Source organism: Xanthomonas euroxanthea (assembly GCF_900476395.1).
Taxonomy (GTDB): domain Bacteria; phylum Pseudomonadota; class Gammaproteobacteria; order Xanthomonadales; family Xanthomonadaceae; genus Xanthomonas; species Xanthomonas euroxanthea.
The window spans coordinates 57,672-113,422 of record NZ_UIHB01000006.1 but is presented as its reverse complement, the minus strand read 5'-3'; the positions used below and the strand labels follow the sequence as shown (position 1 = coordinate 113,422).

Annotated in this window: 54 protein-coding genes, 1 tRNA gene and 3 pseudogenes (2 of these 58 cut by a window edge); 30 read left to right on the top strand and 28 right to left on the bottom strand. The window is 67.3% G+C overall.

The features are described from left to right. Nucleotides 1–366, top strand: partial view of an NAD(P)/FAD-dependent oxidoreductase gene (locus CPBF1521_RS17810; RefSeq protein WP_115677816.1) — the 3' portion only. It extends 528 nt beyond the left edge of the window; only the last 366 of its 894 coding nucleotides appear in the window; its start codon lies beyond the left edge, outside the window; the stop codon is at nt 364–366. Between the two features lie 100 nt (nt 367–466). Here the strand turns inward: CPBF1521_RS17810 and CPBF1521_RS17805 are convergent, their stop codons facing one another. Together CPBF1521_RS17805 and CPBF1521_RS17800 are read right to left on the bottom strand one after the other, a co-directional pair. After that, the gene (locus CPBF1521_RS17805; protein ID WP_115677815.1) at nt 467–955 is read right to left on the bottom strand and encodes a GNAT family N-acetyltransferase; all 489 of its coding nucleotides are present in this window, start codon (nt 953–955) and stop codon (nt 467–469) included. 4 nt (nt 956–959) lie between these two features. Beyond that, complete coding sequence (locus tag CPBF1521_RS17800) at nt 960–1,223, bottom strand: type II toxin-antitoxin system TacA family antitoxin (protein ID WP_104583154.1); 264 nt, start codon at nt 1,221–1,223, stop codon at nt 960–962. A gap of 302 nt (nt 1,224–1,525) precedes the next feature. Between CPBF1521_RS17800 and CPBF1521_RS17795 the strand changes: the two genes are divergently transcribed. From CPBF1521_RS17795 to CPBF1521_RS21580, 9 genes and pseudogenes are all read left to right on the top strand, one after another. Then, a complete protein-coding gene (locus CPBF1521_RS17795; protein WP_147295472.1) occupies nt 1,526–1,738 on the top strand; it encodes a hypothetical protein in 213 nt (70 codons plus the stop codon). An 82-nt stretch (nt 1,739–1,820) separates the two neighbouring features. After that, a complete protein-coding gene (locus tag CPBF1521_RS17790; protein WP_115677814.1) occupies nt 1,821–2,039 on the top strand; it encodes a hypothetical protein in 219 nt (72 codons plus the stop codon). After that, nucleotides 2,036–2,314: a hypothetical protein gene (locus CPBF1521_RS17785; RefSeq protein ID WP_166767532.1), complete on the top strand. Its 279-nt coding sequence runs from the start codon at nt 2,036–2,038 to the stop codon at nt 2,312–2,314. Before CPBF1521_RS17790 ends, CPBF1521_RS17785 begins: the two co-directional genes overlap by 4 nt. 350 nt (nt 2,315–2,664) lie before the next feature. Further along, the gene (locus CPBF1521_RS17780) at nt 2,665–3,096 is read left to right on the top strand and encodes a MarR family winged helix-turn-helix transcriptional regulator (RefSeq protein WP_115677813.1); all 432 of its coding nucleotides are present in this window, start codon (nt 2,665–2,667) and stop codon (nt 3,094–3,096) included. Between the two features lie 30 nt (nt 3,097–3,126). Continuing rightward, nucleotides 3,127–3,882: pseudogene (locus tag CPBF1521_RS17775) on the top strand (NADPH-dependent F420 reductase); the annotation flags it as partial. Further along, nucleotides 3,804–4,649, top strand: a complete 846-nt coding sequence (locus CPBF1521_RS17770) for an NADPH-dependent F420 reductase (RefSeq protein ID WP_235858488.1) — start codon at nt 3,804–3,806, stop codon at nt 4,647–4,649. The pseudogene CPBF1521_RS17775 and the gene CPBF1521_RS17770, both read left to right, overlap by 79 nt. 16 nt (nt 4,650–4,665) lie before the next feature. Next, nucleotides 4,666–5,652, top strand: coding sequence for an NADPH:quinone oxidoreductase family protein (locus CPBF1521_RS17765; protein WP_104583149.1), 987 nt, complete (start codon nt 4,666–4,668; stop codon nt 5,650–5,652). A gap of 172 nt (nt 5,653–5,824) precedes the next feature. After that, complete coding sequence (locus CPBF1521_RS21735) at nt 5,825–5,959, top strand: hypothetical protein (protein ID WP_258077601.1); 135 nt, start codon at nt 5,825–5,827, stop codon at nt 5,957–5,959. Then, a pseudogene (locus CPBF1521_RS21580) lies at nt 5,956–6,524 on the top strand (BCCT family transporter). Before CPBF1521_RS21735 ends, CPBF1521_RS21580 begins: the two are co-directional and overlap by 4 nt. On the opposite strand, the gene CPBF1521_RS21795 reads toward CPBF1521_RS21580, so the two are convergent. From CPBF1521_RS21795 to dtd, 5 genes and pseudogenes are all read right to left on the bottom strand, one after another. Then, nucleotides 6,416–6,688: an Arm DNA-binding domain-containing protein gene (locus CPBF1521_RS21795; RefSeq protein WP_328589318.1), complete on the bottom strand. Its 273-nt coding sequence runs from the start codon at nt 6,686–6,688 to the stop codon at nt 6,416–6,418. The pseudogene CPBF1521_RS21580 and the gene CPBF1521_RS21795 sit on opposite strands and share 109 nt — an antisense overlap. Before the next feature lie 131 nt (nt 6,689–6,819). Then, a tRNA-Ile gene (locus CPBF1521_RS17750) sits at nt 6,820–6,895 on the bottom strand. Nucleotides 6,896–7,180: 285 nt separating this feature from the next. Next, nucleotides 7,181–7,494: pseudogene (locus CPBF1521_RS17745) on the bottom strand (hypothetical protein). A gap of 185 nt (nt 7,495–7,679) precedes the next feature. Beyond that, nucleotides 7,680–9,554: an RNA polymerase sigma factor RpoD gene (rpoD, locus tag CPBF1521_RS17740; RefSeq protein ID WP_016902493.1), complete on the bottom strand. Its 1,875-nt coding sequence runs from the start codon at nt 9,552–9,554 to the stop codon at nt 7,680–7,682. A 107-nt stretch (nt 9,555–9,661) separates the two neighbouring features. Beyond that, on the bottom strand, nt 9,662–10,102 hold the full coding sequence (dtd, locus tag CPBF1521_RS17735) for a D-aminoacyl-tRNA deacylase (RefSeq protein ID WP_115677810.1): 441 nt from the start codon (nt 10,100–10,102) through the stop codon (nt 9,662–9,664). Between dtd and CPBF1521_RS17730 the strand changes: the two genes are divergently transcribed. Next, nucleotides 10,101–11,117, top strand: a complete 1,017-nt coding sequence (locus CPBF1521_RS17730; RefSeq protein ID WP_181901282.1) for a lauroyl acyltransferase — start codon at nt 10,101–10,103, stop codon at nt 11,115–11,117. The two genes, dtd and CPBF1521_RS17730, sit on opposite strands and share 2 nt — an antisense overlap. A 76-nt stretch (nt 11,118–11,193) precedes the next feature. Here CPBF1521_RS17730 and CPBF1521_RS17725 read toward each other — a convergent pair whose 3' ends face one another. Further along, nucleotides 11,194–11,715: a GNAT family N-acetyltransferase gene (locus tag CPBF1521_RS17725; RefSeq protein WP_115677809.1), complete on the bottom strand. Its 522-nt coding sequence runs from the start codon at nt 11,713–11,715 to the stop codon at nt 11,194–11,196. Between the two features lie 243 nt (nt 11,716–11,958). Here CPBF1521_RS17725 and ribA point away from each other — a divergent pair, with 243 nt between their 5' ends. The 3 genes from ribA to CPBF1521_RS17710 all read left to right on the top strand — a co-directional run bounded on the left by ribA (nt 11,959) and on the right by CPBF1521_RS17710 (nt 15,210). Then, a complete protein-coding gene (ribA, locus tag CPBF1521_RS17720; protein WP_115677808.1) occupies nt 11,959–13,092 on the top strand; it encodes a GTP cyclohydrolase II RibA in 1,134 nt (377 codons plus the stop codon). A 139-nt stretch (nt 13,093–13,231) separates the two neighbouring features. Beyond that, nucleotides 13,232–13,708: a PH domain-containing protein gene (locus CPBF1521_RS17715; RefSeq protein ID WP_104584141.1), complete on the top strand. Its 477-nt coding sequence runs from the start codon at nt 13,232–13,234 to the stop codon at nt 13,706–13,708. Then, nucleotides 13,705–15,210, top strand: a complete 1,506-nt coding sequence (locus tag CPBF1521_RS17710; protein WP_115677807.1) for a PH domain-containing protein — start codon at nt 13,705–13,707, stop codon at nt 15,208–15,210. The genes CPBF1521_RS17715 and CPBF1521_RS17710 overlap by 4 nt, the downstream gene beginning before the upstream one ends. Nucleotides 15,211–15,300: 90 nt before the next feature. On the opposite strand, the gene CPBF1521_RS17705 is transcribed toward CPBF1521_RS17710, so the two are convergent. Further along, complete coding sequence (locus CPBF1521_RS17705; protein ID WP_115677806.1) at nt 15,301–16,359, bottom strand: CDP-glycerol glycerophosphotransferase family protein; 1,059 nt, start codon at nt 16,357–16,359, stop codon at nt 15,301–15,303. Between CPBF1521_RS17705 and CPBF1521_RS17700 the strand changes: the two genes are divergently transcribed. Then, nucleotides 16,360–17,184, top strand: coding sequence for a glycosyltransferase family 2 protein (locus CPBF1521_RS17700; protein WP_104650058.1), 825 nt, complete (start codon nt 16,360–16,362; stop codon nt 17,182–17,184). A 119-nt stretch (nt 17,185–17,303) separates the two neighbouring features. Here the strand turns inward: CPBF1521_RS17700 and CPBF1521_RS17695 are convergent, their stop codons facing one another. From CPBF1521_RS17695 to def, 5 genes are all read right to left on the bottom strand, one after another. Beyond that, a complete protein-coding gene (locus tag CPBF1521_RS17695) occupies nt 17,304–18,581 on the bottom strand; it encodes an O-antigen ligase family protein (RefSeq protein WP_115677805.1) in 1,278 nt (425 codons plus the stop codon). A gap of 152 nt (nt 18,582–18,733) precedes the next feature. After that, nucleotides 18,734–20,455 (bottom strand): ArnT family glycosyltransferase, encoded by a 1,722-nt coding sequence (locus tag CPBF1521_RS17690; RefSeq protein WP_115677804.1) that lies wholly within the window; start codon nt 20,453–20,455, stop codon nt 18,734–18,736. Between the two features lie 47 nt (nt 20,456–20,502). Then, complete coding sequence (rsmB, locus tag CPBF1521_RS17685) at nt 20,503–21,813, bottom strand: 16S rRNA (cytosine(967)-C(5))-methyltransferase RsmB (RefSeq protein ID WP_104584072.1); 1,311 nt, start codon at nt 21,811–21,813, stop codon at nt 20,503–20,505. Next, nucleotides 21,813–22,736: a methionyl-tRNA formyltransferase gene (gene fmt / locus CPBF1521_RS17680; protein ID WP_104650054.1), complete on the bottom strand. Its 924-nt coding sequence runs from the start codon at nt 22,734–22,736 to the stop codon at nt 21,813–21,815. The genes rsmB and fmt overlap by 1 nt, the downstream gene beginning before the upstream one ends. A 108-nt stretch (nt 22,737–22,844) precedes the next feature. Beyond that, nucleotides 22,845–23,357 carry a peptide deformylase gene (gene def / locus CPBF1521_RS17675; RefSeq protein ID WP_104584070.1) on the bottom strand — a complete coding sequence of 171 codons (513 nt, stop codon included), beginning with the start codon at nt 23,355–23,357 and terminating at the stop codon, nt 22,845–22,847. A 131-nt stretch (nt 23,358–23,488) separates the two neighbouring features. On the opposite strand from def, the gene CPBF1521_RS17670 reads away from it, so the two are divergent. From CPBF1521_RS17670 to CPBF1521_RS17630, 9 genes are all read left to right on the top strand, one after another. Continuing rightward, entirely contained in the window at nt 23,489–24,625 is a 1,137-nt protein-coding gene (locus CPBF1521_RS17670) for a LysM peptidoglycan-binding domain-containing protein (protein ID WP_104584069.1), read from the top strand. 71 nt (nt 24,626–24,696) lie between these two features. Beyond that, nucleotides 24,697–25,833 (top strand): DNA-processing protein DprA, encoded by a 1,137-nt coding sequence (gene dprA, locus CPBF1521_RS17665; RefSeq protein ID WP_115677803.1) that lies wholly within the window; start codon nt 24,697–24,699, stop codon nt 25,831–25,833. A gap of 43 nt (nt 25,834–25,876) precedes the next feature. Then, the gene (locus CPBF1521_RS17660) at nt 25,877–26,350 is read left to right on the top strand and encodes a DUF494 family protein (RefSeq protein ID WP_003484452.1); all 474 of its coding nucleotides are present in this window, start codon (nt 25,877–25,879) and stop codon (nt 26,348–26,350) included. 37 nt (nt 26,351–26,387) lie between these two features. Further along, on the top strand, nt 26,388–27,122 hold the full coding sequence (locus CPBF1521_RS17655) for a pilin (RefSeq protein ID WP_104584067.1): 735 nt from the start codon (nt 26,388–26,390) through the stop codon (nt 27,120–27,122). 27 nt (nt 27,123–27,149) lie between these two features. Beyond that, nucleotides 27,150–28,391 (top strand): RDD family protein, encoded by a 1,242-nt coding sequence (locus CPBF1521_RS17650; protein WP_115677802.1) that lies wholly within the window; start codon nt 27,150–27,152, stop codon nt 28,389–28,391. 182 nt (nt 28,392–28,573) lie between these two features. Then, nucleotides 28,574–31,069, top strand: a complete 2,496-nt coding sequence (locus CPBF1521_RS17645) for a DNA topoisomerase I (RefSeq protein ID WP_104584082.1) — start codon at nt 28,574–28,576, stop codon at nt 31,067–31,069. 9 nt (nt 31,070–31,078) lie between these two features. Beyond that, complete coding sequence (gene tsaC, locus CPBF1521_RS17640; RefSeq protein ID WP_115677801.1) at nt 31,079–31,642, top strand: L-threonylcarbamoyladenylate synthase type 1 TsaC; 564 nt, start codon at nt 31,079–31,081, stop codon at nt 31,640–31,642. A gap of 88 nt (nt 31,643–31,730) precedes the next feature. Beyond that, nucleotides 31,731–32,495: a DUF4124 domain-containing protein gene (locus CPBF1521_RS17635; protein WP_115677800.1), complete on the top strand. Its 765-nt coding sequence runs from the start codon at nt 31,731–31,733 to the stop codon at nt 32,493–32,495. Beyond that, nucleotides 32,492–33,160, top strand: coding sequence for a DUF4124 domain-containing protein (locus tag CPBF1521_RS17630; RefSeq protein WP_115677799.1), 669 nt, complete (start codon nt 32,492–32,494; stop codon nt 33,158–33,160). The genes CPBF1521_RS17635 and CPBF1521_RS17630 overlap by 4 nt, the downstream gene beginning before the upstream one ends. A gap of 278 nt (nt 33,161–33,438) precedes the next feature. Here CPBF1521_RS17630 and CPBF1521_RS17625 read toward each other — a convergent pair whose 3' ends face one another. After that, a complete protein-coding gene (locus CPBF1521_RS17625; RefSeq protein WP_104650048.1) occupies nt 33,439–34,215 on the bottom strand; it encodes an SDR family oxidoreductase in 777 nt (258 codons plus the stop codon). A gap of 106 nt (nt 34,216–34,321) precedes the next feature. Between CPBF1521_RS17625 and CPBF1521_RS17620 the strand changes: the two genes are divergently transcribed. Beyond that, nucleotides 34,322–34,537 carry a hypothetical protein gene (locus tag CPBF1521_RS17620; protein WP_047127474.1) on the top strand — a complete coding sequence of 72 codons (216 nt, stop codon included), beginning with the start codon at nt 34,322–34,324 and terminating at the stop codon, nt 34,535–34,537. 259 nt (nt 34,538–34,796) lie between these two features. On the opposite strand, the gene sppA is transcribed toward CPBF1521_RS17620, so the two are convergent. From sppA to CPBF1521_RS17600, 4 genes are all read right to left on the bottom strand, one after another. After that, a complete protein-coding gene (gene sppA, locus CPBF1521_RS17615) occupies nt 34,797–36,698 on the bottom strand; it encodes a signal peptide peptidase SppA (protein WP_104650047.1) in 1,902 nt (633 codons plus the stop codon). Nucleotides 36,699–36,782: 84 nt separating this feature from the next. Further along, nucleotides 36,783–38,159 carry an MATE family efflux transporter gene (locus CPBF1521_RS17610; RefSeq protein ID WP_104650046.1) on the bottom strand — a complete coding sequence of 459 codons (1,377 nt, stop codon included), beginning with the start codon at nt 38,157–38,159 and terminating at the stop codon, nt 36,783–36,785. A gap of 388 nt (nt 38,160–38,547) precedes the next feature. Further along, nucleotides 38,548–39,138, bottom strand: coding sequence for a DUF3106 domain-containing protein (locus CPBF1521_RS17605; protein WP_180496793.1), 591 nt, complete (start codon nt 39,136–39,138; stop codon nt 38,548–38,550). After that, nucleotides 39,125–40,168, bottom strand: a complete 1,044-nt coding sequence (locus tag CPBF1521_RS17600) for a hypothetical protein (protein WP_115677798.1) — start codon at nt 40,166–40,168, stop codon at nt 39,125–39,127. Before CPBF1521_RS17600 ends, CPBF1521_RS17605 begins: the two co-directional genes overlap by 14 nt. Before the next feature lie 469 nt (nt 40,169–40,637). Here CPBF1521_RS17600 and CPBF1521_RS17595 point away from each other — a divergent pair, with 469 nt between their 5' ends. Next, nucleotides 40,638–42,860: a primosomal protein N' gene (locus CPBF1521_RS17595; RefSeq protein ID WP_115677797.1), complete on the top strand. Its 2,223-nt coding sequence runs from the start codon at nt 40,638–40,640 to the stop codon at nt 42,858–42,860. 360 nt (nt 42,861–43,220) lie between these two features. Here the strand turns inward: CPBF1521_RS17595 and CPBF1521_RS17590 are convergent, their stop codons facing one another. Genes CPBF1521_RS17590 through CPBF1521_RS17580 form a run of 3 tightly spaced genes read right to left on the bottom strand, consistent with a single transcriptional unit; the run spans nt 43,221 to nt 45,234 of the window. Next, nucleotides 43,221–43,883, bottom strand: a complete 663-nt coding sequence (locus CPBF1521_RS17590) for a glutathione S-transferase family protein (protein ID WP_104584091.1) — start codon at nt 43,881–43,883, stop codon at nt 43,221–43,223. Next, a complete protein-coding gene (locus CPBF1521_RS17585; protein ID WP_181116610.1) occupies nt 43,880–44,710 on the bottom strand; it encodes an NYN domain-containing protein in 831 nt (276 codons plus the stop codon). Before CPBF1521_RS17585 ends, CPBF1521_RS17590 begins: the two co-directional genes overlap by 4 nt. Beyond that, nucleotides 44,707–45,234, bottom strand: a complete 528-nt coding sequence (locus tag CPBF1521_RS17580; protein WP_115677796.1) for a hypothetical protein — start codon at nt 45,232–45,234, stop codon at nt 44,707–44,709. Before CPBF1521_RS17580 ends, CPBF1521_RS17585 begins: the two co-directional genes overlap by 4 nt. A gap of 118 nt (nt 45,235–45,352) precedes the next feature. On the opposite strand from CPBF1521_RS17580, the gene CPBF1521_RS17575 reads away from it, so the two are divergent. Both CPBF1521_RS17575 and CPBF1521_RS17570 read left to right on the top strand, forming a co-directional pair. After that, complete coding sequence (locus CPBF1521_RS17575; protein ID WP_115677795.1) at nt 45,353–46,645, top strand: NAD(P)/FAD-dependent oxidoreductase; 1,293 nt, start codon at nt 45,353–45,355, stop codon at nt 46,643–46,645. Between the two features lie 52 nt (nt 46,646–46,697). Beyond that, on the top strand, nt 46,698–47,312 hold the full coding sequence (locus tag CPBF1521_RS17570; RefSeq protein ID WP_104598890.1) for a trimeric intracellular cation channel family protein: 615 nt from the start codon (nt 46,698–46,700) through the stop codon (nt 47,310–47,312). 150 nt (nt 47,313–47,462) lie between these two features. Here CPBF1521_RS17570 and rpoH read toward each other — a convergent pair whose 3' ends face one another. The 6 genes from rpoH to rhlB all read right to left on the bottom strand — a co-directional run bounded on the left by rpoH (nt 47,463) and on the right by rhlB (nt 53,547). Further along, a complete protein-coding gene (rpoH, locus tag CPBF1521_RS17565; protein WP_024938885.1) occupies nt 47,463–48,338 on the bottom strand; it encodes an RNA polymerase sigma factor RpoH in 876 nt (291 codons plus the stop codon). 199 nt (nt 48,339–48,537) lie between these two features. Then, nucleotides 48,538–49,263: a uracil-DNA glycosylase gene (ung, locus tag CPBF1521_RS17560; RefSeq protein WP_115677953.1), complete on the bottom strand. Its 726-nt coding sequence runs from the start codon at nt 49,261–49,263 to the stop codon at nt 48,538–48,540. A gap of 5 nt (nt 49,264–49,268) precedes the next feature. Continuing rightward, nucleotides 49,269–50,111 carry a response regulator gene (locus CPBF1521_RS17555; RefSeq protein ID WP_164739090.1) on the bottom strand — a complete coding sequence of 281 codons (843 nt, stop codon included), beginning with the start codon at nt 50,109–50,111 and terminating at the stop codon, nt 49,269–49,271. A gap of 8 nt (nt 50,112–50,119) precedes the next feature. Further along, nucleotides 50,120–51,070 carry a permease-like cell division protein FtsX gene (gene ftsX, locus CPBF1521_RS17550; RefSeq protein WP_104584095.1) on the bottom strand — a complete coding sequence of 317 codons (951 nt, stop codon included), beginning with the start codon at nt 51,068–51,070 and terminating at the stop codon, nt 50,120–50,122. Then, entirely contained in the window at nt 51,067–51,753 is a 687-nt protein-coding gene (ftsE, locus tag CPBF1521_RS17545; RefSeq protein WP_104584147.1) for a cell division ATP-binding protein FtsE, read from the bottom strand. Before ftsE ends, ftsX begins: the two co-directional genes overlap by 4 nt. Before the next feature lie 75 nt (nt 51,754–51,828). After that, nucleotides 51,829–53,547, bottom strand: a complete 1,719-nt coding sequence (rhlB, locus tag CPBF1521_RS17540) for an ATP-dependent RNA helicase RhlB (RefSeq protein WP_115677794.1) — start codon at nt 53,545–53,547, stop codon at nt 51,829–51,831. 198 nt (nt 53,548–53,745) lie between these two features. Here rhlB and trxA point away from each other — a divergent pair, with 198 nt between their 5' ends. After that, entirely contained in the window at nt 53,746–54,087 is a 342-nt protein-coding gene (gene trxA, locus CPBF1521_RS17535) for a thioredoxin TrxA (protein ID WP_005923050.1), read from the top strand. Nucleotides 54,088–54,304: 217 nt separating this feature from the next. Further along, nucleotides 54,305–55,751, top strand: partial view of a transcription termination factor Rho gene (gene rho, locus CPBF1521_RS17525; protein ID WP_166765914.1) — the 5' portion only. 449 nt of this gene lie beyond the right edge of the window; only the first 1,447 of its 1,896 coding nucleotides appear in the window; the start codon lies at nt 54,305–54,307; its stop codon lies beyond the right edge, outside the window.

Below are 55,751 nucleotides of genomic sequence, written 5' to 3'. Positions count from 1 at the left end.
CCCGAGCTACGGGCCGATCTGGCAAGCCGCAACGTGCCTGTGGCCGATGGCCGGATGACCGGGATTGCCCGTCACGGGGACCACGGTGCCACCATCAGCATCGATGACGGCTCCGACGTTGCGGTCGATATCCTGTTTGCGCATCCGCGCACCACGCCATCTGCAAGCCTGCACGAATCGCTGGGCCTGGCCACGGTCGATACGCCAACCGGCATCGCGCTCAAGGTCGACGAGCGCCGCGAAACCAGCATGCCCGGCATCTACGCCGCAGGCGACCTCGCCAATCCCGGAATGGCCTCGGTCACCACTGCATCATGGCAGGGCGCCACGGCGGGTATCGCCGCCCAGCAATCGATGCTGGTTTGAGACAGACCGACGAATGTGGAGCACATCACCTTCGATCTGCCACATCGCGGCTTCCACGCATTGCAGCGGCCGAGGGTCTCAACAACGACGTTGGGCCCGACTACGAAGTCCCCAACGGCAGATACAGTGTCAGCGCACTCTCTGCAGCCTCACGGAATCCGTAGCTCTTGTAGAACCCGGCTGCCTTCGTATGCAAGGCATCCACCAGCAGCACTCGCACGCCCAACTGCTCTCGCAGACTCAAGCAACGAGCGATCGCATGTGCCAGCAGGTAATCCCCATGCCCCTTACCCTGCTCTGCTGATGAAACCGCCAAGCGTCCCATCCGGATCGCGGGCACCGGGTAGTTGGGCAGGCGCTTGCGATCCTGCTCCTGTAACGCTGTCAGCAAGAGCTGGGCCGCTGACAAGGTGTAGTAGCCCAGAATGTTGCCAGCAACCTCATCATCCACCAGGACATGGGTCGTGCTGATGCCATCGCGGTGATGCTGCACCGCCTGCCGCCGCAGATACGCATCCAGTGTCGACTCCCCGCAGCTGAAACCGTTGCGGTCGTGCCGCTCTGGCTGGAGTTGCTCAACGATTAGCACGCACTTAGCCCTGCGCGACGCGGGCGAGCGCCTTCCTCAACTTGGCATTGGGCTGGAAGGGTGCGTCCAAGGCTTTCAGGAATCGCTTGGATTCCTCCGCCGACAACGTCACTGTCAACTCGGCGGCCATGACGCTCTCCGCCTCGCGCATGACCGCATCACGCACAAAGGCCGAAAGTGGCACGCCACGCAGATCGGCGGCACGGGAAATCCTCGCCTTGTCGGCAGGGTTCAATCGCAGGTCGAGACGGGCAGCGGCGTTGGTCATTGCAAGCTCCTATTTGTACGGAATATTACCGTACAGTCCGCCCGTGTCAAATGACCAGCCCCGCCCCAGGCGGGCGTCGTGGTGGACCTTCAACGACCTTGGTGGCTTGGACAAGACAGCAGACAGGCGGTGCGCGTGACAACCGCTAGCGAGCAGACGGGCGCTTTGGCCAGTGCCTGGCATCAGAGGTTGGACGACATGGTTGCCTGCCTTGACCTGCAACGCGTGTGCTCGCTCGCCGGCTACGGCGCCCAGCCCGAAAGAGCGTCAGGCACGCCTACGTAGTGCCGGAGTTTCTCGAAATGAGCTCTGCCAACTCCAATGCTTTCTCGTTGACACGCGCCATGAGCTGGAGCGAGGATGCGTGCGTCGCCGCATCATCGGCGACCGGGCTTGGCGGCCTGACTGTCAGCGGCGAAAGCCGCATTGAGCATGCTCTGCGGCTTTTTCGTGCCCGGCGTTGTCTGTTTTTATGGACGGTCGGACGGGGAGGCTGCAAAGCCTGCCGGCGCTGACCCGGTCCGCCAACCCCGTTCGGTCGTCCACCCTGCTTGGCGGCGTGGTGGATGGTTCGCTCATCGAACTGGAGTCAGCACCATGTTCTACAACACCCAACAAACACCCGCGTCTGCGGCGCGTCAGATCGCCCAGCATGTCGGCCTGATCGCCAATACCTTCGAATGCAGCCATACCGCGTGGCTGAGCTGGTTGGCACGCCCCGCAAATACAGGCAAGGCCGTCCACGCCCTCACGTTTGCAGACTGCGAAGCAGCGCTCGCTGCAGTCGACGCCTTGCATGCGCAGGTGCGGCGATGAGCACGCGCAAACAGTTCCGCGTCTGCACGGGCGTCACCCTCAGCTTCGAGATGATGCAGGGCTATGTGCTGGCCATGCTGCATTCCCACGCGCAACCCGATCTGCCGCCGGTCCTGATCGCCTGCGAAGCCGCTGGCCTTGATGACATATTGCCCGGCAGCGATGCGCACAGCGTGGTGCTGGGCCGGCTGCATGTCTGCATGCATGAGGACCCGGCAGTGGATGTGCTCACCTGGCTGCGCAGGCAGGCGCGCCGCAACGGAGCGGCACGATGAATACCGCGCACGCGATTGCTTATCCAGAAGACGCCGACTCCGCGATCAGCGAAGAAGAACACGACGTTCCCCGATAGTTTCCGAGCCACAAAAAAGGCACTTGGGCGCGCGTCCAAGTGCCTGCTTTCTAGTGGTGGTCCACCAGGATTCGAACCTGGAACCAAAGGATTATGAGGCAGCACAAGTGAGCTTATTTGACAGTCACTTGGCTACGCTAATTTCCGGGCTGTACCTCTTGAGGTTGTTGATGAGGTTGGCTGGCACGTCAATTTTGAGCGTCGAGCTCAATAGCCAAGTTGCCATTAAATCGTGTACCGTTATATGGTGCACAAAATAAATGCAGGCCAACTATGGCACGGAAACAGCAGAGCGTAGGTGAGCAGCTCTCGTTCGCGCTCTATGGCGCGGCTGGCCGAGTGACGCGGCTGCATAAGCCCCTATTGGAACCACTGGGCCTGACCTTCCCCCAGTACCTGGTCATCCTGAACCTGCTAGACGGTGCCCCACAGACCGTAGGCGAATTGGGGTCCCACCTTGGAATGGATCCAGGCACGCTCACCCCGCTGCTGAAGCGCCTGCAGGTCGCTGGCATGGTGACCCGCACACGTGACCTGGACGACGAACGTCGGGTGCTGGTCGACCTTACTGACGCCAGCCGAGCGATAGAACGTGAGATCCGTGCGGTTAACGGCCAGATCAAAGCAGCCTGTCAGTTGACGGAGGCGCAGATCCAGTCGCTGTGCAAAACCCTCGAAGGGCTGGCCCACCCAGCGCCGGAATGATCGGCATCTAAGGATGCCGCCAATGAGGATAAGAAGAACCATATGAAAATAGGAATTCTGGGCGCGGGCAGTATCGGTACGACGCTCGCGCGGAAGCTGGCTGCGGCTGGACACTTCGTGAAAGTTGCCAATTCGCGTGGCCCTGAGACGGTTGATCTGCATGCATTGGCAACTGGAGCGCAGGCGGCCATCGCCGAGGCAGCTGCGAACGGTGTCGAAGTTCTGATCCTGTCGATGCCACACGCCGGCTTTGCCGAGGCGAAACGCCTCGTTACACCGCTCCCCGCGCAGACGTCGGTGATCGATACATCGAACTACTTCCCCCAACGGGATCGGGTCAATCCTGCGATTGAGTCTGGCGCCGTCGAGAGCCAGTGGGTCCAGGACTTCTTCGGCCGGCCCATTGTCAAAGCATGGAACGCCGTCGCTGCGGCGCCTTTTGCCGAGTGCGGCCGACCACAGGGACATCCCGGACGCATCGCCATCCCTGTCGCCGCCGACCGTGCCCGTGACCGGCAAGTGGCAATGGCACTGGTAAACGATACCGGCTTCGATGGCTTCGACGCAGGCGTGCTTGAGCACTCCTGGCGACAGCAGCCCGGCTCGCCAGCGTATTGCACCCATCTCACCTACCCAGAAATCGGTGCTGCACTCGCTGCGGCCGAGCGCGACCGGCTTCCCAAACGTCGCGACTTGTCGGTCGCGATATTTGCAGAGCGGTTCGGTCACGGGGTCAATCCAGACGCCTGCACGATCACCAGGATCAGTCGCGCACTACAGATGTAACACCAACAAGAGGTTCTATTGCCATGAAGATAGGAATACTTGGAACCGGGTTCATGGGTCGAGTCCTAGCCCGGAAACTCGCCGCAGCGGGGCATGACGTCAAGGTCGCAAACTCCCGCGGCCCTGGCAGCATCGCTGAAGAAATTCTTGAGACGGGCGCACATGCCGCAACAGCAGAAGGAGCGCTCCAGGATGTGGACGTGGTCATCCTGGCCATGCCCCATCCCGGCTTCGAGAAGATCAGGCACTTGGTAGCGGGCCTGCCCGAGCAGACAACGGTCATTGATATTTCTAACTACTTCCCCGGACGCGACCCCGTCAATCCTGAACTTGATGGTGACAAGGCAGAAAGCGAATGGGTACGTGACTACTTCGGCAGGCCCATCGCCAAGGCGTGGAACTCCATTGGAATGCTGTCTTTCGAAATCAACGGGCGCGGCAAGGGTGAGCAGGGGCGCATTGCCCTTCCCGTCTCGGCAGACCGGCCACAGGATCAGGAAATTGCCTTGCGCTTGGTGGAAGACACCGGATTTGATGGCTTCTACGCTGGATGTCTCGCCGATTCTTGGCGCCAGCAACCCGGCTCGCCGGTGTACATCACCGACCTGACTTTCGACGAGATGGGGCCTGCACTAGCGTCTGCAGAGCGGGACCGCCTGCCCAAGCGCCGTGACCTGTCGGCGCAGGTGTTTGCCGAGCGCGTGGGCGAGCGCGCATCCCCCGATGCAGAAACGGTGGTCAAAATCGCGCGTGCACTGTTCATTTAATAATTTGGAGATGCATATGAAGGCGTGGCAGGCGAGCTCCTTCGGAAAACCCAGCGATGTGCTGGAGCTGGTTGACGTTGACATACCCAGCCCTGGGCCCGGAGAGGCCCTGCTCAAGGTACTGGCGACGAACATCGGTCTGCCAGACCGCATGATGCTGGAAGGGCGTTACTTCTTGACTCCGCAGCCACCGGTGACGCCAGGCCAGGAAGTGGTGGGGATCGTGGAGGTGGCCGGGCCTGGATATCCCTTCCCCGTCGGCACGCGTGTGATCGGCGGCGCCAATTTCATGAGTGGTTCGGGTGGATTGGCCGAGTACTGCATCTCGCCGAGTGATGGAGCGGTACCTGCAGCCGATGACATGCCGGACGAGCAGGCCGCGGCGTTTCTCGGCACGTTTCACGTAGCCTATGTAGGACTAGTCAATCGCGCTCGCGCGGGCGTCGGCGAGACTCTGTTGGTGCTGGGCGGAAGTGGTGGCACAGGTTCGACAGCAATCCAGCTTGGCAAAGCGCTGGGCCTCAGGGTGATTGCGACCGTCAGAAGCGCTGATAAAGCCGCATTCTGCACCCGACAAGGAGCTGACCACGTGATCGTGACCGGTACGGAGTCACTGAGCGAACAAGTACGCAAGATCACCAACGGCAAAGGCGCCGACATCGTGTACGACACGGTTGGCAATCCACTGGCGGAACCGGCGCTCGAGGCAATAGCCATCGGCGGGCGATACGTCCTGGTTGGTTTTGCAGGCGGGGCAGATTTCCCTAGGATCGAGCCGCTCAAGATCCTAACGCTAGGCATCTCCGTCACCGGTGCACTGCACAGCGTGCGTACCCCCGAAGAACAAGAAGATGCCGTCACTGTCCTCGGTAAGTTTTTCTCGGAGGGAAAAATCTCGATGCCCATCGACCAAGTCGTGGCCTTCGCTGATGTGCCTCAGGCCCTGGAGCACCTCGGGGGTGGGGTGAGTGGCAAGCTGATCGCACGAGTCGGCGTGAACTGACTCCGACACAGCACGCTGAGGGGGGAGTAACGGGAGCGGCCCGCCCCCGCCCGACATTGACGACGCTGAAGTGGCGCACAGTGAAAAGCTATCCAATCTGCGAAGCGTCAGTGTGTACCCGCAGGGCTTACCGCATCAGCCGTAACAACAACTCCCGGCATGGCGCCGAATCGTGATCGCCCTGCTTGCACTAGCTGCCTTTGCGCCAGCAGTCGCTACCCGCTGGTTCACTGCGGCCAAGACCTGGGCCGCCAACGATGCCGGCTGGTTCACCATCCTGGCTGTCGCCGGATTCCTGTATTCGTGATCGGGGTTGCGGTGAGCGGTTATGGTCGCATCAAGCTGGGGCCGGACCACCGTCCACCGGATTGCAACTATGGCTTTTGGTTTGCAATGCTGTTCGCTGCAGGCATGGGCATCGGGCTGATGTTCTTCGGCGTCGCCGAATCCATCACGCATTACGCACTCCGCCGGTCGGCGTGCCGGAATCGGCGGCGGCGGCGCGCCAGGCGATGCGCATCACTTTCTTCCAGTGGGGCATCCATGCCTGGGCGATCTATGCTGTCGTCGCACTTTCCCTGGCCTACTTCGCGTATCGGCACAACCTGCCGCTGCGCGTGCGATCTGCGCTCTACCCGCTGATTGGAGATCGCATCCACGGCCCGCTCGGATACGCAGTGGATACGTCCGCCGCGCTAGGGACTATCTTCGGCCTGGCCACCTCGCTCGGCCTGGGGGTCATGCAGATCAACGCCGGCTTGAACTATCTTTTCGGCCTGGAGGTCAGCACGCGCTCCGCGCGCGCCGGCATCAACGACATGGCTGGGTATTCGCCGATGGTCACAATGCGTGGCTTGCCGGCATACCGATAGCGGTGGCGCCAAGCCTTCGAGGCCGTGGGACGAACCTCTATGCAGAGGCCGTTCGAGTCCGCCACCCGAAAGGCGGCCACTTTAGGTTTGAGCGCGCGAAGCTTGGCATCCGTGAGCAGGGGAGTCAGATATTTGTGAGTCGGAGCAACCCGTTGCCGCTCCACGACTCACAGCCCGACTCACTATGTCGCCGGATGCAACTGGATACCACTGGAAGTCAAAAGACCCAAAACAGCTATTTTCGAGTAGTTTCCCGCGAGCCTTGGACTAACTCGGACGTCACTGGACTGCTTTTTGGTGGGCCCACCAGGATTCGAACCTGGAACCAAAGGATTATGAGTCCTCTGCTCTAACCGTTGAGCTATAGGCCCAGCAGGGTGGGTGGCGAGATGCGGGGCATGTCGGACCGTCCAGCTGAGGCGAAAGTTTACCTGTCCGCGCGCGTTGCTGTCTGCTGACATCCGGCGTCGATGAGGACAAGCGCGTGCACCCACCTGCGCTTGCCCGCACAAAAAAGCCCGGCGCAAGCCGGGCTCTTGAATCTGGACGCGGTCAGGGTGCGCTGCGCACCATTGGCGGTGCAAGATCCGGTAGCTACCGGCACCCAGCAATCAGCACCTCAGCACTTCCGAATCCCCACTCCCCAATCTCAGCCTCTAAGCCACCTCAAGCTGCGCATCGACCAGCTGCCGGCCCGCACGGAATCCCTGCGCGATGGCTTCCTGGTAGGTCTCCCAGCCCGCTTCCCGGCCACTGATGCGTGGCTGGCGTTTGCCGCCCAATGCATACACGTCGACCCACAGCGTCCACCTGGCGCCAGGGGACGCCTGCTCGGCGCGTACGCGAATCTCGTGCTCGCGGTATGTGGTGGTTTCAAACCGGCTTTGCCTGCTCATACGACGGCCTCGTTCCATTCGTCCATCAACTTAGAAGCCACGGCTAGAACGTCACGTGAGCCTGGAACAAACATCGGCTTCATGTTGCGCCGCTGTCTGGCTTCGTCGCCGAGGCGTGAACGTCAGCTGCGCCATCCCCGACGCATCTTGGTTCGGCAAACGTTCACCCAACAAGCATAGCCTGCGATACGTCCCACAACGCAACAGCCCCGCAAGTGCGGGGCTGTTGTGTGATCACTGCACCGGTACGACGACCGGATCAGTCGATGTCCAGGAACGAGCGCAGCTGCTCCGAACGGCTCGGGTGACGCAGCTTGCGCAACGCCTTGGCCTCTATCTGACGAATCCGCTCGCGGGTGACGTCGAACTGCTTGCCGACTTCTTCCAGCGTGTGATCGGTATTCATGTCGATACCGAAGCGCATCCGCAGCACCTTGGCCTCGCGCGGGGTCAGGCCTGCCAGCACGTCACGCACCGTCTCGGAGAGATTGATGTTGGTGGTGTTGTCGATCGGGGACTCCACGTTGGTGTCCTCGATGAAGTCGCCCAGATGCGAATCCTCGTCGTCGCCGATCGGGGTTTCCATCGAGATCGGCTCCTTTGCGATCTTCATCACCTTGCGGATCTTGTCCTCGGGCATGTCCATTTCCTTGGCCAGCTCCTCCGGCGTGGCCTCGCGGCCGAACTGCTGGAGCATCTGGCGGGAAATGCGGTTCAACTTGTTGATCGTTTCGATCATGTGCACCGGAATACGGATGGTGCGCGCCTGATCGGCGATCGAACGGGTGATGGCCTGACGGATCCACCACGTTGCATACGTCGAGAACTTGTAACCGCGACGGTATTCGAACTTGTCCACGGCCTTCATCAGGCCGATGTTGCCTTCCTGGATCAGGTCGAGGAACTGCAAGCCGCGGTTGGTGTACTTCTTGGCGATGGAGATGACCAGGCGCAGGTTGGCCTCGACCATTTCCTTCTTGGCCTTGCGTGCCTTGGCTTCGCCATAGGCCATCGCGCGGCTGATCTCCTTGATCTCGCCCAGGGTCAGGTAGTTGGCCTTCTCCATCTCGATCGAGCCCTGCTGCTCGGAGACGATCTGGTCCTTGACGTCGCGCAGCGCCGACGACCACTTCTGCTTGCGCTTGAGTGCGTCTTCCACCCATTCCAGGTTGGTCTGGTTGCCTTCCCAGGAGCGGATGAAATCCTTGCGCGGCATGCGTGCCACGGTGGTGGCCAGGTGCAGCACCTTGCGCTCGTGGTCCTTGATGCCGTTGACCACGCCACGCAGCTGGGTGACCAGCGCATCGGTCAGCGGCAGCGGCAGCTTGAGCGTGGTGAAGATGGCGGCCATGTCCTCGCGGGCCTTGACCACCAGCTTGTGCTCGGCGCCGTTCTTGGCATAGATCTTCTTGAACTTGGCGTATTCGTTGGCCAGGTTCTCCATGCGCGTGGCCACTTCCACCGGGTCCGGACCGGTCGGGCCGGCCTCTTCCTCGGCAGCGTCGTCATCGCCGTCTTCGTCGTCGTCTTCATCGACCGCGTCTTCGTCCACGGCGACGGGGCCGGCGGCGGCCAGCGCGGCAGCGGCGGCGTCGGCTTCTTCGATCAGGTCGTTGAAGCCGACCACGATCTCGGCCAGACGCTTCTTGCCTTCCTTGTGCGCTTCGTAATCGGCCAGCAGCATTTCGGTCGACAGCGGGAACACGCCCAGTGCTGCCTGGACCTGGCTCAGGCCTTCTTCGATACGCTTGGCGATGGCGATTTCGCCTTCGCGGGTCAGCAGCTCGACCGTGCCCATTTCGCGCATGTACATGCGCACCGGGTCGGTGGTGCGGCCACCTTCGGTGTCGAGCGCGGTCAGCGCGGCGGCAGCTTCTTCGGCTGCGGTGTCGTCAACCTCGCGGTTGCCGGTGTTGCCATCGTTGAGCAACAGGGTTTCAGCATCGGGCGCAACTTCATGGACATCGATGCCCATGCCGTTGATCATGCTGATGATGTCTTCGATCTGCTCCGGGTCGACCAGGTCGTCGGGCAGGTGGTCATTGACTTCGGCGTAGGTCAGATAGCCCTGTTCCAGGCCCTTGCTGATCAGTAGCTTGATGTCGGATTGCTGGGCAGGACGTTCGTTGGCCATGAGTGCTCGCGCCACCGGCTTTGAGATTGGAAAGAGAACCTAGCATTATACCAGCGTGAAGCCCGGTCTGCCGGATTCAAGACAGGACCGCTGGTGGACGTGGGTTTCTAGGGTCTGAGAAGGAAAGTCACCGGGCCATCGTTGACCAGGTCGACAACCATATGGGCCCCGAAGCGCCCGGTTTCCACCCCGCCGCGATGTTTTTGCCGGCAGATCGCCACCAATTGATTGAACGCCCGTTCAGCCTCCACAGGCGGCGCCGCCGTGCTGAAGCCGGGGCGATTGCCGGAACGGGTGTCCGCGGCCAGGGTGAACTGGCTGACCAGCAGCAGGCCGCCGCCGGTGTCGGCGAGTGAGTGGTTCATCTTGCCGGTGTCGTCGGCGAACACGCGGTAGCCGAGCAGGCGCTCGGCCAGGCGCCGGATCTGCGCGTCGCTGTCGCCGGGCTCGACCCCGACCAGCGCCAGCAGCCCGGGACCGATCTGCCCGACGGTCTGCGCATCGACCGTGACTGCGGCGCGGGTGACGCGTTGGATCAGCGCAAGCATGGGCACTCTCAGGCAGCAAACCGTGCCGCGCAGCATGCCCAGCGCCGCCCGTGCTGTCACGCGCGGGCCTTGGCCGGCCGCGCTGTTTAGAATTGCGCAGATGAAACCCGATGTCCGTGCCCGCCTGCTCTACGCCACCGCCGCCACCGTGGGCCGCCTGCCGTGGCCGCTGCTCAAACGTGTGGCCGATGCGCTGGCCTGGAGCTGGCGCAAGCTCGATGCACGCGAGGCCCGCGTGACACGCCGCAACCTGGAGCTGGCGTACCCGGAACTGGATGCCGGCCAGCGCGCGCAGCTGCATGCGCAGGTGCTGCGGTCGACCGCGCGGCAGACGCTGGAAGTGCTGCGTACCTGGACCCGCCCGCCGGCCGAGAACCTGGCGCGGCTGCAGCGCAATGGCCAGGAACTCTACGACGCGGCGCTGGCCTCCGGGCGCGGCGTCATCGTGGCCGCGCCGCACTTCGGCAACTGGGAGCTGCTCAACCAGTGGCTGTCCGAACGCGGGCCGATCGCCATCGTGTACCGCCCGCCGGAATCGGACACGGTGGACGGCTTCCTGCAACTGGCCCGTGGCGGCGACAACGTGCGCCAGGTGCGCGCCGAAGGCCCGGCGGTGCGGCAGTTGTTCAAGGTGCTCAAGGACGGCGGTGCGGTCGGCATCCTGCCCGACCAGCAGCCGAAAATGGGCGATGGCGTGTTTGCGCCGTTCTTCGGCATCCCCGCCCTGACCATGACCCTGGTCAACCGGCTTGCCGAGCGCACCGGCGCGATCGTGCTGTATGGCTGGTGCGAACGCGCCGGCGGTGACCTGCAGTTTGCGCTGCATGTGCAGCCGGCCGACCCTGCAGTGGCCGACGCCGACCCGGTGCGCGCCGCCAGCGCGCTCAACGCAGGCATCGAACAGATCGCCCGGCGCGACCCGGCGCAATACCAATGGACCTACAAGCGCTACACGCTACGCCCGCCGGGCAGCGGCGAGGCCAATCCATATGCGACCGAGCGGCATCCGCACTGACCGCGGCGGGCTGCAGACAGATCCGCTTGCGCAAAGTGCCGCCGCCGTTGCGGCGTCGGCAACCACCGTCGCAGGCTCAATCGTCGTGCGGATCGGCCGGGGTGGCCAGGATGCGCTGATAGAACGCCAGGTCCAGCCAACGGCCGAACTTGAAACCGGCCTCGCGCACGGTGCCGGCGTGGGTGAAGCCGAATTGTTCGTGCAAGGCGATGCTGGCCTGATTGCTGGCATCGATGCCGCCGACCAGCACATGCACGCCGCGCTGTTCTGCCGCCGCGATCACACCCTGCAACAGGAGGCGTCCCAGGCCCTTGCCGCGATGGTCGCGGTGCACGTAGACCGAATGCTCGACGCTGTACTTGAACGCCGGCCAGGCGCGGAAGGTGCCGTAGCTGGCAAAGCCCATCAGGCTGCCGTCGGCCGCTTCCACCCCGATCACCGGAAAGCCGCCTGCACGCTTGGTGGCAAACCAGCCGACCATGCTTTCCGGCGGCCGCGGCTTGTAGTCGTACAACGCGGTGGAGGTGGCGATGGCGTCGTTGAAGATGTCCAGGATGGCGCTGGCGTGGCGGTCTTCGCTGCAGTCGATAAGAGACATGGGATCCGATACGGGCAGGGGTCCTGGGATTAAAAGGCATTGCCCGGCGATGAACAACGCAGCCGGCATGCAACCAATCCACGCCTGCCGTACAACTCAAACGGCGGGCGCTGGATGCAGCGTTCCACCCGGCCGTGGCGACTGGCGATTGCGAACCACGCGACAATGGCTGCATGCGGCAGGCAGTGGCCGCGGCGGCGTCCGCCTTGAAGCGGCCGTGGCAATCCCCATCTGGAGTCGTGCATGAGCAGCCCCGCCCCCTCCTCCAGCGCACAGGCCTTCGGTGATCCGGCGGCGATCCGCTGCGAGCGCGCCGCCTCCGAGCTGCGCGCCGGCCGCCCGGTGCTGCTGACCGCGGCCAACGGGCAGGCACGCGCGGTACTGGCATTGGACAGCAGCACCGCGCAGTCGTATGCGGCCTTCGCACGTGCGGCGCAGCGGCGGCACTATCTGTTCGTCACCCCGACCCGTGCCCAGGTGCTGGGCCTAAACGCACCGCAGGGCGCACGCGTGGCACTGGCCGAGCATGACTACGACCAGCTCGCGGCCCTGGCCTACCTGCGCGACACCCCGGTCCCGACGCAGTGGACCGCGGGCGATGCGCTGGACGCAGGCGCGGTGGAGATCGCGCGGCTGGGACTGCTGCTGCCGGCGATGCTGGCGGTGGAGCTGCACGACGCGGACGACCAGGCCGCCTTCGCCGGCTGCCAGTCGCTGGCACTGGACGATCTGGCCAGCGGTTGCGCCACATCCGCCGCGGCCGGCTACGAGTTGGTCACCCGCACGCCGGTGCCGTTGCGCGGGCTGGGGATGAGCGAGTTCGTGGTGTTCCGCGGCGGGGTGGCGCAGCGCGACCAGGTGGCGATCGTGGTCGGCCAGCCCGACCTGTCGGCCGCAGTGCCGGTGCGCGTGCATTCCTCCTGCCTGACCGGAGATCTGTTCGGCTCGCTCAAATGCGATTGCGGCGACCAGCTGCGGCATGGCCTGGCCAAGCTGAAGGACCTCGGCGGCGGCGTGCTGCTGTACCTGGACCAGGAAGGCCGCGGCACCGGCATCGCCGCCAAGATGCGCGCGTACGGCTACCAGCATGCCGGCCTGGACACCATCGACGCCGACGCGCAACTGGGCTTTGGCCCGGACGAGCGCCGCTACGGCAGTGCGGTGGCGATGCTGCGCGGCCTGGGGATCGGCCGGATCCGGCTGCTGACCAACAATCCCGCCAAGGCCGAGCGCCTGCGCGCGGCCGGTATCGCGGTCGAAGACCGCATCCCGGTGACCGGCGACATCACTGCGGAAAACGAGCAGTACCTGCGTACCAAGGCCGCGCGCGCCGGGCATGCGCTGGATGTGGACGCGCTGATCCTGGCCGCACAGTAAGCGCCGCCTGCGCCGGATGCGCCCGCCCTCGGCGCCCGGCTATGCTTGCGCACCGCTTCTGCAGGCCAGCCTTGTGCACGACGCTCCACCGCCGCACCCCGAGGTCATCGTCACCGCCGCGCCGGCAGAGGGTCCGGCCGTGGACCACACGCAGTGGCAACCGCTACCGCAGCGCGGGGCCTATGTGGCCGGCGTCAACGGCGCACTGGGCGGCGGATGTGCCGGGCTGATCGCGGCCGGCGTGACCGCCACGGGGTTGCACGCCTGGCATCACTGGCCGCTGGTGCTGGGCCTGACCGTGGTTGCCGCGCTGCTGGGTGCGTGGTTCGCGGTCAAGCGGCATCGACTCACCCACTGGAAACTCGACCACCACGGGCTGGCGCTGCAACGCGGTCATCTCTGGCAGAGCGACACGCGCATTCCGATTTCGCGCGTGCAGCACGTGGACCTGCGCCGCGGCCCGATCGAACGCGCCACCGGGCTGACCACGCTGGTGGTGCATACCGCCGGCAGCCGGCTCAACGCGGTGGCGTTGTCCGGCCTGGATCAGGGCGATGCCGAACGCCTGCGCGACCGCCTCGCCCGCCAACTCGATCACGACGACGACGCGCTGTGAGTGCCATCGAACATCCCGGCCAGGACGAGCAGCGCCTGCATCCGTTGTCGTGGGTGTTCGTGCTGTTGCAGCAGATCCGCCAGTTCCTGATTCCGCTGGCGGCGTTGATCCTGTTCGGCAGCCGCGATGGCAGCCGCGACTCGGCCGACCACATCGCCACCGGCGTGGTGATGACGGTGCTGGTGGCGATCTCGGTGCTGCGCTATTTCACCTACCGCTACCGCATCGGTACCGATGGCGTGGCGATCCGCAGCGGGCTGCTGGAACGCAGCCGGCGCGATATCCCGTTCGCGCGCATCCACAACGTGGTGGTGCATCAATCGCTGCTGCACCGGCTGGCCGGGGTGGCCGAAGTGCGGCTGGAATCGGCCGGTGGCCACAAGCCCGAAGCGGAAATGCGCGTGCTGCGGCTGGACCAGGCGCTGGCGCTGGAAGACCTGATCCGTCGCCGCACACATGATGCCGACGCCACGACGCCGCAGCCCGAGGCCGACAGCAACAGCTTGCTGCGCCTGCCGATGGGCGAAGTGATCCGGCTGGGGCTGATCTCCAATCGCGGCATGGTGGTGGTGGCTGCCAGCTTCGGCGTGATCTACCAGATGATCCCGCGCCGCACGGTGTCCAACTTCGTCGAGCACAACGGCGAGCTGGCATACCGCTATGTCAGCCAGGTCCATCCGGGGACGGCCGTCGCCGCGACCCTGGTGGTGCTCGGCACCCTGGCCGTGCTGATCGCGATGCGCGCCTTGTCGGTGGCCCTGGCGGTGGCGCAGTACCACGGCTTCCACCTCAGCCAATCCGAGCGCCGCCTGACCGTGGAGCGCGGCCTGCTGACGCGCATCCGCAGCAGTGTGGCGCTGCGGCGCATCCAGTCGTGGACGTTGTACGAAAGCCGCCTGCATCGCCTGTTCGGCCGTCGCCAGTTGCGGGTGGAGACCGCCGTGGCCGGCACCGCCGACAGCGAAGGCAGCGCATTGAAGGAGCTTGCGCCGATCGCCGACCCGCAGCGCTGCGATGCCTTGTTGCAGCGCCTGCTGCCGGGGATTGCCTGGCCGCCTGCGCAGTGGCAGGCGATCGCCACGCATTGCTGGTGGCGATTGAGCCTGCCCACGCTGTTGGTGCTGCTGCCGCTGGTGGGCGGCCTGGCCTGGCAATTCGGCAACCAGGCGGCGTGGTTGCTGCTGTGGTTGCCGTGGAGTGCGTTCAAGGCGCATCGCCAGGTGCACCGCATGGGCTATGCGGTGGATGCGCGGTTTGTCGCCGTGCGCGGCGGCTGGTGGAAACGCTGGTGGCGGCTGGCCGAGCTGGACAAGCTGCAGGCGCTGCAACTGCAACGCTCACCGCTGGATCGCCTGTCCGGCACCGCAACGCTGTGGCTGGACACCGCCGGCGCCAGCCCGACCGGCCCGGGGTTGCGCCTGCGCTTTGTGCCGTTGGCGCAGGCGCAGGCGCTGCAGGCCCGGTTGGGTGCCGCGTTGACGCGGCGCAAGTTGCGTTGGTGAGTTGGGAATCGGGAATCGGGAATCGGGATTGGGGATTGGTTGAAGACTGCTGATAGGCAGCCACTTGGAGCCACTGATCAAACCCCGGTTTCAGCGCCGGGACCGGCCCCAGTATCCGAGTTCGCGGCGGATCTGCAGGCCGCGCCACACTGCGCCCAGCGGCTTGCGCCGCAGTGGACCGAGCTTGCCGGCGATGAAGTCCTCGGTCGCTGCAATCACCCGCTCCGACGATTGCCCGTCGCGGTACGGATGGATCGCATCGGCATAACTGGCCAGCGCACTGCGCAGCGCCGCATCCGGCGCCAACGCGCGCGCCAGCTGCTGCGGTAATTGCCCGGGCTGCTGGAAGTCCAGCATGTGCGGCTGCGGCACGCGGTTGCGGAAGGTCACCACCGGTTTGTGCTGCACCACGAACTCGGACACGATCGATGAGGTATCCGACACCAGCACATCGGCCGCACGCTGCGCGGCCATGACCTGTTCGGGTTCGACAAAGCATGCATGCGGCCCGGCCAGCGCGCGATAGCGATCGAACAGCTCCGGCGCGCACTTCGGGTGCAGGGTCAGCAGCCAGTAATGCGCACCGCGCGCGATATCGGCGGCGATCTGCTCGTAGAGCGCGGGCGCGGCGCTCAGGCGCTCGGTAAACGTGGAGCCGAACAGGATCACCGGCCGCCCGTTGGCGGGCGCGCGCAGTGCCGCGCCGCGTCCGCCATCGTCGCGAAACACCGGGTCGAGCTTGGGCCAGCCGGTTTCGACCACCGCGAAATGCCCTTCGCGCGCGGCGAGTGCGCGAAACGGCGCCGTGGTGGCCGGGCCCTGCGTGCAATACAGATCGAACAGTCCACGCACGCGGAAGTGCCCACGGTTGTCTTCGCGTTTCTGCACGTTGAAACCATGGAACAGCTGCACCTTGGCACCGGCAATGAACGGCGGCACCCAGTTGGCCGCGCTGAACACCGCCTGCGGGCGCAATGCCAGCGCCTCGCGCAGGCCGACCTGGCGCACATCCGGCAACACCAGCCCGCGCGCACCACCCTCGAACCAGGCCGACACGGCGTGCCCGCGGGCCTGTAATGCCTGCGCCAATGGCGCCAGAATAGGCAACGCGTAACGCTCCGTTGCGAACAGCAGGTATTGAGCCATCACATGTCCTCTTCGACCGCACCCGACGAACGGCCGCGCATCAGCGCCTGCATTATCGCGTTCAACGAGGCCGATCGCCTACGCGACTGCCTGCGCTCGCTGGCGTTCTGCGACGAGGTCGTGGTGGTGGACTCCGGCTCCACCGATGCCACCGTGACGCTGGCCACCGCACATGGCGCACGCGTCCTGCAACGTACCTTCGATGGCTATCGCAGCCAGAAGGCGTTCTGCGTGGCGCAGGCCAGCCATGACTGGGTGCTGTGCCTGGATGCCGACGAACGCGTCAGCGATGGCTTGCGGGCATCGATCATTGCCGCGCGCGATGGCGGTTTTGCCGGCGCGGCCGGCTATCGCTTCGCACGGCTGTCGGATTATTTCGGCCGGTTCCTGCGCCATGGCAATGCCTATCCGGATCGGGTGCTGCGCCTGTTCGATCGACGCCGCGGCGGCTGGCGCGGCAAGCGCGAGATCCACGAAGCGGCCAGTGTCGACGGGGCGGTCATGACCCTGGCGGGCGACCTGATCCACTACCCCTACCGCTCGCTGGCGCAGCAACTGGCCAAGACCCAGCGCTACGCGCAGATGATGGCCGAGCACGACTACGCGCGCGGCAAGCGTGCGACCTGGAGCAAGCTGGTGCTGGCACCGGCCTGGCGCTTCTGGCGCGGCTACCTGCTGCGTGGCGGGTTTCGCGATGGCTGGCACGGCTTGATCTACGCCTATGTCCGCGCCAACTACGTGCGCCAGAAGACCATCATGTTATGGCTGCTGCAGCACAACCAACCGGTGCAGGATCCGCCGCGCGTGGACGATCGCCGCGACGGCTGAACGCAGCGACCCGCATGCGACCGCCGCGACGGCTGCGCCCGCCGCCAGGTCGGCGCTCCGAGCCAACAGTCACCTATCCGATGATGGGCCGAGCCCACCACCCACCGCAAGGCCGCTCGCTAGGCCTTGTCGGCCGCTCGCACCGAGTATGCCTGCGCCTGGCGCGCTGCCAGGCCGACCAGCACACCGACCATCGCCGTGTAGAAGCTGGCCGACACCTGGTGCGCAAACATCGACTGGGTCAGTCCGCACAGGGCATAGCTCACCACGATCATCACACCGGCCGCTGCCGGCCCGCGGAACTGGCGCTGGCCGCTGCGTCGATGCAGCCGCACGAAGATCCACAACGGCACGCCGTAGACCGCAAACAACAGCAACAGCCCCGGAACCCCCTGGGTGGCGCCCCACTCGGCCAGATCGTTGTGCGCATGGCCCAGATGACAGCGCAGCAGCCAGGTGTCGCCGGCGCACACCGGCAACTCGCGCATTGCATCGTCGAAGCGCCCGACGCCGATGCCGGTCAGCGGATGCGCGCGCAAGGTATCCCAGGCCACGTGCAGCCGTTCGATACGGGCACCGGCAGACGAGTCGCTGTCGCCGACCTCGTAGCGCCGCAGGTCGCTCTGCAACTCGCCCAGGCGCATCTGCTCGGTCAAGGCCGGCACGCTGAGCACCACGCCCACCGCCAGCACCGCACCGCCGACGAAGGTCAGCAAGCGCAGGCGTGCGCTCTGCCAGGGCGCGCCCCAGATCAGCACGCCCAGGGTCACCAGCAACGACAACCACACCCCGCGACTGCCGCTGAGTACGATCACCACCACCGTGGCGATGGCCGCGCCCACCAGCCAGCGCACGTGGCCGACCGGACGGCAGAACACCGCCACCACCAGCAGCATCAGCGCGATATCGGCAAACACGATCGCATTGGTCCAGCCTTCGGCGCGGGGGGCCCCGTTCATCACCTGCAACATGGCGATCACCATTGCCGCGAACACGCCGGCCAACGCGCCGCGCCATAGCCAGATCTGGCGCGGCTGCAGGGCGTACGCCCACACCGCCGCCCACGGCAGCACCAGAAAGCGCGAGCGGTTGTCGACATCGCGCAGCCCGTGTTCGAACAGCACGATCGACAGCAGCGACATCGCGATCACCGCTGCGGCCAACCACCCCAGCGCGCGCAGCGACCAGGGGCGCATGGCAACGCCTGCGCGCAGGCTGCGCCAGCCCACCAGCGAGCCAAGCAGCAGGCACAGCCCGAAGGGCAGCAAGCCGCTCGGCATGTTGACCACCAGCGCGGTCAACGCAAAGACACCCAGTTCGGCAATGCCCACACCTGCCGGTGATGCAATGGGGGCCGAGGAGGAAAGTGCAGCGGGCTGGGTGGGCAAGGAATTCATTCAGACATCGGTGGCGAATGGGGGTGAATCGGGCGGCACGCGTCAGCAACGCCGGCCAAGCTAACGATGTCCCGCATGAATCCATGCTAGACGACGGCCGGCGGCGGCGTTGACGCGCCGCCGATCGTGGCCGGAACCTGTGCTGCGCCGGCTCATTCGGTGTCCAGGTTGCCCTGCTCCTGCGCTTCCACTGCCCGCTGCTCGGCACTTGCCACGCAGCTGCCGTGCATGGCATCGGCCGGTACCAGCCACCAGCGACGGCGGTTGGCCACGCCCACCATCTGGCTGCGGCTGCGGTCCACGCAGGCCAGCAGCGCGGTCTCCTGCGCCATCAGCCAGCGTTGCTCCGGGTCTTGTGCCTGCCAGGCCACCGCACGCTGCAGTTGCTGCTCCCACGGCACCTTGAAGCCGAAGGTCTGCGCGGGGCGGTCGGCCATCAGCAGGTTCTGCTCCTTCCAGCCCACCAGCCCGAGCTGCGCATCCGGGCCGATCCGGCGCCCGGCCTCGCGCATCACCGCGCCCGCCGAACTGGAATCGTTGAAGATCGGATAGCAGACCAACCCGAACGCCACCCACCACGCGCCCAGCAGCGATGCGGCGGCAAGCGCGGAACGGCGCACCCGCAGCAGCAACAGGCTGGCCACGCCCCACAGGCCCACCGCCAGCAGCAGCCAGCCGAGCGGGTCGGTGGCCTCGCTGCCGACTCCGCGGCTGTCCATGATCTTCTGCTCGAACCCCGGGTGCCCGATCAGCATCGCCGCACCGCCGGCAACGAAGGCCACCGTCAGCAGCACCACGAATCCGAACAGCAGCCGCTGCACCCCGGCACGGCGCAGCAGGCCTGCCGCCAGCGGCGCCAGGGCCAGGCAGAACATCGGCAGCGCCGGCAGGATGTACACATCGCGCTTGCCGCTGGGAATGGTGAAGAACACCAGCACCAGCAGCCACCAGGCCAGCGGCAACAGATAGCGCGCATCGCGTCGCTTGAGCCGGCGCCACCAGGCCGGGATCGCCCAGGGCAGCAACAGGATGGTCGGCAGCCACATCGTGGCCATGCCCTTGAAGTGGTACCAGACCGGCTGCGCGTGATCCCAGGAATTGGCATAACGCTTGGCGGTCTGGCGCAGCAGGATGTCGTTGAGATAGACGCGGTACTCGGGCTGGCCGGCAGTCAGTGCGGTCACCATCATCGGCACGAACCACAACAGGATCGCGATGAAGAAGAACAGCGGCCCCAGCCAGAAACGCCGATCGCGCACATGCACGCGCACGCCCGGCCAGCCGCGCGCCGCCGCAATGCCGGCCGGGATCAGCATCAGCAGGGCGATGATGCCGACCCCCTTGGTGATCACGCCCAGCCCGGCGGCGAACCAGCCCAGCGTCCACCAGCGCCAGGCCGGCCCCAGCAGCAGATGGCGCAGCAGTCCGTAATTGGCCAGGGTGATCCAGAACACCACCAGCGGATCGATCTGCGCCTTCTTGGCCTGGAAGGTGAAGTGCAGCGTGAACAGCAGCATCCAGGCCGCATAGGCCCCCACGCGCCGCGTCCATAGCCGCCGCCCGAGGTCGTACACGCAGGCCAGCGTGCCCAGCGCCGCCAGCAGCGACGGCAGCAGGAACGCCACCCGCCAGTTGCCCAGCAGCGTGTAGAACAGCGCCTGCAGCCACATCAGCATCGGCGGCTTGTCCGAGTACAGTTCGTTGCCGCGATGCGGGAACAACCAATCGCCGCTCATCACCATCTGCTTGGCGACCAGCGCAAACCGCGGCTCGTCCGACGGCCAGGGGTCGCGCAGTCCCAGGCCGGCGCCGATCACCAGCACAGCCGTGATGGCCAGCAGCCAGAAATCCTTGGAAGCACGAGTCTTGAGCATGACGGATGGCGTGGGTGCGGAGGTGGAGCGCCGGGTTCGGCGCGCGGTCAGGACGCTTTTAGCAAAAGCGCGTAGAAAAAACCGTCGCAGTGCCGCTCGCCGGGGAAACGCTGCCGTCCGGCACCGGCCGCATGCCCGAATTGCGCACCCAGCGGCTGCGCCCGTGCGTCGGCAGTGCGTTGCAGGAAGGCATCCACCTGCGCCTGGTTCTCGCGCGCAAGCAGGGAACAGGTGGTGTAGAGCAGCTGCCCGCCCGGTCGCAGCGTGCGCCAGCTGGCATCGAGCAGACGCGCCTGCAATGCGCACAAGGCGTCGATATCGTCGGCACGGCGATGCAGCAGCACGTCCGGCTGACGGCGCACCACGCCGGTGGCCGAACACGGCGCATCCAGCAGCACCGCATCGAACGGCTGGCCGTCCCACCATGCGTCGGTCTCGGCCGCATCGGCCGCGTGCAAGGTCACCTGCGCGCCCGGCACGGTGCGCTGCAGGGTCTGCTGCACCCGCTCCAGCCGGCGCGCATCCACATCCAGCGCGGTGAGCTGCAGGCCGCGATGGCGCTCCAGCAGATGCGCGGCCTTGCCGCCGGGCGCGGCGCAGGCATCGAGCACACGCGCAGACGGCGCCAGCACCAGCGCATCGGCGACCTGCTGCGCGGAGCCGTCCTGCACCGAGACATCGCCCTCGGCAAAGCCCGGCAACTGGCTCACCGGCACCGCACCGTGCAGACGCACCGCATCCGGCAACACCGCGTCCGTTTCGGCGGCGATGCCCAGCGCGGCCAGGCCTGCGACATAGCCGGCCGGGTCGATCCGCGAGCGCTGCACGCGCAGCCACATCGGCGCCATCTGCGCGCTTGCCTCGAAAATGGTCTCGGCCTGGTCGCCCCAATCGGCGCGCAGTTGCTTGCGCAGCCAGGACGGCCAGCCCGCATCGGCGGACACCGCCGGAAACCCCTCGCGCTGGGCGCGCCGCAGGATCGCGTTGACCATGCCGGCCTGACGCGGCCGGCCCAGCGCGCGGCACGCGTCCACGGTGGCCGACAACGCCGCATGCGCGGGCAGCTGCAGCACGTCGAGCTGGGCGAAGCCGGCCATCAGCAGCGCCTTCAGTTCGGCATCGCGCGGCGGCAACGGGCGTTCCAGCCACTGCCGCAATGCCACGTCATAGGCCGGGCGGCGGCGCAGCACCGCAAAGCAGATCGCCTCCACCAGCGCGCGGTCGCGTGGATCATCAAGACCGGGCAGGGTCGCGGCCAGTTCGGCCTTGAGCGAGCGGCCCTGGTCGAACACGGCCGTCAGCACCCGTGCCGCGGCCAGACGCGAGCCCACGCCCGCCATTGCGGTCTCTGCCGGCATCAGCGCAGCGCCGGCAGGTCGCGGCGTGCGTTGAGGTAGTCGGCAGCGGTGATCGCCTTGCCGCCCTCGCGCTGCAGCACGCGCACCCGCAGCGCGCCCTGCCCGCAGGCGATGTCGATGCCTTGCTTGCTGGCGGCGAGCAGGGTGCCCGGCGCCTGCTGATGCGCCAGCTCCAGCGCCACCGCGCCATGCAGGCGCACGCGCTCGCCAGCCAGCAGCGCCTCGGCCACCGGCCATGGATTGAACGCGCGTACGCGCCGCGCCAGTTCCTGCGCCGGCTGCGCCCAGTCCAGCCGCGCCTGTGCCTTGTCCAGCTTGTGCGCGTAGGTCACGCCCTCGTCCGGCTGCGGTTGCGCCACCGGACGGATGCCGGCACGCAGCAGGCCCAGGCCATCGGACAGCACCTGCGCGCCCAGCGCGGCCAGGCGGTCGTGCAGCTGCCCGCCGGTTTCCTGCTCGCCGATTGCGATGCGCTGCGACAGCAGCACCGGGCCGGTATCCAGCCCGGCTTCCATCTGCATCAGGCAGACTCCGGTTTCGGTATCGCCGGCCTCGATCGCGCGCTGGATCGGCGCGGCTCCACGCCAGCGCGGCAGCAACGAGGCATGCACGTTCCAGCAGCCGTGGGTCGGCGCGGCCAGCACCGCCTTGGGCAGGATCAGGCCGTAGGCCACCACCACCATCAGGTCGGCATTGAGCGCGCGCAGCGTGGCCAGTGCCTCGGGCGAACGTAATGTCTGCGGCTGCAACACCGGAATGCCGCGCGCGATCGCCTCCAGCTTGACCGGCGAGGGCGTCAACCCACGGCCACGGCCGGCAGGCCGATCCGGCTGGGTATAGACCGCCACCACTTCATGCCGCTGCGCGGCGGCGCGCAACGAGGCGACGGCAAAATCCGGCGTACCGGCGAATACGATTCTCATAGGGCGGGGGTTCGGGAGTGGGGATTGGGGAGTCGCAACGGCGGATTCGGCAATCGGTGAGAGAACCGGCTTTGCGAATCCCGACTCCCAAGTCCCAAATCCCGGCCGTCAGGCCACGTGTTTACGCTGCTTGGCCAGCTTCTTGCGCACCATCTCGCGCTTGAGCGGCGACAGGTAATCGACGAACAGCTTGCCGTCCAGATGGTCCATCTCGTGCTGGATGCACACCGCCAGCAGGCCATCGGTGCTCAGTTCCTGCGCCTTGCCCTGGCGGTCGAGATAGCGCACGGTGATCGCATCGGCGCGGGCGACATCGGCATAGATGCCCGGTACCGACAGGCAGCCTTCCTGATACACCTGCTCGCCCTGCCTGCTCACGATTTCCGGGTTGACGAACACCTGCGGGAGATTCTTCTCCTCGCTGACGTCGATCACCATGAAACGCTTGTGCACGTCCACCTGACTGGCGGCCAGGCCGATGCCGGGCGCCTCGTACATGGTCTGGAACATGTCGTCGAGCAGGGTCTGGAATGCCGGGCTGGTGAGCTCGGCAGCATCGACCGGCACGGCCTTGGTGCGCAGCCGCGGGTCGGGGAATTCGAGGATAGGGAGCAAAGCCATGGGATTACCCGTCTGGGAACACCGGCGCTGCGCCGGCAAGACGCTGTCATTCTAGCGCAATGCTTGCGTGACGCCCCGGTTTCTGGACTATAGTGCGCGGACCTGTTGGGGAATCAGGCAAGAAGGCACTCATGTTGAACCGACTTCGTACGGTCGTCGCTGCGGCGATGCTGACCGTCGCGACCTACGCTGCCGCGCAAGCGGTGGGCGAACATCCAGACACCTACGTGGTCCGCAAGGGCGATACCCTGTGGGACATTGCTGGACGTTTCCTGCAGAAGCCGTGGTTGTGGCCGGAAATCTGGCAGGCCAACCCGCAGATCCAGAATCCGCACCTGATCTACCCCGGCGACGTGATCAGCCTGGCCTACCTGGATCGCGTCGCCAAGGGCACCGTCCAGCCCGGCCCGCGCCAGGAAGCGCCGATCAACGCGATTCCGCTGGCGGAGGTCGAGCCGTTCCTGAAGAACCTGCGCGTCACCGACGACTTCGACCAGCTGCCGTACGTGGTGGGCCTGGAAGGCGGCCGCGCGCGCGCCACCACCGGCCAGGTGGCCTATGTGGTCGGCCTGGACGATGCACAGCCGGGCCAGCGCTTTGCGGTGGTGCGCCCGACCGTGAAGTTCAGCCTGCCCAAGCACAACGAAGACCTCGATGCGGCCGGCAACATCACCGCGGGCGCCGGCAATATCTGGAAGAACTACATCGCGCCGAGCACGCGCCGCGAGTTCCTGGGCTACGAACTGGCACAGGTCAACGTCGGCACCATCACGCGCAGCGCGGCGGGCGGCAATTCCAAGGCGGCCACCCTGCTGCTGCAGGACAGCGGCCGCGAAGTGCGCGCCGGCGATCGTATCGTTGCCGTCGAAGCGCAGCCGTACGACCTGCAGTTCATCCCGCATCCGCCGTCGGAACAGGCGCTGCAGACCGAATTGCGGGTGCTGGCCATCTCCGATGCCTTCATCGTCGGCGGTACCCGCGATGTGATTGCCATCTCCGGCGGCGCCCGCGAAGGCATCAACAACGGCACGGTGTTCTCGATCTGGCGCAAGGGCCGCACGGTCAGCGACCGCGTCAAGCATTCGCGCTTCTCGCGGACCGACGACGACTTCAGCGGCCCGGCCGGCTCCACCGTCGGCCTGCCCGACGAATACGCCTCGCACGCGATGGTGTTCCGCACCTTCGACAAGGTCAGCTATGCGCTGGTGATGGAAAGCGTCAAGCCGACCGGCCTGGGCTACTTCGTCAAGCATCCCGACGCGCAGTAAGCGAAAATTCCGATGCGGTAATGCGACGGCGCCCGAGGGCGCCGTCATCGTTTGCGGTCCAGGCTTGAGGCATGGCTCTTCCGACTCCCGACCTGCGCGCATTCCTGATCCTGCTCATGGCGGGTGGCCGCAGCCCGCCGCGCAGCACACTGCTGCGCTGTTTTGGCAGCCCGGCAGAGATACTGGTCGCCGGGCACGAGGCCTGGCGTGCCGCCGGCTGCGACGATCTGCAGGCGGCTCGCCTGCAGGCGCCCGATGCGCGCGTCCTGGACGCCGCCCTGCACTGGTGCGAGCAGCCCGGCCATCACCTGATCGGCCTGAACGACCCCGACTACCCCGCCCTGCTGCGCCACATCGTCAACCCGCCGCTGGCCCTGTTCGTGGACGGCGACCCGAACGCGCTCTGGCACCCGGGCGTGGCCGTGGTCGGCAGCCGCTCCGCCACCGCCGGCGGCCGCGACCACACCCGTGCATTCGCCTCCAGCCTGGCCGGCGCCGGCCTGGCCATCGTCAGTGGCATGGCCGCCGGCGTGGATGCGATCGCGCACGAGGCCGCGCTTGCCCGCAGCGACGCCATCACCGTGGCGGTGGTGGGCACCGGCACGGATGTGGCCTATCCCGCGCATCACCAGTGCCTGCGCGATCGCATCGCCGCGCGTGGTGCAGTGGTCAGCGAGTACCTGCCCGGTACCGGGGCGGTCGCGGGACACTTCCCGGCCCGCAACCGGATCATCGCCGGGCTGGCCCTGGGCACCCTGGTGGTGGAAGCAGCCATGCGCTCGGGTGCGCTGATCACCGCGCGGCTGGCGGCGGAGGCCGGGCGCGAGGTGTTCGCCCTGCCCGGCTCGCTGCACAATCCGCTCGCGCGCGGCTGCCATCACCTGATCCGGCAGGGCGCCACCCTGGCGCAGGAGCCGGCCCAGATCATCGACGGCCTGCGCCTGCTGTCGGGCGAACTGGCAGACGCCTTGCGCCAGCGCCTGGCCGCCCCCACTGATCAGGCCAGGACACCACCGCAAGCCGGCACGGCGCGCTCGGATCCGGACTACCAGCGCTTGTGGCAGGCGCTGGGCCACGACCCAACCCCTATGGATTCCCTGGTCGAACGCACCGGATTGACGGCCGCCGCGCTGTCCTCCATGCTGCTCATCATGGAACTGGAGGGAGACGTGGTCGCCGAGCACGGTCGCTATACCCGCAATCCCTAGTTTCTTCACCTCCACAGCGTCGCGCGACGCAGGCCGAGGGGCAATGAAAGAGAGCATTCTTGATGTACTGCTGTACCTGTTCGAACATTATTTCAGCGAAGATGCGGACCTGGTCCGCGACCGTGACTCGCTTCAGAATGGCCTGATCCAGGCCGGTTTCAGTCCCGCAGAAATCAGCAAAGCCTTCGACTGGCTGGACGCGCTCTCCGAGCAGCGGCCCAGTGTCGCGCGCCCGCATGTCGATGGACCGGTACGCATCTATCACGGCCCGGAGCTGGACAAGCTCGATGTGGACTGCCGTGGATTTCTGCTGTTCCTGGAACAACACCGCATCCTGGACGCCGACCAGCGCGAGCTGGTGCTGGACCGCGCCATGGCGCTGGATCAGGACGAACTGGACCTGGACGACCTCAAATGGGTGGTCTTGATGGTGCTGTTCAACCAGCCGGGCGCCGAAGCGGCCTATGCCTGGATGGAAACGCAGATGTTCCTGGACGAGCCTGAACCCGTACACTGAAGCGGAAGCCGCAACGGAAGCGTGCGAGGGGACGGCAATGAGCAGTTGGTATTACGCCGAGGGCAACCGCCATCGGCGTGGCCCGGTGGCCGGCGAGGCCTTGCTGGCGCTGTATCGCGATCACGCGATCGCACTGGACACCCTGGTCTGGCGCGCAGGATTTGCCCGATGGGTGCCGCTGTCAGCGTGCGCCGACGAGCTCGGCCCCCCGATTTCCACCGCCATGCGCACCGCAGTGCTGCCGCCGCCGCTGCCGCCGGTTCCGCCTGCAGCTGTTCACGCCGCTGCCGCCAGTTCGTCCCCGTCGTCAGCGCAGCGCCTGCCCGGCAACGGGCCGGGTTGGCCGCTGGCGCTGGTGCTGGGCGCGGTGGTGGGCCTGTTCGTGCTGGTGGCGGTGATCGGCATCCTGGCTGCGATCGCGCTGCCGGCGTATCAGGACTACACCGCGCGTAGCAAGGTCGCCCGGGCGATCACGGCGCTGGCGCCCTTGAAGCCGCAGATCGCCGGGTTTCTCGCCCAGCAAGGCCGTTGCCCGGTCAATGGCGATGCCGGCTTCCTCGCGCCCGAGCGGTATGCAAACGAGGTGCTGACCAGCGTGCAGATCGGCCGTTTCGACACCACCGAATGCGGCGTCGAGGCGCTGCTGCATGCGCCGACAATGACCAGGATCGACGGCAAGGCGCTGTGGCTGGATTTCGACGCAGACGCCGGCACCTGGCAGTGCAGCTCCGAGATCGACGACGACCAACTGCCGCCGGACTGCCGCGGCTAGTCAATCGCTTTACCCAAGGGGACTTCAATGACGCAGTGGTACTACGCCGACGCACAACGCGAGCGCCAGGGGCCGGTGGACACGGACACGCTTCGCGCGCGCCTGTCCGACGGCCTGATCGATGCATCCAGCCTGGTCTGGCGCGAAGGCTTGCCGCAGTGGGTGACACTTGGCGAGGTCGCGGCCGAGCTGGACGTCGCCACCGCGGTGCCGATGCCTCCCGCGCCGACCGCCGATGCGGACCCGGACGTTCCGCGCAGCGCGCCGCAGGCGACGGTTGACCCGGCCAGCGGCGCGGCGGGCGGTACGCCTGCCGCAGCCGCGTCATTTGCCGCCCCCACTGCAGACGCTGCGCCTGGGCAGACCGAACCCGGCCTTGCCGATCAGCATGCGGTGGCCGATCACCAGCAGCTTCCGGCGCGCGAGCACGCTGCACCGGCAGATGCTGCACCGGTCGATCCAGTGGCGTGGGCCACCACGCCGGCAGACGCGGCCACAACTCCAGCGGCCCCAGACCCGATCCTGACCACCACCGCTAACGCGCCTACGCCGGCCTCTACCTCGTCGCATCCATCCGCCGGCGTGCCGGTTCCGGATGCCTGGGGCTCTGCCGCCGCGCCTGCAGCCACCGTTGCCTTGCATGAGGCCCCGGTTGTCTACGCCGGACTGTGGCGGCGCGTGGCCGCCAGCATCCTGGACAGCCTGATCACCAGCTTTGCGGTGTACCTGATCGTGATTCCGTTGGTGTTCGTCGTGGCGCTGGCGACCACCCGGGGCGATTCCGGCTCGGCGCTGGACGACGGCAGCGCACTCGGCACCGCCATCCTGGTGCTGTCCTATGGCATCGGCCTGGCGATCCCGACGCTGTATTTCGCCTGGATGCAGTCCAGCCGGCATCAGGCCAGCCTGGGCAAGCTCGCCTGCGGCATCAAGCTGGTGCGTGCCGACAGCAACGGCGGCCGGGTCGGTTTCTGGCGCAACGTGCTGCGCTATCTGGCCTACATGCTGATCAGCGTGCTCACCCTGGGCATCGGCGCGATCGTGGCGGCGTTCATGGCCGGCATGACCGCGCGCAAGCAGGCCCCGCACGACAAGGTCTGCGACACCCTGGTGGTGGACCGCTGGGCCTTCACCGATCACCCGGAGCGGCAATCCAGGGGTCTGGATACGGTCACCATCGTGGTCCTGGCCATTTATGCGGTGCTGCTGGTGTTCTCGGTCGTGGCGCTGGCCTTCCTGCTGACCGCCATCGGAATGAGCCAGAACTAGCAGTTCGCGGCACTGGCCGCTTGACACGGCGGCGTCCGCCGTGATCTTTCTAATAAGAGAACTGAACGCCCGGGCTCGTTTCCCGGGCGTTGACGTGTGGGAAACAGGCGATCTGCTTCCCTCCACCGGCCAATTAGGCCACGCTACCTGCCCCCCGGGCCCTGCCCAAAGAATTTGCCACCATGCCCAAGCACCTGCTCATCGTCGAATCGCCTGCCAAGGCCAAGACGATCAATAAATACCTCGGCAAGGACTTCACCGTCCTGGCCTCGTATGGGCACGTGCGCGATCTCGTCCCCAAGGAGGGCGCGGTCGATCCGGACAATGGCTTTGCGATGCGCTACGACCTGATCGAGAAGAACGAGAAGCATGTCGAAGCCATTGCGCGCGCCGCCAAGAGCGCCGACGACATCTATCTGGCCACCGACCCGGACCGCGAGGGCGAGGCGATCAGCTGGCACATCGCCGAGATCCTGAAAGAGCGCGGGCTGCTCAAGGACAAGACGATGCAGCGGGTGGTGTTCACCGAAATCACCCCGCGCGCGATCAAGGAAGCCATGCTCAAGCCGCGCGCGATCGCGGCCGATCTGGTCGATGCGCAGCAGGCCCGCCGCGCGCTCGACTATCTGGTCGGCTTCAACCTGTCGCCAGTGCTGTGGCGCAAGGTGCAGCGCGGGCTGTCGGCCGGCCGCGTGCAGTCGCCGGCGCTGCGCATGATCGTGGAGCGCGAGGAAGAGATCGAAGCCTTCATCGCGCGCGAATACTGGTCCATCGATGCGCATTGCCGGCATCCGTCGCAGCCGTTCAATGCGCGCCTGATCAAGCTGGACGGGCAGAAGTTCGAGCAGTTCACCGTCACCGACGGCGATACCGCAGAAGCGGCGCGGCTGCGCATCCAGCAGGCCGCCCAAGGCGTGCTGCACGTCACCGATGTGGCCAGCAAGGAGCGCAAGCGCCGCCCTGCCCCGCCATTCACCACCTCCACGCTGCAACAGGAAGCCTCGCGCAAGCTCGGCTTCACCACCCGCAAGACCATGCAGGTGGCGCAGAAACTGTATGAAGGCGTGGCGCTGGGCGACGAAGGCTCGGTCGGTCTGATCAGCTATATGCGTACCGACTCGGTGAACCTGTCGCAGGACGCGCTGGCGGAAATCCGCGATGTGATCGCGCGCGACTTCGGCACCGCCTCGTTGCCGGACCAGCCCAACGCCTACACCACCAAATCCAAGAACGCGCAGGAAGCGCATGAGGCGGTGCGTCCGACCTCGGCGCTGCGCACCCCGGCGCAGGTGGCGCGCTTCCTGTCCGACGACGAGCGTCGCCTGTACGAGTTGATCTGGCGCCGCGCAGTGGCCTGCCAGATGATCCCGGCCACGCTCAACACCGTCAGCGTCGATCTGTCGGCCGGCAGCGAGCACGTGTTCCGCGCCAGCGGCACCACCGTGGTGGTGGCGGGCTTCCTGGCGGTCTACGAAGAAGGCAAGGACACCAAGAGCAGCGAGGACGAGGACGAAGGCCGCAAGCTGCCGCTGATGAAGGCCGGCGACAACATCCCGCTGGACCGCATCGTCACCGACCAGCACTTCACCCAGCCGCCGCCGCGCTTCACCGAAGCGGCGCTGGTCAAGGCGCTGGAGGAATACGGCATCGGCCGGCCGTCGACCTACGCCTCGATCATCCAGACCCTGCAGTTCCGCAAGTACGTGGAAATGGAAGGCCGCAGCTTCCGTCCCACCGACGTGGGCCGCGCCGTCTCCAAGTTCCTGTCCGGGCATTTCACCCGCTACGTGGATTACGACTTCACCGCCAAGCTCGAAGACGACCTGGATGCGGTCTCGCGCGGCGAGGAAGAGTGGATCCCGTTGATGGAGAAGTTCTGGGGCCCGTTCAAGGAACTGGTCGAGGACAAGAAGGATTCGCTGGACAAGACCGACGCCGGCAGCGTGCGCGTGCTGGGCACCGACCCGGTCAGCGGCAAGGAAGTCAGCGCGCGCATCGGCCGGTTCGGCCCGATGGTGCAGATCGGCACCGTCGAAGACGAGGAGAAACCCACCTTCGCCTCGCTGCGGCCGGGCCAGAGCATCTATTCGATCTCCATCGAGGACGCGCTGGAACTGTTCAAGATGCCGCGCGCGCTGGGCCAGGACAAGGACCAGGACGTCAGCGTCGGCATCGGCCGCTTCGGCCCGTTTGCGCGCCGCGGCAGCGTCTATGCCTCGCTGAAGAAGGAAGACGACCCGTACACCATCGACCTGGCGCGCGCGGTGTTCCTGATCGAGGAGAAGGAAGAGATCGCGCGCAACCGCGTGATCAAGGACTTCGAAGGCAGCGACATCCAGGTGCTCAATGGCCGCTTCGGCCCGTACATCAGCGATGGCAAGCTCAATGGCAAGATCCCCAAGGATCGCGAGCCGGCCACGCTGACGTTCGAAGAAGTGCAGCAGTTGCTGGCCGATACCGGCAAGCCGGTGCGCAAGGGCTTCGGCGCCAAGAAGGCCACGCTCAAGAAGAACGCGGTGAAGGATTCGGCCAAGGAGGCCAAGGACGCCGCCAAGAAAACCGCGGTCAAGAAAACCGCCACCAAGACGGCGGCGAAGAAGGCGCCGGCCAAGAAGGCCGCTGCCAAGAAGGCCACCAAGCGCGTGGTCAAGAAGACCGTGAGCAAGGCCGCAGGCTAAGGGCGCCGCATGCAGCACATGCTCAGCCTGGACAGCGCCGTCGCCACCCTGACCCAGGGCGGCGTGATCGCCTATCCCACCGAAGCGGTGTGGGGACTGGGCTGCGACCCGCGCCAGCAGGCCGCGGTGCTGCGGCTGCTGGAGATCAAGCGTCGTCCGGTCGACAAGGGCGTGATCGTGGTCGCTGCCAGCGTGGATGTGCTGCACGCGTGGGTGGATATGGACGCGCTGGCGCCGGCCCGCAGGCAGGAGGTGCTGGCCAGCTGGCCGGGCCCGCATACCTGGATCCTGCCGATCACCGCCCAGGCGCCACGCTGGGTCACGGGCACGCACGACGGGCTGGCGGTGCGCATCAGCGCACATCCGGTGGTCGCCGCGCTCTGTGCGGCCTGGGGCGGCCCGTTGGTCTCCACCAGCGCCAACCTGGCCGGCGAACCACCCGCGCGCAGCCGCCAGGCGCTGGACCCGGCCCTGCTGGCCAGCATCGACGGGGTGGTGGATGGCGAGGTGGGCGCGTTGGCGCAACCGACCCAGATCCGCGATGCCCGCAGCGGACAGATCCTGCGCGACTGAGCAGTGACCACGCGCCGCCTGTCGGCGCGCCTGCCTGCACACCGCCTCCCCCTTTGCCCATAGGCCGGCAGACGCGCACACTGCGGCCATGCGTACCGTCCTGACCCTTCTGTTGCTGGCCACCACGCTGCCTGCGTCGGCGGCCAACACCGCCAGCAAACCGGATCCGAATGTGCGGATCTACCGCTGCGTCAGCAGCACCGGCACCGTCGCCCTGCAGGATGCGCCGTGCAGCAGCGGGCGCCAGCAGATAATGGACCTGCAGCGCCCGCAGGACCCACCGCCGCGACCGCAGCGCGCCGACGACGCCCCGGCGGCCGTCGCCACGCAGCCGCCGCGCGAGGTGCGCATCATCACCGTGCAGCCGCCGCAGCCGATGTACGAGTGCACCACCGAAGAGGGCGAGCGCTATACCAGCGACAGCCCGGAAGGCAATCCGCGCTGGGTGCCCACCTGGGGCCCGGCCTATGTGGGCAATGGCATTGGCCCGCCGGTCAGCGGCGGCGGCATCCAGCGTCCGCCGATCTCGGTCAGCCCACGCCCGGCGGGCGCGGTGCAGGGAAGCTCCGGACGGGGGGGAAGCCTGCGCGGCAGCGCAAGCTTCGGAGGCGGCGGCCACGGCGGTTACAACGGCGGCGGCCACGGCGGCACGGTGATCGTGCCCTACGGCAACGTGCAGATCCGCGACGAATGCCATGCCCTGCCCGAACAGGAAGTCTGCGCGCGCCTGGCCGACCGTCGCTGGGAACTGATCCGCCGCTACAACAACGCCCTGCAGAGCGAACGCCAGGATCTGAGCCGCGAGCAGCGCGGCATCGACGCGCGCCTGCAGCGCGACTGCGGCGGCGCATGAGGCGCTGGCTGTGGGTGGCACTGCTGGCGAGCGCCGAGTTGGCCAACGCACAGGAAGTGGCGATCTACCGCTGCACCGATCCGGCCGGCGCGCTCACCGTGCAGAACATGCCGTGCCCGAAAGGCATGCAGCAGCAGAAGAAGCTGATGACGGTACCGGCCGCAGTGCCGTTCACGCAGGGTGGATCGGGCGCAGCGGCGCCGGCGCGTACAGCGCCCGCTGCGCAGCCGCAGGCCACCCCAAAGACCGATGCCCCTGCCTCCGCCCCGGCTGCGACGCCAGCACCGGTGGCAGCGACGCCACCTGCCGCGCCCTCGACATCCACGCTGCCACCCCCGCCCCTGTTCGAATGCACCGCACACGACAACGGGCGCTATTTCACCGAAGACCGCGAGCCGGCCACGCGCTGCCTGCCGATGCAGACCACCAACCTGGCCGGCGGTCCGGCGACCGGCGGCGGCAGCGCCTGCGAGGTGGTCACCGATCGCTGCGCGCCGGTGCCGGACCAGCGCCTGTGCGAGGCCTGGCGCCAGCGTGCCGAGCAGGCCGAATCCACCTGGCGTTTCTCCGACGAGGCGCAATCGGCCGAGCGCAAGCAACGCTACGTGCAGATGCGCCGGGTGCTGGACGAAAGCCGCTGCGCGAATCCGTCCGCCACGCCATGACGCTGCAGCCGGCGTGGCAGCGCATGCCAGCCAGTGTGCCGGTGCAGTGCTTGCCGGGCTGATTCTTTCGAGCCACTGCAACCGTTAGCGATCACCGGATGACCTGCGCGGTGCAGCGAGCCGCATGCGAGCAAGCCCGCCGCACTGTCGCCTGCGTTGCGTGCAGACGCGGCGGACGAACACTGCAGGCGCAGGCGCAGCGACGGGTCGGCGCCTGCCTGCGCATCTTCCGATGCCATGCATGGGCACTGTCCGCGTGACCATGCATGCATGGCGTGTCAGAACCCGTAGCGCAGGAAGCCACCATCCACTGCGATGCATTCGCCGGTGATGTAGCTGGCTGCCGGCAGGCAGAGGAAGCCGACGGCGGCGGCCACTTCTTCCGGTTCGCCGATGCGGCGCATCGGGGTGCGTTCGATGACCTGCTCGTAGTAATCCGGGTCCGACAACGGCCCGGAGGTGCGACGGGTGCGGATGTACCACGGCGCCACCGCGTTGACGCGGATGCCGTCTTCGGCCCATTCCACCGCCAGGTTGCGGGTCATCTGCTGCAACGCGGCCTTGGTCATGCCGTACGGCGCGCCGCTGCGCACATGGGTGATGCCGGAGACGCTGCCGACGTTGACGATCGCCGATGCTGCGTGGCGGGTCAGCAACGGGTGCGCATAACGCGACAACTCGAACGCGGCGAACACGTTGGTTTCGAAGATGCCGCGCCATTGGTCCTCGGTGTAATCGATCGCCGCGCGGGTGATGTTGCCGCCGGCATTGTTGATCAGCAGATGCAGGCCATCGGCGTGGTCTTCCACCCAGTCCAGAATCGCGCGACGCTCTTCATCGTCGGCCACATCGGCGGCCAGCCCATGCAGCTCGCGCTCGGGAAATTCCTCGGCCAACTCGTCGCGTGCCTGTGCCAGGGCATCGGCATCGCGCGCCACCATCAGCAGATCCGCGCCGAAGCCCAGCAATTCGCGCGCGATGGCAAAGCCAATGCCGGCGCTGGCACCGGTGATGAGCGCGGTCTGTCCATCCAGCCGCCAACGATGGGTTGTCACGTGGGTGATCCTCTTTCAAGACGCAGGAAACGGCCGCCGCAGCGCAGTTGACGCGCAACGATGGCCCCGGCGTTAGGATACCGCCACCCCGAGCGAGGTCACGACGATGAAACGGCATTGGATTCTTGCGACCAGCCTGATGCTGCTGCTGGGCGCGTGTCAGCGACCGCAACCTGCGCCCACCGAGCAGAAGCCCGAGCCACAGGCCACCGCCCTGCGCGACCACATCCAGCAGCCGTTGAACAAGGCACATGCGGTGCAGGCAGCAAGCGACCAGGCCGCAGACGATCAACGCAAGGCGATCGACGCGGCCACGCAGTAACCGAAGCCTGCTGCCTGACATGCGCGCGTTTGTGTCCAAGCAGCAATGCACGTGCGCGCAGGCGATTGCGCGCCAGGCGAGCAGTGCACCTGTGCGCACGGCCAACACGCATAAGTTCGCTCGACCGTGACGCCATGCGTTCTGCCATCTGTCTTTTGCGTCGTTGGCGCGCCCGCATCGTGGCGTTGCCTGAGCGCTGACACGACAACGCCGGCACGTGGCCGGCGTTGTCGATCCCTCACGCTGGCATCGTGCCGCGTCAGAACCCGCAGAAGCAGTACGCCAGCGACTTGACCGGGGTGCCGCCCGCCTTGCTGTCGTGCACGGCGTCTTCGACGAAGCGCAGCTGCGTGTCCACTTCCGGCAGCGAGCGCGCCAGCAATGCACGTGCCATGCCCGAATCGCCCAGCATCCAGGCACCCATGCGGCTGCCGGCAAATCCGCTCATGAACTGCGAGAACGGCGTGGCCGGCTTTTCCACGTAGCGCACGCGGAACTTGCCGCGGCTCAGCTTGGCGCGGTTGGCCGCATCGGCCACCGCTTCGGACATGCCGCCGAACGCGTCCACCAGACCATGCTGCCTGGCCTGCGCACCGCTCCACACACGGCCGCGTGCGACCTTGTCGATGGCGTCCACCGACTGGTGGCGCGCCTGCGCCACCTTGCCGGTGAAGTCGGCGTAGCCCTTGTTGATCACCGCCTGGATCACCTGGCCGGCGGCCGGGTCCAGCGGACGGGTGATGTCGAAGGCGCCGGCAAACCGCGTGGTGCCCACGCCATCGGTGTGCACGCCGATCTTGTCCAGCGCGCGGGTCAGGTTGGGCACCATGCCGAAGATGCCGATCGAGCCGCTGATGGTCGACGGATCGGCATAGATGCGATCGGCGTTCATGCTGATCCAGTAGCCGCCCGAGGCGGCCAGATCGCCCATCGACACCACCACCGGCTTGCCGGACTGCTTGAGCGCGACCACCTCGCGGCGGATCTGCTCGGAGGCAAACACCTCGCCGCCGGGCGAATCCACGCGTAGCACCACCGCCTTGACCTCGTCGTCGTCGCGCGCCTGGCGCAGCAACGCGGCGGTGGACTCGCCACCGATGCGGCCGGCCGGCTGCTCGCCGCCGCTGATCTCGCCGGCGGCCACCACCACGGCCACCTGCGGGCGGCTGTCCATCGCCGAACGCTGCGCCTGCAGCTGGCTCAGATAGTCGTTGAAGCCGATGTTGCGGAAGCCGCTGTCGGCATCGCTGTCGGCCACGCCGCGCTTGGTCAGCAGCGCATCGACTTCCTCGCGGGTCTTGAGCCCGTCGACCAGCTTCTGCTGCAGCGCGAACTTGGCCAGGTCGCCACCGGCGGCGGTCACGCCCTCGGGCAGGGTGTCGATGCCGGCGCTCAGCTGCGCCGGGCTGAGCTTGCGTGCGGTGCCGACATCGGCCAGGTAGCGCTGCCAGACGTCGTTCATCCAGAACAAGTCCGCTTCCTTGGCGTCGGCCGACGCGGCATCGAGGATGTACGGCTCGGCGGCGGACTTGTACTCGCCCACACGGAACAGATGCACGTCCACGCCGAGCTTGTCCTGCAGGCCTTCGCGGAAGTACTGCCGGTAGCGGCCAAGTCCTTCCAGCAGCACGCTGCCCATCGGGTCGAGATAGACCTCGTTGGCCTGCGCGGCGAGCAGGTACTGGCCCTGGCTCATGCTCTCGCTGAAGGCGACGATCTGCTTGCCGGAGGTGCGCAGCTTCTGCAGCGCCGCGGCCACTTCACGCTGCGAGGCGAAACCGGCCGGCTGGAACTTGTCCAGGTTCAACACCACCCGCTCGATCTTGCGGTCCTTGCCGGCCGCCTCGATCACCCGCACCAGATCGCGCAGCTGCACTTCCTCGGCGCTCTTGTCGCCGACCGCCTTGGCCAGCGAGCGGCTCACCGGATCGGCGCTGAACTGCTCGACCAGCGTGCCCTCGGGGTTGATCACCAGGGTGGTGCGCTCGGCCAGCGGCTTGGTGCCGTCGCCCCGCGCGATCGCCACCACGAACAGCAGCAGCATCAGGAACAGAAAACCGAAGAACACCAGGTTGAAGATCAGGCGCCGGGTGAAATTCATCACATCCCAAAGGCCGACGAAGAAACTGGCGATGGGACTGCGACGCACGGGGTGGTTCATGGAAAACTCCGTCGAAAGACGCTGCATGCAATTCAATGGTGTCCAGCATACCGGCTGCGTGGCGCGCGCGGCATGCGCTGGAAGTCAGGGGGTCGTGCCGGCAGTCAGTCGCCGGCTGGTCTGCCGGAAGCGCAAGCCCATCAGGACCGACGCCACGGTCAGGCCCAGGATCAGGCCGATCCACATGCCTTGCGGTCCCCAGCCCAGCCCCAGGCCGAGCCCGGCGCCGATCGGCATGCCGACACCCCAGTACGAGAACATCGCCAGGAACATCGGCACGCGGGTGTCCTTGAGCCCGCGCAGCGCGCCGCTGGACAGCACCTGGATGCCATCGGGAAACTGGAACGTGGCGGCAAACAGCAGCAGCACCGAGGCCAGCGCCGCCACCGCCACGTCATCGGTATAGACGCTCACGATGGCATCGTGGCCCAGCAACAGCACGCTGGCCGACAAGGCCTGGGTGCCCAGCACGATGGCGTAGCCGGCCCAGGCCGCGCGCCGCATGCCCAGCGGATCGCCGCGCCCGACCGCATGCCCGACCCGCACGGTGGTGGCCTCGGCCACGCCCATCGGAATCATGAAACACAGCTGCGCGACGTTGATCGCAATCTGGTGCGCGGCCGCTTCGGTGGAGCCGAGCCGGCCGATCAACAGGGCGGTGACGATGAACAGGCCGCCCTCCATCAGCACGGTGATGCCAATCGGCAGACCGGTGCGCAACAGGTCGCCAATCGCGCGCCAGCGCGGCCCCTCGAGATGGGCGAACAACTGCAGATGCGCAAAGCGGCGCGAGCGCCACAGATACAGCGCAAACACGCTGGCCTGCACCCACATGGTGATCGCCGAGGCCATGCCCAGGCCTTGCGCACCGTGCTCGGCGAAGCCGAATCTGCCATAGGTCAATGCATAGCCGAGCGGCGCCAGCACCAGCAGGCCGCCAAAGCCCAGCAGCATGGTCGGCAGGGTCCAGTGCATGCCCTCGCTGAGGTAGCGCATGCAGAAGTAGAACGTCAGCGCCGGCCCGCCCCAGCGCACCGCGTGCAGGAAGTCGGTCGCGCCCGGCACGATGTCCGGCGCAATCCCGAAGGTGGGCAGCAGCGGCGGCACCGCGCTCAGGAACGCGAACATCACCGCACCCAGTCCCAGCGACAGCCACAGGGCCTGGCGGAACAGCGGGCCGATCTCGTGCTCGCGGCCGGCACCGCGCAGCTGCGAGACCGAGGCGGTCAACGAGATCAGCGTGCCGATCGGCACCAGCATCGGCAGCCACAGCAGCGAGGTGCCGATGGTGACCGCCGCCAGCGTGGCGGTGCCGTGGTGGCCGGCGATGACGTTGTCGACAAACCCGATCAGGCCGGTGGAGACGTGGCCGAGCACCAGCGGCAATGCGAGCAGGCCGGTGGTGCGCACTTCCGCGGCGAAGCGCGGCGTCGCGGAGGTGGGTGCAGAAGAGACAGACATGAAAACCGATCGCTGCGCGGACTACGGCCGTGCCGGGAGGCGCTGGCACCGGGTCGCGTGGGGCCGCTATCTTACCCGGACTTCCGGGATGGGCAGTTGGGTCGCCGGAATGACCACGCCAGGCCGGGAACACGCGGGGCGGCAGATGCGCCACGTCAGGCGGCCGTGGTGGCCGGCCCCCCGGACCCGGATGCCTGGGCACGAGCGGAGTCAATGTCCTGCGGCGTGACGATCGCCCCCTGGGCAACTGCACTGCCAAAGACGGCAGCCCTGCATGCCCTCCACGCCGTGTCCGCCTCGGTGCGCGGCATCGAGGATGGACACCGAGCACGCGTGGAAACGACGCCAGCGCGGGGCCGGTGCACCGGCGCCGTCCCGCCGCTGCCGCTTAGCGCGCCAGCTGGCGCTTCAACCAGGCGCTGCGCGTTGCCGGTGCCTGCGCAAGCAGGGCGTCGCGCAGGGCATCGCGCTCCTGCGGCGGCGTGCGTTGTGCCAGCACCGCCAACTGCTCCAGCTGCCCGGCATCCAGGCTGCGCAGCGCCGCCAGCAACGTGTCGCGCTGCGCTGGCGGCACATAGCCGATCAAGGGCTGCAACTGCGGATAGAACGCGCCCAGCTGCGAGCCCAGGCGCCAGCCATCGCGATGCAGGCGATCCATCGCGGTGAACTGCGTGCGCAGCGCGCGCTGCTGGTCGTCGGGCAAGCCATGCAGACGCTCGCGTGCCTGCCGCACTACTACCCGGTCGGTGGCGGTGAGCCCCTTCCAGGCCGCATAGCGGGCGCGCAGCTCGGACCGCTGCGCAGGCGTCAATGCGTCCCAGCGCGCGCGTTGCTGCGCGGCGCTCGGGGTTGCGGGCGTGGAGGCCGCGGGCGCCGGCGCGCGCGCGCTGCCTTCTTCCAACGGCGCCGGCAGGGTTTGCGCTGCGGCCATGCCGACCGCGGCCAACGCCAGCAGGCCGCACCACTTAATTGTCGGCATCGACGGTCTCCAGGGCGGCGGCGGCAGGCTGGGCAGTGGCGGCAGTGGCATGCGCGCCGGATTCGTCGGCCGGCACCGGATGCCCGGCCGCGTACCAGGCATAGAAATCGGCCGAACGCGCCAGCTCCAGGTCCGGGTCGGCCAGCATCGCCTGGTCGCGCGGATCCAGGCCGGGGTTTGCCACCGCGTCCGGCAGGTCGGCGGCGGGAAGGTCTTCCACCAGCACCGGCGCGGCATCGGTGACGTGCAGCACGCCGGCCGGGGCCTGCGAGACCGGCTCGGGCGGCAGCGCCGGCCGGCGATGCGTCCACCACCAGCCCAGCGCCGCGAGCAGCAGCGCCAATGCCAGCACAGCCAGCACGATGCCGGCGTGGCGGCGGTCGATCCGCGGCCAGTGCCACTGGCGGGCAGGCCGGACACGCGGAGCGGCCGGGCGCCGCGCCTCGGCGGCGGCAGCCACGGGCGCGGCCGCGGCAGGCTGCAACGGCATGCCGGCCAGGGCCGACTCGCGCAGCTGTGCCAGCCGGCTCAGCTGGGCCGGGCCGAGGTCGCGCAACTCCTGCTGCGCCGCCTCGGCCAGCACCCGCCAGGCCTGCGCGTCCGGGTTGCCGGCCGCATCGCGCGGGCAGGCGCGGGCCAGGGACTGCCGATAGGCCCCCACCTCGATGCCTTGCACCTCGCTGGCGGGTTCTTCTTCCAGCCCGGCCACGATACGCAGCAGGAGCGCCAGGCGGTCGGTGGTCTGCATCCGCCCCAGTGCGGTGAACGGAGGCAACCAGGTCCCCGGCATGGGCTCGCGTCGCAGCGGCGGGGCGGTTGCCAGTAGGCTCCAGAAGCGCATCGGCCAGCCGGCCATCGGGCGACCCGCCGCCTGGCTGCTGAACGCCCGCAACGCGGCCGCCAAGGCCCGCTCGGCCGCCGTGCCATCGCCACATTGCAGTTGTGCGAGCACCAGACCCCGGCGTTCGACACCACGCAAAAACGCTGACAACGCGGCAGGGGTGACAGGGGCGTCGGGGACTACGGTCATGAGAACTCCAGCATCGGCCGGCATGATACCGACGCAATCGGCCCCCGCCGATGGCTTGACAGATCGACCCGGCTACGCTGCGCTCCGGTGCCGCCGACCGCCGTCATCGACGCGGGTTGTGCACAGCGGCAGACATGCCGATACGCAGGCGTCTGTCAACTGTTGATTTTTCTTTGTTGCATTCGTGTTTCACGCCTAAGTGATTGATCCTGATAGCTTTAAGCCGATTGGCTAAAAAATGTCCAACAGGTTGCAGAGGCTAGTGAATCCGCCTTCACAGCGTGGAGCACGAGACTAATTCACAGGCTTATCCACAGGCAGTGTGGATAAACCCGTTTCCTTAACCCTCACATAGGTTTACGTCGGATTTATCACTTCGGTCACACAAACACGTCGTAAGCCCGCGCACCGATCCGGCGCCATCGGCAGGCCCGTGCCGGGTACTGGACAGGGTCGGTAGACTGGCCGGATGTCCTCGACCGTCGCCACCCTGCGCGTCGCCTTGCCGGTGCCGCTGCCCCAACTGTTCGACTATCTGCCCCCGGCCGAGGCCCCGCTGACCGACCCGGCGCGGGTCGGCTGCCGGGTGCGGGTGCCGTTCGGGCCACGCGAGCTGGTCGGGGTGGTGGTGGAGATCGGGCAGTTGGCCTCCGCCGAGGGGCTACGCGCGGCGCTGGCATGGTGCGACGACGCCCCGCTGCTGGTCGAGGAGCTGGCCCGTTCACTGCAATGGCTGGCGCGCTATACCCATGCACCGCTGGGCGAGGCCCAGTCCAGCGCCCTGCCCGGCCCGTTGCGCCGCGGCGAGCCGCTGGCCGAGACCCATGCCTGGGCCTGGCAACTGACCGAGGCCGGGCGCACCGGCGCCGCCAGCCTGCGTGCCGGCAGCCGCCCCGCCTTGCTGGCCGCCCTGCTGCTGCCCGGTGCGCTGGGCGAAGAACAGCTGGACCCGTTGCTGCCGCAATGGCGCGAGGCCGCACGCAGCCTGGCCAAACGCGACTATGCCGCGCGCGTAGCGGTGCCGGCCGACAGCATCCCGCCCCGCCCTGGCAGCGGCCCGCAGCTCAACGACGAACAGCAGGCCGCCGCCGACGCCATCCGTGCGCAGCGCGGTTTTGCCACCTATCTGCTCGACGGCGTCACCGGCAGCGGCAAGACCGAGGTCTACCTGCAGGCAATCGCCGACTGCCTGGCGGCCGGTCGCCAGGCGCTGGTGCTGGTGCCGGAGATCGGCCTGACCCCGCAGACGCTCGGCCGCTTCCGCGCCCGCCTGGGCGTGCCGGTGCACGCACTGCATTCGGGGCTGTCCGATGGCGAACGCGCGCGGGTGTGGGCGGCAGCCTGGCGCGGCGAAGCCAAGCTGATCGTCGGCACGCGCTCGGCGGTGTTCACCCCGCTGCCCAATGCCGGGCTGATCGTGATCGACGAAGAACACGACGGCAGCTACAAGCAGCAGGACGGCATTCGCTATCACGCCCGCGACTTCGCGCTGGTGCGCGGCAAGGCGCTGGATGTGCCGGTGATCCTGGGCAGCGCCACGCCATCGCTGGAAAGCCTGCACAACGCCTATTCCGGCCGCTACCAGCATCTGCGCCTGTCGCGCCGGGCCGGCGAGGCGCGTCCGCCGCGCGTGCGCGTGCTCGACGTGCGCAAGCGCCCGCTCAAGGACGGCCTGTCGCCGGAAGTGCTGGCCGGCATTGGCGCCACCCTGGCGCGCGGCGAGCAGGTGCTGGTGTTCAAGAACCGCCGCGGCTATGCGCCGGTGCTGCTATGCCACGACTGCGGCTGGACCGCCGCCTGCCAACGCTGCAGCACGCCGCTGCACCAGACCCCGATGACCGTGCACGCCGGCGGCCGGCGCCTGCAATGCCACCACTGCGGCGCGCGCCAGCCCGCACCGCTGGCCTGCCCGGCCTGCGGCAGCCTGGCGCTGCAGCCGCAAGGCATCGGCACCGAGCGACTGGAAGAACGCCTGACCGAGGCATTCCCGAACTTTCCGGTGGTGCGCATCGACCGCAGCACCACCCAACGCCGCGACGCGCTGGAAACCCAGCTGGCGCGCCTGGGCAGCGCCGCCGGCATCCTGGTCGGCACCCAGATCCTGGCCAAGGGCCATGACCTGCCACGGCTGACCATGGTGGTGGTGGTCGGCATCGACGAAGGCCTGTTCTCGGCCGACTTCCGTGCCGCCGAGAAACTCTCCCAGCAGCTGATCCAGGTGGCCGGACGCGCCGGGCGTGCCGACCGCCCCGGCGAGGTCTGGCTGCAGACCCACCACCCCGAACACCCCTTGCTGCAGACCCTGGTCAACGGCGGCTACCACGCCTTTGCCGATGCCGAACTGCAGCAGCGCCAGGCCGCGGGATTTCCGCCATTCGCGCATCTGGCGCTGTTCCGCGCCGAAGCCAAGGATGTGGCAGCGGCCAACCAGTTCCTGCTGGCGGTGCGTGGCCTGACCACGGCGGACACCACCACGCAGTCGCCCGCGTTTGCCGCAGTGGAATGCTACGGCCCGATGCCGGCACCGATGCCGCGCCGCGCCGGTTTTCAGCGCACCCAGTTGCTGTTGTCCGCGCAACAGCGTTCGGCGCTGCATCGTCTGCTGGACGCGCAGCTGCCGGCGATCCATGCGCTACCGCAGGCGCGGCGCGTGCGCTGGTCGCTGGATGTGGATCCGATCGATCTGTACTAGTGCAGGCGTATCGCGCACCGCGCTGCCACCAGACTCACGTTTTAGCCAATGCGCCCACGCTCCGTAGGAGCGCACCCGGGCGCGACGCGGCGTTACCGGCAATGCCCTCGCGCCCAGGTGCGCTCCTACACACAACGCGAGGCCAGCAAGCCGCGCGGTGGGATCGTGCGTTGTAGGAGCGCACCCGGGCGCGACGCGGCGTTACCGGCAATGCCGTCGCGCCCAGGTGCGCTCCTACAGGCAACGTGAGCTGCCGGGACGCGCGGTGCACGGGGCCGACTGCCTTGCAGCAGCGTATGGGGTCGGCGGCGCGCGTGCTGCCTGCCATGCACCACGCTGGCTTGCGCGCAGACCCGACACTCAGGTCAGCGCGGTCATCACACCACGCTGGTAGGCAGGCCGCATCTGCAAGCGCTGATACCACGCCTGCAGATGCGGCAGCGCGGGGCGCTCGATCGGCATTTCGAACCAGGCGTAGATGAAGCTGCCGAGCGGAATATCGCCCATCGCAAACTGCGCGCCGGACAGATACGGCTGCTGCGCCAGGGCCGCATCGGCGCGTGCCAGCAGTTCGCCCGAGCGCGTCAGCGCCGCGGCGATGCGCGCAGGATCACGCTCGGCCTCCGGTGTGCGCAGCACGCCCCAGAACAGGTCGCGAAACACGCCGGCAAACGTCGAGGTGGTCCAGTCCATCCAGCGATCGCCCAGCGCGCGTTCGGCCGGCGCCTGCGGATACAGGGCCGGCGCATATTGCGCGGCCAGGTAACGCACGATCGCGTTGGACTCCCACAGCACCAACTCGCCATCCTGCAGCGTCGGCACCAGGCCGTTGGGATTCAACGCGTGATAGGCGGGCGTGTCGTTATGACCAAACGCACCGCCGACTTCGATGGAGGTATACGACAGCCCGGCTTCTTCGGCGCACCACAGCACCTTGCGCACATTGCTGGAATTACGCCGCCCCCATAGCGTGATCGGGCCGTTGCCTGCAGCCGATGGCGTTACAGCATCAGCCATGGTCATTTCCCCGCTGCCGGCTTGGGCGTGGTGCGCGCCGGGCGCTTTGTGGAAGTCGCCTGCGTAGCGACAGCGGCCGCTGGCTGCCCTGTTTTCGCCCGCCCGCCCTTGGGCGCATCACGCACCCACAGGGCTTGCTCGTCCTGCTTGATCTCGAACAGGCCGATCGCACGCACCAGGTCGCTGAGTTTGCGATAGCCGTAGTTGCGTGGGTCGAACGAGGCCTGGTTGGCCACCTGCTTGCCCACCGCACCCAGATGCGCCCAGCCATCGTCTTCGCAGGCACTGTCGATCGCATTGCGCAGCATCTGCACCAGCCGGGTGTCGCCGCGCAGCGCGGTGGCGTCCTTGCGGCCGGCGGCGGTGTCGCTGGCCGCTGCCGCCTGCTCGCCCAGCGCTTCGACATAGGTGAACTTGGAACAGGCATTGACGAACGGCGCCGGGGTTTTCTTTTCGCCGAAGCCATACACCTTCATGCCATCGGTGAGCAGCCGCATCACCAGCGGAGTGAAGTCCGCATCGCTGGAGACGATCGCAAAGCCATCCAGGTTGCGCGCATACAACAGGTCCATCGCATCGATCACCATCGCCATGTCCGAGGCGTTCTTGCCCGAGCTGTAGGCAAATTGCTGGATCGGCCGGATCGCATATTCGTGCAGCGCCGCTTCCCAGTTCTTCAGGTGCGGGCTCTTCCAGTTGCCGTAGGCGCGGCGCACGTTGGCCACGCCATAGCGCGCCACTTCGGCCAGCACCACGTCGATCTTGCCGGCCGGCGCGTTGTCGGCATCGATCAGCAGGGCGATGCGTTTGTCGGGATTGTCGATCATGGTCATTCCTCGAAGGTGTCGGCAGAGTCGGTGTCGCTGGCGGTGTCGCTTGCGTCGTCCGTTCCGGTGGCGTCGGCATCGGCCGATGGCAGCGTGTATTGGCTGCCATCGTGCATGGTCAGCACGCCATCGCTCAGGATCTCGCGCTCGGCCCCGCCGCTGACCCAGGTGGCATGCACGCGGCCGCGGCCGCGATCGCCCTCCACCGTGAACACGAAATCGTCGGCGCCCGGCGCCAGACCGGTGCGCACCAGATCCACCCGCATCGTATGGATCCGGCCGATCTGTTCCTGCACCACCGCATCGTCCTGCAACGCGGCGCGTGCCTGATCGGCGAACAGCGACCAGCCGAAGACGATCAGCCAGCCCAGCGCGCCCAGCACCACCATGCCGAACAGCACCACGCAGGCCCCCAGCCCGATCAGCCCGATCGTGACGCCACTGACCTGCTTTCCGGGCGTCCGCGCGGCAGCCGCTGCCATCGCGGGCGAAGAAGGTGGTGGTGGCAACGGTGGGGGTAATGCCGGCATGCGGTCACCAGGTCGATGGGATGCGACATGATGCCGCAGGCGGGACGCCTTCAGGCGTCATGTTCATTGCCGATGCGGCATGCTGATGCGCCCGCGTCGCATTCCATCAGACCTGACGATGACTACTTCCCCCTCCCAAGCTCCGCTGCACCTGGTGGTGGTCGGTGGCGGTTTTGCCGGCTTATGGGCCACCCGCGCGCTCGACGATCCCGGCATCCGCATCACCCTGATCGACCGCCAGAACCACCATTTGTTCCAGCCGCTGTTGTATCAGGTCGCCACCGCCGGCCTGTCGGCACCGGATATTGCCGCGCCGCTGCGCCACATCCTGCGCGAACAGCGCAACGTCGAGGTGCTGCTCGGCGACGTTGCCGAAATCGCACCGGCCCGCCGCGAAGTGGTGCTCGCCGATGGCAACGCGCTCGGCTACGACATGCTGCTGCTGGCTACCGGCGCCACCCATGCCTACTTCGGCAACGATCAATGGGCCGAGCACGCGCCCGGCCTGAAGACGCTGTACGACGCGCTGGTGCTGCGGCGCAAGTTGCTGCTCGCCTTCGAGCGCGCCGAAGCCGAATCCGACCCGGCCGCACGCGCAGCCTGGCTGAGTTTTGCCGTGGTCGGCGGCGGCCCGACCGGCGTCGAGCTGGCCGGCACGCTGGCCGAGATCGCCCGCCACACGCTCAAGAACGAATTCCGCCATATCGACCCGCAACAGGCGCGCGTGCGCCTGGTCGAAGCCGGCCCACGCGTGCTGCCCTCGTTCCCGGACGATCTCACCGCCAAGGCGCGCAAGCAGCTCGAGCGCCTGGGGGTGGAAGTGCACACCGGCACTCCGGTCACCCATATCGATGCGCTGGGCTACCAGTTGGGCGACACCTTCGTGCCTGCACGCACGGTGGTGTGGGCCGCCGGCGTGGCCGCATCGCCGCTGGCGCGCACGCTCGGCGTGCCGCTGGACCGCGCCGGCCGCGTGCTGGTGCAGCCGGACCTGAGCGTGCCCGGCCACCCGGAGATCTTTGTCGGCGGCGACCTGGCCGCGGTCCAGCAGGACGGCCGCCCGGTGCCGGGCGTGGCACCGGCGGCAAAGCAGATGGGCAAGCACATCGCCAAGGCGATCCGCGCCCGCCATCGCGGCCAGCCTGCACCGGCCTTCCGCTATCAGGACTACGGCAACCTGGCCACGATCGGCCGCATGGCCGCCATCGTGCATGTCGGCAAGCTCAAGCTCTCCGGCATCGTGGCCTGGTGGTTCTGGCTGGCCGCGCATGTGTACTTCCTGATCGGCTTCCGCAACCGCTTCGTGGTGCTGGTGAACTGGGCGATGGCGTACTGGAGCTACCAGCGTGCCGCGCGCATCATCTTCGGCGGCGCCACCGACGACCCGCCGCCCAGCAGCAAGGACGGATGACAGCGCCGCAGGCCGTACGCGATGCTGTGCGGCCTGATGCGACGGTCTGATCGTGGCCACTCTCCTGTTCCTGCTGGATCTGCTCGGTACCTTCGTGTTCGCCCTCAGCGGCGCCACCGTGGCGGTGCGCAATCGCCTGGATCTGTTCGGCGTGCTGGTGCTGTCGTGCGCGGCGGCGGTGTCCGGCGGCATCGTGCGCGATGTGCTGATCGGCGCCACCCCGCCAGCGGCGCTGGTGCATCCGCAGTATCTGCTGGTCGCCTGCCTGGCCGGCGTGGCCGGGTTCTACTGGCATGCGGCGGTGGAACGGCTGCGCAACCCGGTGCAGCTGTTCGACGCGGCCGGGCTGGCGCTGTTTGCGGTCTACGGCACCAGCAAGGCGCTCGACTACCAGCTCAGCCCGCTCAGCGCGACCTTGCTGGGCATGCTCAGCGGCATCGGCGGCGGCATCGCCCGCGACCTGCTGGTGGCGCGTACGCCGGTGGTGCTGCAAGCCGAGCTGTACGCCGTCGCCGCGCTGGCCGGTGGCGGCCTGGTCGCAATCGGGCACGTGCTCGCGGTGCCGCAGGCCTGGTCGCTGGCGACCGGCGCGCTGGTCTGTTTCGGGCTGCGTTTCATGGCCATCCGCTATGGCTGGCACCTGCCGGTGGCGCGCCTGCCGGAGTAGCGCAGGTGGGCGCAGCGCGCGGTCGATCATCGGCGAACAACCACGACGAAGCACCACGCGTCTTCGGACTCGACGCAGCACCGGCAGCCCACATGCAAACGGCCCGGAAAACCGGGCCGTTTGTGCAACACCTGCAGCATGATCGAAGGATCAGGCCACGAACAGTGCCTTCATCTTCTTCAGCGCGTTCGCCTCGATCTGGCGGATACGCTCGGCCGACACGCCGTACTCGTCGGCCAGCTCCTGCAGCGTCACCTTGGAGTCGGAATCCAGCCAGCGACGCTTGACGATGTCGCGCGAGCGCGTGTCCAGGCCGGCCATGCCTTCGCGCAGCAACTGCAGCTGATTATCTTCGCTGTCGTGACGCTCGTAGGCCTGCGACGGATCTTCGTCGTTGGCCACCAGGTAGCTCACCGGCGACGGCGGGCCGTGATCGTCGTCTTCGTCGGACGAGGCATCGAAGCCGATATCGCGACCGGACAGACGCGACTCCATCTCCATCACTTCGCGCTCGGAGACGTTCAGGTCCTTGGCAACGGCCGTCACTTCGGAAGCATTGAGCCAGCCCAGGCGGGTCTTGGACTTGCGCAGGTTGAAGAACAGCTTGCGCTGCGCCTTGGTCGTGGCGACCTTGACGATGCGCCAGTTCTTCAGGATGAACTCGTGCATCTCGGCACGGATCCAGTGCACTGCGAAGCTGACCAGGCGCACGCCCATTTCCGGGTCGAAGCGCTTGACCGCCTTCATCAGGCCGATATTGCCTTCCTGGATCAGGTCGCCCAGCGGCAGGCCGTAGCCGTTGTAGCCGCGAGCGACGTGCACCACGAAGCGCAGGTGGGAATGGACCAGTTCGCGCGCGGCATCCAGATCCAGCTCGTCACGGAAGCGACGGGCGAGATTCTGTTCCTCATCGACCGACAGCACCGGGATCTGGTGCACGGCACCGATGTAGGCGTCCAGCGAACCGAGCGCACTGGGAATCGGGAGATTGTTTGCCACAAGGGCAGTCGAGGTAATCTGGTTCATAGGGCACCATCTTAGCAGTCGAACTATTGGACTGCCGGGTACAGGAAGAGTTCCCAGCGTTCCATTTATAGGACGTTCGGGCTTTTGGCATCGCCGTCGTTCTACGGCGCAGTTTCCGAATTCTGGCCCCTACGCTACCACCGCGGCCCTGCGCAGACCGTGACAATCACGTCGCGAAATGCAACGACGCCAGCGCCGTTCAGCCGCTGGCCGAAGTGGTGTCCAGCGTGTTGCGCGGCGGCAGCGACCAGTCGATCGGGCCCAGCCCGCGGCGCTGCAGGTGTTCGTTGGTCTTGGAAAAGTGCTGGCAGCCCAGAAAGCCGCGATGCGCCGACAACGGCGACGGATGTGGGGCCTTGAACACGCGATGGCGCGCCTGGTCGATGACCTTGCCCTTGGACTGCGCATAGCTGCCCCAGAGCAGGAACACCAGGCCTTCGCGCTCGCGGTTGAGGGTTTCCACGACATGGTCGGTAAAGCCTTCCCAGCCCTTGTTCTGGTGCGCGCCGGCCCGGCCCTGCTCCACCGTCAGCACCGCATTGAGCAGCAGCACGCCCTGGCGCGCCCACGGCATCAGATAGCCATGGTCCGGCCGCGCAATCCCCAGGTCGTCCTGGATCTCCTTGTAGATGTTGAGCAGCGACGGCGGCACCGGCACGCCGGGCAGCACCGAAAAACACAGCCCATGCGCCTGGCCTTCGCCGTGATACGGGTCCTGGCCCAGGATCACCACCTTGACCTGCTCGAACGGGGTGGCGTCGAAGGCGGCAAAGATCTGCGGACCCGGCGGGAACACCCGCGCCCCGGCCGCCTTGCGCTGGCGCAGGAATGCAGACAGCGCCTGCATCTCCGGGCGCAGCAGCCAATCGCCCACCCGCGCCTTCCATGACGGTTCCAGCTGGATACGCGCTTCCACTTCAGCCACTTCGGTCATAGCGTGACGGCCTGGTCCTCGAGCCGTGCCAGGCGCAGCTGGAACAGCACCTTGGTCACCAGCAGACGTTCTTCGATGGGTTTTTGCACCAGATCGTTGGCGCCGGCGCGCAGCAGTTCGGACTGGTTGCGCGGATTGGTGTCGCCGGTCATCACCAGCACCGGCAGGCGGCGCTTGCCGTAGGCGAAATCGATGCGGATGCGCTCGACCACGTCACGGCCGTTGAGCTCGCCCTTCAGGGTGACGTCGGTCAGCACCACGTCGATGCGGCGTTCGGTGCGGCCCAGCGATTCGGCGGTCAGCAGCGCAAAGGCGTCCTCGGCGGTGAGTACGTGGATGACCTTCAGGCTCTGCCGCTCGAGCATGCGCTTGGTCGCCTCGGCCACCACCCGGCTGTCCTCGATGTACAGCACGGTCGCGCCGACCACCGGCTCGGGCTGCACATAGCCGCGGATGAAGGTCGCCAGGGCTTCGTGGCCCAGCGCCTTGTCGAAGTAGTCGGTGACGTACTCGGTGAAGCGACGCTCCACCAGATGCTGCTGCGCATCGCCGGAGACCACGATCACCGGCACATAGGCCTGGCCGGCCGCCTCGCGCACGCTGCGCGCCAGTGTCAGGCCGTCACCGTCGGGCAGCGACAGCGAGGTAGTGACCAGATCCACCGCACCGGCTTCCAGCGCCTGGCGCGCTTCGGCGATGCTGGAGCAGCCGATCACCTGCACGTTGGGCAGGTCGCGCTGCAGCACATCGGCGATCAACTTGCGCACCAGCTTGGAGCCATCGACCACCATCACGCGCGGCGCGTCGCTGATCAGATGCTTGAGATCTGGTGGATGCATGGCAGGCCTCAGGTCTCGGTGGGACGGGTCTGGCGAAGGAAATGACCGGTGACCAGCCAGGCGCCCAGCCAGCCCAGGACCAGGGTGCCGACCAGCACCATCGCAGAATGCAGCAGATCCAGCCCGTGCAGGGTAAAGGAGCTGCCGTAACTGTCGGCCAGGCTCGCCAACGGCGCGCGCAGCGCCAGCCCGGAGGCGGCGATCAGCGCCAGCGCCACGGCGCCGGCACCGAGCCCGTACCAGGCACCCAGATACAGGAACGGGCGCCGGATGAAGCCATCGCTGGCGCCCAGCAACTGCAGCACGCCGATTTCCTCGCGCCGCGACTGGATATCCAGCCGCACCGTATTGCCGACCACCAGCACCGCGCCGATCCCCAGCAGTGCCGACAGCACCTGCACCAGCCGCTCGCCGAAATGCAGCCAGCCATCCAGGCGCTTGCGCCACAGCGCGTCGTGCTGCACCTGGTCGGCCTGCGGCAAGGCCTGCAGTGCGCCGGCCAGTTGCGCATCGTCGGCCGTCTCGGTGGGCGTGACGATCAACAGCGTGGGCAGCGGGTTGTCGCCGAGTGCGTCGATCGCCTCGTCGAGCTTGGCGCTCTCGCGCAGCTCGGCCAGCCCCTGCGCCGGCGTGCGCAACGTGACCTGGGCAACGTCCGGGCGGCCACGCAGTTCACCGGCCAGCGCCTGCGCGGCCTCGGCACCGATCTCGACCTTCAGGAACAGATTGATCTCGCGCGACTGCTGCACGCTGCCGGCCAGCAACTTGACGTTGTCCAGCGCGATCGACAACCCCAGCGGCAAGGCCAGCGCCAGCGCCATCACCACGATGGTCAGCAAGGTAGCCCAGGGCTTGCGCATGGCCCGCCCCAGGCTGAAGGCGATGCTGTGCAGATGGTGGTCGATCCACACGCCGAACCGCGAGGGGGCGACGGCTTCGGTATTGGCGGGCTTGCTCATTCGGCCAGATCCTGCGGCGAGATGTCGTCGACCAGCCGGCCGTGGTCCAGGATCAGCACGCGCTTGCGCATCTGCTTGAGCAGGGCCAGATCGTGACTGACCACCAGCACGCTGGTACCGCGTGCCGGCAGCTCGGCGAACAACTGCATGATTTCGGCAGCCAGTGCCGGGTCGAGATTGCCGGTGGGCTCATCGGCCACCAGCAGGCGCGGCTCGCCGACGATGGCGCGGGCAATGCCCACGCGTTGCTGCTCGCCGGCCGACAACTGCGACGGCAGCGCCTTCTCGCGATGGGCCAGCCCGATCCGCTCCAACGCCGAACGCACGCGCTTGCCGATCTCGGCACGGCGGGTGCCGCGCAGGATCAACGGCAAGGCCACGTTCTCGGCGATGCTGCGGTCGTTGAGCAGGCGATGGTCCTGGTAGACCGCACCCACCTGACGACGATGCAGCGGAATCTGCCGGCCGCGTACCTTGAGCAGGTTGCGCTCGCCCAGCAGCACCGTGCCCTGGCTGGGCCGCTCGCTGAGATGGATCAATTTGAGCAGGGTGCTTTTGCCGGCGCCGGAATGGCCGGTCACGAACAGCATCTCGCCATCGGCCACTTCGAAGCTGACATCGGTCAGCGCCTGGTGGCCACCGGCGTAGTGCTTGCTGACGTTGTCGAAACGCAGAACGGTCATTCAGCGATTATGCCGGAGCGCCAGCGCTTGCGTCGCATCGCCGGAGCCCGGCAATGCGACGCAGGCCGCAGGCGATCAGTTGCCGGACACCAGCGAGCGCAGGCGACGGCCGATGCGGCTCAACAGCGATGGGCTGCCGGACGGCTTGGCGGCGCTGCGCACCGGCTTGGCGACCACCTGGGTGGGCTTGCGCGGTGCGGCAGGTGCGGCGACCGGTGTGGAGGCCACTGCCGGCTCGGCACCTTCGACCGGACGGCCGTTGCGACGACGGCGCCGCTTGCGTGGTGCGCGCTCGGCATCGGCCACGATGGTGGAAGGCGCCTCGACCGACGCCGCAGCAACCACCGGCGTTTCGGCCGGCGCTGCCGCTGCCGGAGCTTCGCCCTCCACACGCGGCTTGCGACGCGGACGCGGCTTGCCATCGGCACTGCCGCCGTCGCGACGACCGCCGCCACTGCCGCTGCGCGCTGCGCCACCCGGGCCGCTGCGACCACCGCCGCGACGCTGCTCTTCGGCGGCCCGCTGCTCGCGCGCCTCGCGGAAGATCGTACCCACGCTGTCGCCAGCGTCGTCATCGGCCTCCTCGCCTTCCACCGGCGCGCGCGCGGTGCGCGGCAGCGGCGTCAGCAGCTCGGCGGTCACCGGCTCGACCGGGATCTTCTGCTCGATATAGGCCTCGATGTCCGGCAGGCTCATCGCATAGCGCTCGCAGGCGAAGCTGATCGCATCGCCTTCTTCGCCCAGCCGCGCGGTGCGGCCGATGCGGTGCACGTAATCTTCCGCATCGAACGGCAGGTCGTAGTTGTAGACGTACTTGACGCCATCGATGTGCAGGCCGCGCGCAGCCACGTCGGTGGCGACCAGGATCTCGAGCTGGCCCTTCTGGAAGCGGTTGAGCAGCGACTCGCGCTTCTTCTGCGGCACATCGCCCGACAACACGCCGACCCGGTAGCCATGCCGCTCCAGCGTGCGCGCCACGCGCTCGACGAACGCCTTGGTATTGACGAACACCATGGTGCGCGCGCCTTCGCTACGCGACAGCAAGCCCAGCAGCAAGGTCTGCTTTTCTTCGTCGGACGGGAAATAGATGCGCTGGCGCACCCGTGCGGCGGTGATGGTCTCGGTTTCGACCACCAGCTTTTCCGGCTCGTTCATGTGCTCGTAGGCGAGCTCGAGCACGCGATGGCTAAGCGTGGCCGAGAACAGCAGGGTCTGCCGGGTGCCGCGCTCGGGCATGCGCCGCAGCAGGAAGCGGATGTCCTTGATGAAGCCCAGGTCGAACATGCGGTCGGCTTCGTCCAGCACGCAGATCTCGCAGGCGTGCAGCGAGACCACCTTGTGCTGCTTGACGTAGTCGATCAGCCGGCCCGGGGTGGCGATGATCACGTCCACGCCCTGCTGCAGCAGCTCGCGCTGCTTGTCGTAGTCCACCCCGCCGTAGACCAGTGCAAAGCGCAGGCCCAGGTCGGCGCCGAACTTGACCGCATCCTTGTGGATCTGGATCGCCAGCTCGCGGGTGGGCGCCAGGATCAGCGCGCGCGGGTCTTCCGGCTTGCGGTCGGCCAGCGCCGGGCGGATCAGCAGGCGGTTCATCACTGCCACCAGGAACGCCAGGGTCTTGCCGGTGCCGGTCTGGGCCTGGCCGGCGACATCGCCGCCCGGCAGCGCGACCGGCAGGGTCAGCGCCTGGATCGGGGTACAGCGGGTGAACCCGGCGCTCTCCAGCCCGGTGATCAGCGCCGGATGCAGGTCGAACGTGGAAAAAGTCAAATCGGTCAGCGGTTTGTCGCTCATTATTCCGTCTTCGTGAGGCGCCCTGGGCAGCCCGGGCGCGGCTTGCATCGATGCCGACAGCGTCGCAAACTGCGGCTGTTGTGGCGGACAGCGCGGCTTCAGGACTGACACTTGATTCAGTCGCGCAATGCCCCAGTTTAACGCAATGTAGCGGCCTGCCCGTTCGGGCGGGCCGTTTTGGTTTCCAGGAGACCCAACGTGAGCGACAAGGTTCAACATGTCGGCGATGCCGACTTCGATACAGCTGTACTGCAATCCGGCGAACCGGTACTGGTGGATTTCTGGGCCGAGTGGTGCGGACCCTGCAAGATGATCGCCCCGGTGCTGGACGATCTGGCCGATACATACCAGGGCAGACTGAAGGTTGCCAAGGTCAATGTGGATCAGAACCGCGCCCTGGCCATCAAGTACCACGTGCGCTCGATCCCGATGCTGTTGCTGTTCAAGGACGGGCAGGTGCAGGCCACCCAGATCGGTGCGGTTGGCAAGGGCCAGCTGACCCAGATGATCGACAAGACCCTGGGCGGCGCGGCCGCCTGAGCGAGTGGGCGTCCAGCGATGGGCGCCCCGTGATGCGCCAGCAGTTAAATCCTGCTGAGGCAGGCGCTTGCGCGGTTGCGCGCAGCGGTGATAGTGTCAGTTGATCCGGAGCACGTTCGTGCGCCGACGTACCCCTCTAGAAACCTCTTCTAGACTCCCATCACCTAAAGTTCGCCCCCCAGCCGGGCGCTCGCACTCTTAGCGAGGAATCACGCACTTGTCCGATCATCCTTCCTCCGATACCGGGAGCAGCGTCGACGCTCCTGTCGAGAAGCGCGTGCGCAAGCCGCGCGTGAGCAAGACCGCCGCTGCCACCGACGATGGTGGCGCGCAGCAGCCCAACCTGCCCTTGCCCGCCAGCCCCGCACCCGAGACCCCCCGTGCCCCGCAGGCACCGTCGCACGCTGCCGACCCGGCACCGGCGCAGACGTCCGGCGATGGCGCCTCCTACGCCGGTAACGCCCCCAGCGCCAGCCAGGGCAACCAGGGCAACCAGGGCAACGACAACACCCATGGCGACTCCCGCGAGGGTGGCCAGACGCAGCAGCAGCGCTTCAATCAGGCGCAGCAGCAGCAGAACCAGAATCAGGCACAACACCGGGGCCAGGGCCAGAACCAGGGTCAGCCCCAGGCGCAAAGTCAGGGCCAGGACCAGGGCCAGAATGGCGGCCAGAACCCGCAAGGCCAGGGCCAGAACCAGCAGGGCAACCGCCGTGACCGCTTCCGCAACCGCCGTGACCGTGGGCGCGACCGCTTCGGCAACGAAGGTGGCGGCGGCATGCCGTCGTCGGATGGCAGCAACGAGCCGTTCGTCGCGCGCCCGCACCCGGCGGTGCCGGAAGGCTTCCCGGTCTATTCGCTAAGCGATCTCAAGCGGATGCCGGCGCAGAAGCTGCTGGATATCGCCGATCAGCTCAACATCCAGGAAGGCGTGGCGCGCGCACGCAAGCAGGACGTGATCTTTGCCCTGCTCAAGGTGCTGACCCGCCACGGCGAGGGCGTTGCCGCCGACGGTGTGCTGGAAATCCTGCCCGACGGCTTCGGCTTCCTGCGTGCCGCAGAAGCCAGCTACCTGGCCGGCCCGGACGATACCTATATCTCGCCCAGCCAGATCCGTCGCTTCAACCTGCGCACCGGCGATCACCTGTCCGGCCGCATCCGCTTCCCGAAGGACGGCGAACGCTATTTCGCGCTGTCGATCGTCGACACCATCAATGGCGAGCCACTGGAAGCCAGCAAGAACAAGGTGCTGTTCGAGAACCTGACCCCGCTGTTTCCACGCCGGCGCTTCCGGCTGGAGCGTGGCGATGGGTCCACCGAGGACATCACCGGCCGCATCCTGGATCTGATGGCGCCGCAGGGCAAGGGCCAGCGCGCGCTGATCGTCTCCCCGCCCAAGGCCGGCAAGACGATGATGATGCAGCAGGTGGCCACGGCCATCACCAGCAATCATCCCGAAGTGCACATGATCGTGCTGCTGATCGACGAGCGCCCGGAAGAAGTGACCGAAATGCAGCGCACCGTGCGCGGCGAGGTCATCTCCTCCACCTTCGACGAACCGGCCGCGCGCCACGTGCAGGTTGCCGAGATGGTGATCGAGCGCGCCAAGCGCCTGGTCGAGCACAAGAAGGATGTGGTGATCCTGCTCGACTCGATCACCCGCC

What these genes read in the sequence shown, in the direction of transcription:
- CPBF1521_RS17660 (WP_003484452.1), top strand. Translation starts at nt 25,877, where the DNA reads ATGAAAGAGAGCATTCTTGATGTACTGCTGTACCTGTTCGAACATTAT.
- CPBF1521_RS17620 (WP_047127474.1), top strand. Translation starts at nt 34,322, where the DNA reads ATGAAACGGCATTGGATTCTTGCGACCAGCCTGATGCTGCTGCTGGGC.
- sppA (WP_104650047.1), bottom strand. Translation starts at nt 36,698, where the DNA reads ATGAACCACCCCGTGCGTCGCAGTCCCATCGCCAGTTTCTTCGTCGGC.
- CPBF1521_RS17600 (WP_115677798.1), bottom strand. Translation starts at nt 40,168, where the DNA reads ATGACCGTAGTCCCCGACGCCCCTGTCACCCCTGCCGCGTTGTCAGCG.
- rpoH (WP_024938885.1), bottom strand. Translation starts at nt 48,338, where the DNA reads ATGAACCAGATTACCTCGACTGCCCTTGTGGCAAACAATCTCCCGATT.
- CPBF1521_RS17585 (WP_181116610.1), bottom strand. Translation starts at nt 44,710, where the DNA reads ATGACCATGATCGACAATCCCGACAAACGCATCGCCCTGCTGATCGAT.
- CPBF1521_RS17780 (WP_115677813.1), top strand. Translation starts at nt 2,665, where the DNA reads ATGGCACGGAAACAGCAGAGCGTAGGTGAGCAGCTCTCGTTCGCGCTC.
- CPBF1521_RS17630 (WP_115677799.1), top strand. Translation starts at nt 32,492, where the DNA reads ATGAGGCGCTGGCTGTGGGTGGCACTGCTGGCGAGCGCCGAGTTGGCC.
- CPBF1521_RS17790 (WP_115677814.1), top strand. Translation starts at nt 1,821, where the DNA reads ATGTTCTACAACACCCAACAAACACCCGCGTCTGCGGCGCGTCAGATC.
- tsaC (WP_115677801.1), top strand. Translation starts at nt 31,079, where the DNA reads ATGCAGCACATGCTCAGCCTGGACAGCGCCGTCGCCACCCTGACCCAG.
- ftsX (WP_104584095.1), bottom strand. Translation starts at nt 51,070, where the DNA reads ATGAGCAAGCCCGCCAATACCGAAGCCGTCGCCCCCTCGCGGTTCGGC.
- ftsE (WP_104584147.1), bottom strand. Translation starts at nt 51,753, where the DNA reads ATGACCGTTCTGCGTTTCGACAACGTCAGCAAGCACTACGCCGGTGGC.
- rsmB (WP_104584072.1), bottom strand. Translation starts at nt 21,813, where the DNA reads ATGCCGGCAGAGACCGCAATGGCGGGCGTGGGCTCGCGTCTGGCCGCG.
- CPBF1521_RS17555 (WP_164739090.1), bottom strand. Translation starts at nt 50,111, where the DNA reads ATGCATCCACCAGATCTCAAGCATCTGATCAGCGACGCGCCGCGCGTG.
- CPBF1521_RS17650 (WP_115677802.1), top strand. Translation starts at nt 27,150, where the DNA reads ATGACGCAGTGGTACTACGCCGACGCACAACGCGAGCGCCAGGGGCCG.
- CPBF1521_RS17595 (WP_115677797.1), top strand. Translation starts at nt 40,638, where the DNA reads ATGTCCTCGACCGTCGCCACCCTGCGCGTCGCCTTGCCGGTGCCGCTG.
- CPBF1521_RS17670 (WP_104584069.1), top strand. Translation starts at nt 23,489, where the DNA reads ATGTTGAACCGACTTCGTACGGTCGTCGCTGCGGCGATGCTGACCGTC.
- CPBF1521_RS17730 (WP_181901282.1), top strand. Translation starts at nt 10,101, where the DNA reads ATGGGCACTCTCAGGCAGCAAACCGTGCCGCGCAGCATGCCCAGCGCC.
- CPBF1521_RS17610 (WP_104650046.1), bottom strand. Translation starts at nt 38,159, where the DNA reads ATGTCTGTCTCTTCTGCACCCACCTCCGCGACGCCGCGCTTCGCCGCG.
- CPBF1521_RS17785 (WP_166767532.1), top strand. Translation starts at nt 2,036, where the DNA reads ATGAGCACGCGCAAACAGTTCCGCGTCTGCACGGGCGTCACCCTCAGC.
- fmt (WP_104650054.1), bottom strand. Translation starts at nt 22,736, where the DNA reads ATGAGAATCGTATTCGCCGGTACGCCGGATTTTGCCGTCGCCTCGTTG.
- CPBF1521_RS17635 (WP_115677800.1), top strand. Translation starts at nt 31,731, where the DNA reads ATGCGTACCGTCCTGACCCTTCTGTTGCTGGCCACCACGCTGCCTGCG.
- def (WP_104584070.1), bottom strand. Translation starts at nt 23,357, where the DNA reads ATGGCTTTGCTCCCTATCCTCGAATTCCCCGACCCGCGGCTGCGCACC.
- CPBF1521_RS17645 (WP_104584082.1), top strand. Translation starts at nt 28,574, where the DNA reads ATGCCCAAGCACCTGCTCATCGTCGAATCGCCTGCCAAGGCCAAGACG.
- rhlB (WP_115677794.1), bottom strand. Translation starts at nt 53,547, where the DNA reads ATGAGCGACAAACCGCTGACCGATTTGACTTTTTCCACGTTCGACCTG.
- dtd (WP_115677810.1), bottom strand. Translation starts at nt 10,102, where the DNA reads ATGCTTGCGCTGATCCAACGCGTCACCCGCGCCGCAGTCACGGTCGAT.
- CPBF1521_RS17605 (WP_180496793.1), bottom strand. Translation starts at nt 39,138, where the DNA reads ATGCCGACAATTAAGTGGTGCGGCCTGCTGGCGTTGGCCGCGGTCGGC.
- CPBF1521_RS17800 (WP_104583154.1), bottom strand. Translation starts at nt 1,223, where the DNA reads ATGACCAACGCCGCTGCCCGTCTCGACCTGCGATTGAACCCTGCCGAC.
- CPBF1521_RS17795 (WP_147295472.1), top strand. Translation starts at nt 1,526, where the DNA reads ATGAGCTCTGCCAACTCCAATGCTTTCTCGTTGACACGCGCCATGAGC.
- CPBF1521_RS17655 (WP_104584067.1), top strand. Translation starts at nt 26,388, where the DNA reads ATGAGCAGTTGGTATTACGCCGAGGGCAACCGCCATCGGCGTGGCCCG.
- CPBF1521_RS17765 (WP_104583149.1), top strand. Translation starts at nt 4,666, where the DNA reads ATGAAGGCGTGGCAGGCGAGCTCCTTCGGAAAACCCAGCGATGTGCTG.
- CPBF1521_RS17725 (WP_115677809.1), bottom strand. Translation starts at nt 11,715, where the DNA reads ATGTCTCTTATCGACTGCAGCGAAGACCGCCACGCCAGCGCCATCCTG.
- CPBF1521_RS17580 (WP_115677796.1), bottom strand. Translation starts at nt 45,234, where the DNA reads ATGCCGGCATTACCCCCACCGTTGCCACCACCACCTTCTTCGCCCGCG.
- CPBF1521_RS17590 (WP_104584091.1), bottom strand. Translation starts at nt 43,883, where the DNA reads ATGACCATGGCTGATGCTGTAACGCCATCGGCTGCAGGCAACGGCCCG.
- CPBF1521_RS17690 (WP_115677804.1), bottom strand. Translation starts at nt 20,455, where the DNA reads ATGCTCAAGACTCGTGCTTCCAAGGATTTCTGGCTGCTGGCCATCACG.
- CPBF1521_RS17695 (WP_115677805.1), bottom strand. Translation starts at nt 18,581, where the DNA reads ATGAATTCCTTGCCCACCCAGCCCGCTGCACTTTCCTCCTCGGCCCCC.
- CPBF1521_RS17700 (WP_104650058.1), top strand. Translation starts at nt 16,360, where the DNA reads ATGTCCTCTTCGACCGCACCCGACGAACGGCCGCGCATCAGCGCCTGC.
- dprA (WP_115677803.1), top strand. Translation starts at nt 24,697, where the DNA reads ATGGCTCTTCCGACTCCCGACCTGCGCGCATTCCTGATCCTGCTCATG.
- CPBF1521_RS17575 (WP_115677795.1), top strand. Translation starts at nt 45,353, where the DNA reads ATGACTACTTCCCCCTCCCAAGCTCCGCTGCACCTGGTGGTGGTCGGT.
- ribA (WP_115677808.1), top strand. Translation starts at nt 11,959, where the DNA reads ATGAGCAGCCCCGCCCCCTCCTCCAGCGCACAGGCCTTCGGTGATCCG.
- rpoD (WP_016902493.1), bottom strand. Translation starts at nt 9,554, where the DNA reads ATGGCCAACGAACGTCCTGCCCAGCAATCCGACATCAAGCTACTGATC.